General features: G+C 73.4%; 47 protein-coding genes, 1 tRNA gene, 3 pseudogenes and 1 riboswitch (1 of these 52 running past the window's edge). Of the genes and pseudogenes, 17 read left to right on the top strand and 34 right to left on the bottom strand.

Annotated elements, in window-relative coordinates; all coding sequences use genetic code 11:
- From ACFP3U_RS20395 to ACFP3U_RS20385, 3 genes are all read left to right on the top strand, one after another.
- Positions 1 to 466, top strand: the 3' portion of a protein-coding gene (locus tag ACFP3U_RS20395) for a hypothetical protein (protein WP_380227020.1). The gene continues 11 nt to the left of window position 1, outside the view; only the last 466 of its 477 coding nucleotides appear in the window; its start codon lies off the left edge, out of view; the stop codon is at positions 464 to 466.
- A 70-nt stretch (positions 467 to 536) separates the two neighbouring features.
- Positions 537 to 2,624 carry an NHL repeat-containing protein gene (locus ACFP3U_RS20390; RefSeq protein ID WP_380227019.1) on the top strand — a complete coding sequence of 696 codons (2,088 nt, stop codon included), beginning with the start codon at positions 537 to 539 and terminating at the stop codon, positions 2,622 to 2,624.
- Between the two features lie 94 nt (positions 2,625 to 2,718).
- On the top strand, positions 2,719 to 2,937 hold the full coding sequence (locus ACFP3U_RS20385; protein WP_380227018.1) for a hypothetical protein: 219 nt from the start codon (positions 2,719 to 2,721) through the stop codon (positions 2,935 to 2,937).
- Between the two features lie 143 nt (positions 2,938 to 3,080).
- Here the strand turns inward: ACFP3U_RS20385 and ACFP3U_RS20380 are convergent, their stop codons facing one another.
- From ACFP3U_RS20380 to mca, 4 genes and pseudogenes are all read right to left on the bottom strand, one after another.
- Entirely contained in the window at positions 3,081 to 3,230 is a 150-nt protein-coding gene (locus tag ACFP3U_RS20380) for a hypothetical protein (protein ID WP_380227017.1), read from the bottom strand.
- 57 nt (positions 3,231 to 3,287) lie between these two features.
- Positions 3,288 to 3,446 (bottom strand): annotated as a pseudogene (locus ACFP3U_RS20375) (DUF255 domain-containing protein); the annotation flags it as partial.
- A 43-nt stretch (positions 3,447 to 3,489) separates the two neighbouring features.
- Entirely contained in the window at positions 3,490 to 3,681 is a 192-nt protein-coding gene (locus ACFP3U_RS20370; protein WP_380227016.1) for a hypothetical protein, read from the bottom strand.
- A 49-nt stretch (positions 3,682 to 3,730) separates the two neighbouring features.
- Positions 3,731 to 4,636, bottom strand: coding sequence for a mycothiol conjugate amidase Mca (mca, locus tag ACFP3U_RS20365; protein ID WP_380227015.1), 906 nt, complete (start codon positions 4,634 to 4,636; stop codon positions 3,731 to 3,733).
- A gap of 251 nt (positions 4,637 to 4,887) precedes the next feature.
- On the opposite strand from mca, the gene ACFP3U_RS20360 reads away from it, so the two are divergent.
- Both ACFP3U_RS20360 and greA read left to right on the top strand, forming a co-directional pair.
- Complete coding sequence (locus ACFP3U_RS20360) at positions 4,888 to 5,298, top strand: DUF4307 domain-containing protein (protein ID WP_380227014.1); 411 nt, start codon at positions 4,888 to 4,890, stop codon at positions 5,296 to 5,298.
- Between the two features lie 330 nt (positions 5,299 to 5,628).
- A complete protein-coding gene (gene greA / locus ACFP3U_RS20355; protein WP_380227013.1) occupies positions 5,629 to 6,129 on the top strand; it encodes a transcription elongation factor GreA in 501 nt (166 codons plus the stop codon).
- 133 nt (positions 6,130 to 6,262) lie between these two features.
- Here the strand turns inward: greA and ACFP3U_RS20350 are convergent, their stop codons facing one another.
- The 3 genes from ACFP3U_RS20350 to ilvA all read right to left on the bottom strand — a co-directional run bounded on the left by ACFP3U_RS20350 (position 6,263) and on the right by ilvA (position 9,547).
- On the bottom strand, positions 6,263 to 7,120 hold the full coding sequence (locus tag ACFP3U_RS20350) for an ABC transporter permease (RefSeq protein ID WP_380227012.1): 858 nt from the start codon (positions 7,118 to 7,120) through the stop codon (positions 6,263 to 6,265).
- Between the two features lies 1 nt (position 7,121).
- Entirely contained in the window at positions 7,122 to 8,177 is a 1,056-nt protein-coding gene (locus ACFP3U_RS20345) for an ATP-binding cassette domain-containing protein (RefSeq protein WP_380227011.1), read from the bottom strand.
- A 158-nt stretch (positions 8,178 to 8,335) separates the two neighbouring features.
- Positions 8,336 to 9,547: a threonine ammonia-lyase gene (gene ilvA, locus ACFP3U_RS20340; protein ID WP_380227010.1), complete on the bottom strand. Its 1,212-nt coding sequence runs from the start codon at positions 9,545 to 9,547 to the stop codon at positions 8,336 to 8,338.
- 122 nt (positions 9,548 to 9,669) lie between these two features.
- Here ilvA and ACFP3U_RS20335 point away from each other — a divergent pair, with 122 nt between their 5' ends.
- The gene (locus ACFP3U_RS20335; RefSeq protein ID WP_380227009.1) at positions 9,670 to 10,149 is read left to right on the top strand and encodes a MarR family winged helix-turn-helix transcriptional regulator; all 480 of its coding nucleotides are present in this window, start codon (positions 9,670 to 9,672) and stop codon (positions 10,147 to 10,149) included.
- A gap of 23 nt (positions 10,150 to 10,172) precedes the next feature.
- Here the strand turns inward: ACFP3U_RS20335 and ACFP3U_RS20330 are convergent, their stop codons facing one another.
- A complete protein-coding gene (locus ACFP3U_RS20330) occupies positions 10,173 to 11,330 on the bottom strand; it encodes a cystathionine gamma-synthase (protein ID WP_380227008.1) in 1,158 nt (385 codons plus the stop codon).
- Positions 11,331 to 11,462: 132 nt separating this feature from the next.
- Between ACFP3U_RS20330 and msrA the strand changes: the two genes are divergently transcribed.
- Together msrA and ACFP3U_RS20320 are read left to right on the top strand one after the other, a co-directional pair.
- Entirely contained in the window at positions 11,463 to 12,134 is a 672-nt protein-coding gene (msrA, locus tag ACFP3U_RS20325) for a peptide-methionine (S)-S-oxide reductase MsrA (RefSeq protein WP_380227007.1), read from the top strand.
- Between the two features lie 117 nt (positions 12,135 to 12,251).
- Complete coding sequence (locus ACFP3U_RS20320; protein WP_380227005.1) at positions 12,252 to 12,620, top strand: cupin domain-containing protein; 369 nt, start codon at positions 12,252 to 12,254, stop codon at positions 12,618 to 12,620.
- Positions 12,621 to 12,635: 15 nt separating this feature from the next.
- Here ACFP3U_RS20320 and ACFP3U_RS20315 read toward each other — a convergent pair whose 3' ends face one another.
- The 6 genes from ACFP3U_RS20315 to ACFP3U_RS20290 all read right to left on the bottom strand — a co-directional run bounded on the left by ACFP3U_RS20315 (position 12,636) and on the right by ACFP3U_RS20290 (position 18,476).
- Positions 12,636 to 13,187, bottom strand: a complete 552-nt coding sequence (locus ACFP3U_RS20315; protein WP_380227004.1) for a DUF1203 domain-containing protein — start codon at positions 13,185 to 13,187, stop codon at positions 12,636 to 12,638.
- A gap of 100 nt (positions 13,188 to 13,287) precedes the next feature.
- On the bottom strand, positions 13,288 to 14,154 hold the full coding sequence (locus ACFP3U_RS20310) for a hypothetical protein (RefSeq protein WP_380227003.1): 867 nt from the start codon (positions 14,152 to 14,154) through the stop codon (positions 13,288 to 13,290).
- Positions 14,151 to 14,711, bottom strand: coding sequence for a SigE family RNA polymerase sigma factor (locus ACFP3U_RS20305; protein WP_380227002.1), 561 nt, complete (start codon positions 14,709 to 14,711; stop codon positions 14,151 to 14,153). The genes ACFP3U_RS20310 and ACFP3U_RS20305 overlap by 4 nt, the downstream gene beginning before the upstream one ends.
- Before the next feature lie 72 nt (positions 14,712 to 14,783).
- A complete protein-coding gene (locus ACFP3U_RS20300; protein ID WP_380227054.1) occupies positions 14,784 to 16,037 on the bottom strand; it encodes a L,D-transpeptidase in 1,254 nt (417 codons plus the stop codon).
- 216 nt (positions 16,038 to 16,253) lie between these two features.
- A complete protein-coding gene (locus ACFP3U_RS20295) occupies positions 16,254 to 16,592 on the bottom strand; it encodes a hypothetical protein (RefSeq protein WP_380227001.1) in 339 nt (112 codons plus the stop codon).
- Between the two features lie 480 nt (positions 16,593 to 17,072).
- Positions 17,073 to 18,476 (bottom strand): cystathionine beta-synthase, encoded by a 1,404-nt coding sequence (locus ACFP3U_RS20290; RefSeq protein WP_380227000.1) that lies wholly within the window; start codon positions 18,474 to 18,476, stop codon positions 17,073 to 17,075.
- A gap of 193 nt (positions 18,477 to 18,669) precedes the next feature.
- On the opposite strand from ACFP3U_RS20290, the gene ACFP3U_RS20285 reads away from it, so the two are divergent.
- The 3 genes from ACFP3U_RS20285 (at position 18,670) to ACFP3U_RS20275 (ending at position 22,388) form a co-directional block, all read left to right on the top strand.
- Entirely contained in the window at positions 18,670 to 19,851 is a 1,182-nt protein-coding gene (locus ACFP3U_RS20285; protein ID WP_380226999.1) for an SGNH/GDSL hydrolase family protein, read from the top strand.
- Between the two features lie 62 nt (positions 19,852 to 19,913).
- Positions 19,914 to 21,134, top strand: a complete 1,221-nt coding sequence (locus ACFP3U_RS20280) for an acetyl-CoA C-acetyltransferase (protein ID WP_380226998.1) — start codon at positions 19,914 to 19,916, stop codon at positions 21,132 to 21,134.
- A gap of 291 nt (positions 21,135 to 21,425) precedes the next feature.
- Positions 21,426 to 22,388: a serine/threonine-protein kinase gene (locus tag ACFP3U_RS20275; RefSeq protein WP_380226997.1), complete on the top strand. Its 963-nt coding sequence runs from the start codon at positions 21,426 to 21,428 to the stop codon at positions 22,386 to 22,388.
- Between the two features lie 110 nt (positions 22,389 to 22,498).
- Here the strand turns inward: ACFP3U_RS20275 and ACFP3U_RS20270 are convergent, their stop codons facing one another.
- The 3 genes from ACFP3U_RS20270 to ACFP3U_RS20260 all read right to left on the bottom strand — a co-directional run bounded on the left by ACFP3U_RS20270 (position 22,499) and on the right by ACFP3U_RS20260 (position 24,177).
- Positions 22,499 to 22,915 (bottom strand): hypothetical protein, encoded by a 417-nt coding sequence (locus ACFP3U_RS20270; RefSeq protein ID WP_380226996.1) that lies wholly within the window; start codon positions 22,913 to 22,915, stop codon positions 22,499 to 22,501.
- 128 nt (positions 22,916 to 23,043) lie between these two features.
- Complete coding sequence (locus ACFP3U_RS20265; protein ID WP_380226995.1) at positions 23,044 to 23,955, bottom strand: Bax inhibitor-1/YccA family protein; 912 nt, start codon at positions 23,953 to 23,955, stop codon at positions 23,044 to 23,046.
- A 140-nt stretch (positions 23,956 to 24,095) separates the two neighbouring features.
- A tRNA-Leu gene (locus tag ACFP3U_RS20260) sits at positions 24,096 to 24,177 on the bottom strand.
- A gap of 404 nt (positions 24,178 to 24,581) precedes the next feature.
- Here ACFP3U_RS20260 and ACFP3U_RS20255 point away from each other — a divergent pair.
- Positions 24,582 to 25,355 (top strand): ABC transporter ATP-binding protein, encoded by a 774-nt coding sequence (locus tag ACFP3U_RS20255; protein ID WP_380226994.1) that lies wholly within the window; start codon positions 24,582 to 24,584, stop codon positions 25,353 to 25,355.
- Between the two features lie 82 nt (positions 25,356 to 25,437).
- Complete coding sequence (locus tag ACFP3U_RS20250) at positions 25,438 to 27,996, top strand: ABC transporter permease (protein ID WP_380226993.1); 2,559 nt, start codon at positions 25,438 to 25,440, stop codon at positions 27,994 to 27,996.
- Between the two features lie 197 nt (positions 27,997 to 28,193).
- Here the strand turns inward: ACFP3U_RS20250 and ACFP3U_RS20245 are convergent, their stop codons facing one another.
- The 7 genes and pseudogenes from ACFP3U_RS20245 to ACFP3U_RS20215 form a co-directional block, all read right to left on the bottom strand.
- Positions 28,194 to 29,588: an NAD(P)/FAD-dependent oxidoreductase gene (locus tag ACFP3U_RS20245; protein WP_380226992.1), complete on the bottom strand. Its 1,395-nt coding sequence runs from the start codon at positions 29,586 to 29,588 to the stop codon at positions 28,194 to 28,196.
- Positions 29,589 to 30,016: 428 nt separating this feature from the next.
- On the bottom strand, positions 30,017 to 30,958 hold the full coding sequence (locus ACFP3U_RS20240) for a Ppx/GppA phosphatase family protein (RefSeq protein ID WP_380226991.1): 942 nt from the start codon (positions 30,956 to 30,958) through the stop codon (positions 30,017 to 30,019).
- Positions 30,959 to 31,086: 128 nt separating this feature from the next.
- Positions 31,087 to 31,626 (bottom strand): annotated as a pseudogene (locus tag ACFP3U_RS20235) (DUF501 domain-containing protein); the annotation flags it as partial.
- Entirely contained in the window at positions 31,598 to 32,098 is a 501-nt protein-coding gene (locus ACFP3U_RS20230; RefSeq protein ID WP_380226990.1) for an FtsB family cell division protein, read from the bottom strand. The gene ACFP3U_RS20230 and the pseudogene ACFP3U_RS20235, both read right to left, overlap by 29 nt.
- A gap of 197 nt (positions 32,099 to 32,295) precedes the next feature.
- Positions 32,296 to 33,582, bottom strand: coding sequence for a phosphopyruvate hydratase (gene eno / locus ACFP3U_RS20225; protein ID WP_380226989.1), 1,287 nt, complete (start codon positions 33,580 to 33,582; stop codon positions 32,296 to 32,298).
- Between the two features lie 325 nt (positions 33,583 to 33,907).
- Positions 33,908 to 34,618 carry a LysM peptidoglycan-binding domain-containing protein gene (locus ACFP3U_RS20220; protein WP_380226988.1) on the bottom strand — a complete coding sequence of 237 codons (711 nt, stop codon included), beginning with the start codon at positions 34,616 to 34,618 and terminating at the stop codon, positions 33,908 to 33,910.
- A gap of 2 nt (positions 34,619 to 34,620) precedes the next feature.
- Positions 34,621 to 34,772, bottom strand: a riboswitch (cyclic di-AMP (ydaO/yuaA leader).
- 242 nt (positions 34,773 to 35,014) lie between these two features.
- Complete coding sequence (locus ACFP3U_RS20215; RefSeq protein ID WP_380226987.1) at positions 35,015 to 36,301, bottom strand: cytochrome P450 family protein; 1,287 nt, start codon at positions 36,299 to 36,301, stop codon at positions 35,015 to 35,017.
- Between the two features lie 291 nt (positions 36,302 to 36,592).
- On the opposite strand from ACFP3U_RS20215, the gene ACFP3U_RS20210 reads away from it, so the two are divergent.
- A complete protein-coding gene (locus ACFP3U_RS20210; protein WP_380226986.1) occupies positions 36,593 to 37,012 on the top strand; it encodes an SDR family NAD(P)-dependent oxidoreductase in 420 nt (139 codons plus the stop codon).
- Positions 37,013 to 37,115: 103 nt separating this feature from the next.
- Here ACFP3U_RS20210 and ACFP3U_RS20205 read toward each other — a convergent pair whose 3' ends face one another.
- The gene (locus tag ACFP3U_RS20205) at positions 37,116 to 38,219 is read right to left on the bottom strand and encodes a nucleoside triphosphate pyrophosphohydrolase (protein ID WP_380226985.1); all 1,104 of its coding nucleotides are present in this window, start codon (positions 38,217 to 38,219) and stop codon (positions 37,116 to 37,118) included.
- Positions 38,220 to 38,384: 165 nt separating this feature from the next.
- The gene (locus ACFP3U_RS20200; RefSeq protein ID WP_380226984.1) at positions 38,385 to 39,005 is read right to left on the bottom strand and encodes a hypothetical protein; all 621 of its coding nucleotides are present in this window, start codon (positions 39,003 to 39,005) and stop codon (positions 38,385 to 38,387) included.
- 229 nt (positions 39,006 to 39,234) lie between these two features.
- Here ACFP3U_RS20200 and ACFP3U_RS20195 point away from each other — a divergent pair.
- Positions 39,235 to 39,861, top strand: a pseudogene (locus ACFP3U_RS20195) (phosphatase PAP2 family protein); the annotation flags it as partial.
- Between the two features lie 201 nt (positions 39,862 to 40,062).
- Here the strand turns inward: ACFP3U_RS20195 and ACFP3U_RS20190 are convergent.
- The 5 genes from ACFP3U_RS20190 to ACFP3U_RS20170 form a co-directional block, all read right to left on the bottom strand.
- Positions 40,063 to 40,803, bottom strand: coding sequence for a response regulator (locus ACFP3U_RS20190; protein ID WP_380226983.1), 741 nt, complete (start codon positions 40,801 to 40,803; stop codon positions 40,063 to 40,065).
- A gap of 7 nt (positions 40,804 to 40,810) precedes the next feature.
- Complete coding sequence (locus ACFP3U_RS20185; protein ID WP_380227052.1) at positions 40,811 to 42,226, bottom strand: sensor histidine kinase; 1,416 nt, start codon at positions 42,224 to 42,226, stop codon at positions 40,811 to 40,813.
- A 105-nt stretch (positions 42,227 to 42,331) separates the two neighbouring features.
- Positions 42,332 to 43,993 carry a protein kinase domain-containing protein gene (locus tag ACFP3U_RS20180; protein WP_380226982.1) on the bottom strand — a complete coding sequence of 554 codons (1,662 nt, stop codon included), beginning with the start codon at positions 43,991 to 43,993 and terminating at the stop codon, positions 42,332 to 42,334.
- Positions 43,990 to 44,802 (bottom strand): hypothetical protein, encoded by an 813-nt coding sequence (locus ACFP3U_RS20175; protein ID WP_380226981.1) that lies wholly within the window; start codon positions 44,800 to 44,802, stop codon positions 43,990 to 43,992. Before ACFP3U_RS20175 ends, ACFP3U_RS20180 begins: the two co-directional genes overlap by 4 nt.
- 253 nt (positions 44,803 to 45,055) lie before the next feature.
- Positions 45,056 to 47,242, bottom strand: a complete 2,187-nt coding sequence (locus ACFP3U_RS20170; RefSeq protein ID WP_380226980.1) for an N-6 DNA methylase — start codon at positions 47,240 to 47,242, stop codon at positions 45,056 to 45,058.
- 188 nt (positions 47,243 to 47,430) lie between these two features.
- On the opposite strand from ACFP3U_RS20170, the gene ACFP3U_RS20165 reads away from it, so the two are divergent.
- Positions 47,431 to 48,060, top strand: a complete 630-nt coding sequence (locus ACFP3U_RS20165) for a DUF4352 domain-containing protein (protein ID WP_380226979.1) — start codon at positions 47,431 to 47,433, stop codon at positions 48,058 to 48,060.
- Positions 48,061 to 48,164: 104 nt separating this feature from the next.
- Here ACFP3U_RS20165 and mfd read toward each other — a convergent pair whose 3' ends face one another.
- Complete coding sequence (gene mfd, locus ACFP3U_RS20160) at positions 48,165 to 51,788, bottom strand: transcription-repair coupling factor (protein ID WP_380226978.1); 3,624 nt, start codon at positions 51,786 to 51,788, stop codon at positions 48,165 to 48,167.
- A gap of 628 nt (positions 51,789 to 52,416) precedes the next feature.
- Here mfd and ACFP3U_RS20155 point away from each other — a divergent pair.
- Positions 52,417 to 53,733, top strand: a complete 1,317-nt coding sequence (locus tag ACFP3U_RS20155; protein ID WP_380226977.1) for a nucleotide sugar dehydrogenase — start codon at positions 52,417 to 52,419, stop codon at positions 53,731 to 53,733.
- 75 nt (positions 53,734 to 53,808) lie between these two features.
- Here ACFP3U_RS20155 and ACFP3U_RS20150 read toward each other — a convergent pair whose 3' ends face one another.
- Entirely contained in the window at positions 53,809 to 55,323 is a 1,515-nt protein-coding gene (locus ACFP3U_RS20150; protein ID WP_380226976.1) for a coiled-coil domain-containing protein, read from the bottom strand.
- Positions 55,324 to 55,589: 266 nt separating this feature from the next.
- On the bottom strand, positions 55,590 to 56,651 hold a 1,062-nt coding region (locus ACFP3U_RS20145), incomplete at its 5' end, for an SUKH-4 family immunity protein (RefSeq protein WP_380226975.1).

Genomic DNA, 56,651 nt, shown 5'->3' with positions numbered 1-56,651 from the left:
TGATGCGACGGACCAGATCACCCAGATCATGATCCTTGCCGAGGGAAGCGGCCTGCAGAAAGGGTGGAAGAAGCTCACGCAAAATCTGAACCACGGCACGGAGGGACGGCCGCTGCGGATTGCCTATGAGATGAAGACCGGAAGCGGAATCACGAATATCCTCGTCGTCGTCAAGGACGGCTGGATCGGCAAAAACATGCGCGACTACGAGATTCTCGAAGACGCCAACCTGAACCTGGGGAACAAAGGCGCCCCGCTGACGTTCGCGGTCACCGTGCACGACCGAGAGGGGACGGGAAAGGGGATCACCGAACTCCACGTGCAGGTCACGGCACTGGACCCCAACGGACCGGTAGGTGATCGATGGCACAAGCTCAACGCAGACCTGAATCTGGGCGCGCCCGACGCGACCGACCCGACGAAGCCCGCCAAGCCGATCTACCTCTGGTACCGGCTCGCCCCCTGACCCGAAGCGAGCGACCGGCCGCGCAACTCCACGCGGCCGCCCATCCTGCCCGGAGAGGAACGGCACCCGCATGACGCCAGGAAGAGTGACCGTCATGGCCGGCGGCGGCACCAAGGACGAGGACGGATCGCCCGCCACAGAGGCGCTGCTGTGGGACGCCACGGGCATCGCCGTGGACGGCGCCGGTACCACGCTCTACATCGCGCAGTACCGCACCGGGCGGGTGCGGGTGGTCTCGAACGGCGTCATCCGGACGCTGGCTGGCGGTGGCGAGCAGGACGGGGACGGCGCGGCCGGCGCCCGGTCGCGGCTGTACGGGCCGCTCTGGGTCGCCTGTGACCAGTCAGGCCGGGTCTTCGTCTCCGAACTGGGCCGGGGTCGGGTGCGCATGGTGGAGGCTGGTGGGGCCATCACGGACGTGGCCGGACGAGCGCCCCAGGGCGTCGCGGCGGACAGTCCGGGCAACCTGTACATCGCCGACTGGAGCCCCGGAAGCCTACTCAAGGTGGCCCCGCCCCCGGGCGGGAAGGTCTCCGACGCCGCCACCGGCCTGCTGTGCCCCCGCGGTGTGGCCGCCAACTCCACCGGGGACGTCTACTTCACCGACGAGACCGACCACCTGGTGCGGAAGCTGTCCGCCACCGGCAGCCTCGCCGTCGTCGCCGGCGGCGGCACTGCGTACCGGGACGGCGACCTCGCCACCAGGTCCGCCCTGGAGAACCCCACCGGCCTCGGGCTCGACGCCTGGGGCAACCTCTACATCTCCGAGGGCACGGCCGGCCGGGTCCGCCGGGTCGGCGCCGACGGGATCATCACCACCGTGGTCCGCAGCACTGCGGCCGACGGCACGTCCCCGACCGCCGAGCCGGGCCTGCTGGCGCACTTCCGCCCCTTCGGCCTGGCGGTCGACGGGGACGGCAACCTCTACGTCTCCGACACCGGGGCGGGCCGGGTCCTCTGTGTGGAAGCCGCACACCGGATTCCCGTTCCCGACCCCGGGGCGACCGACCTGTATCCGGAACTGGTCAGCCCTGTCACGGTGCCTCGTGGCAAGGTCTTCGACCTGGGCGCCCGGCTGCGCAACCGCGGACCCGCGACCGTGGACGGGGCCCGTGTCAAGGCGGCCCTGGTCCTCCCGGAGGGCCTGGTCTCCGACGGGAAGACCACCACCCGCCGCTGCGAGCGAACCTTCCCGGGGCAGTCGCTCAAGCCTCACCAGGGCTTTCTGGACGCCGTATTCAAAATCCACGCCGAGCCGTCGGCACGCGCCGACACCTACATCGCCCGGCTGACCGTCGACCACGGGGGCGAAAAGGAGAGCCACTGGCTCCCGGTCACCGTCAGCACGCCCGTGTGCGACGCGACCGAACTCGCTCTGACGGTGTACCAGGTGAACATCCCGGACACCAGACCGGGCGGCGACACCGCGTTCCGCATCGAACTCGTCGGGCGGGCCTTCCAGGCCGTCGTCCCCGGCCCCATCGACCAGACCTTCACCGCCCCCTCCGGGTTCGTCTTCACCGACTCCCCGGCGACCTTCGGGTACTACGGGGCGCCCGGCCACGTCGCGCCCGGGCTGCTGAAGACGCGGCTCCTGGACGGTGGACGCGTCCTGACCGTGACCGGAAACCCGCACGTGAACAGCGCCCCCAACGGCTCCGACCGCAGCCCGCTGATCTACACCCTGCCCGCCCGGGCCCTGGGCGACGCGGCACCCGGCACCAGCACGGACGGGCGCGCCCGAATCGGCCGCCTCGGGCCGGTGCCGCTGGCGGGCAGCATCGGACCGTCCGGGCAGACGGCGGTCGCCCATCTCCACACCTACCCCGACGAGGCCGGACAGTCGGCCCGCAGCGGGCAGATCTTCCCCAGAACACTGCACGTCAGGGCCCTGGACGGGAAGAATCCCGGCTACGCCGTGCCCGGGGCACTGATCCGGCTGACCGTGCTCGCACCGAACCTGACGGGCAGTACGTTCCTTCCGGCGACCGGCCCGAAGGACTACGTCGAGGTGCGCACCGGACCGGACGGCGTCGCCACGGCGCCGGACCTGCTGGCCGGCCGGATGCCCGGTGACGTGGTCGTCTACGTCACCGCCCCGGAAACCCCCGAGGCGGAGGCCAGGACCGTCAAGCTCACCGTGACGGTCGGCGCCTGAGACGCGCGGACAGCGGCCGTGTCGCGTCCGCACATGGCCGTCATTGGCCCGGACCGCAAACGTCGTAGCCGGACCGAACTTCGGCCTCGGCCCGGTGGATGACTTCGTGGTGGCGCATCCCGATGACCCCGGCGGCTACCTGATCGCCATCGACGGCGAAGTGGCGGCCCGGCCTCGGGAGGACGCGGCGACGGTGCCGGAAGAGCACGGCTTCGTGGTTGCGGCCGACGCTCGCGACGACGCCAGGACCGATCACGGCTGGATGCAGGTTGCTGCCGCACTGTGGACTGCTCCGTGTCAGCCCACCGCTTGACCCTAGCGGCTAGACGCCCTCCGGGCTGACTGAGCCCGGCTCTGCCGATCTTCTTGTCAACCGGTGTGGTGCCGTGCACGTCGGCCGGTCGGTCCACGCGCACGGCACCACTCCTGTGGGCCGCGATCTGCGGTCTCGTGCCCCTACTCGTCGGCAGCGACGGCCGAGGTGCTGCCCTCCAAGCGCTGGCGGATGCTGGCGTACTTCTCGGGCCCCCACTCGGGCGAGGCGGCTAGTTCGGCCTCCACCCAGGCGTCTATGTTCTTCCCCAGTTCCTCATCGTACGTGTCCATGCGCTTACCCCTTGGCAACGCCCCAGGTCAGGACTACCTGGTTGTGTTAAGTCATTGGCACCAGTGACACGCCGCGTACCCCACACTCAGCAACACCGGCACCCCCCGCCGCGCCGCCTCCGCGAACGCCGCGGGGCCCCACGGCCACCAGTCGACCGGGTTCTCGGCGTGCTGCTGCAGGTACGGCGACGTCGCGTTGGCGAGGCGGTTCGGCATGCCCCCATCCTTGCGCATCGGCGCGGCGGACGGGGGTTTGGCCTCACTCCTTCGGGGCCTCCGGCTCCTCGGTGAAGTCGACCTTCTTGAACTGCCGGTTCATCGACTTGACCAGGAACCAGGTGGCCACGCCGAGGGCGGCGAAGACGATGAAGCCCAGCAGGCCGGGGGTGACCTTGGCGTCGTCGACGGCGAGGTCGGCGGCGAGGTGGGTGAGGTTCACGGGGGCGCTCATATCTCTATGGTGGCCCGGCTCACGTGGAGCCGGGCCGTCGGGGGGTGCTTCAGTCCCGCGTGTCGGCCGACTCGGCCGTCAGGCTGGGGGTGCGCAGGCCGGCGAACAGGTCGTCCTCCGGCAGGTCCGTGTCGACCAGGGTACGGGCGAGTTCGTAGTCCTCGGTGGGCCACACCTCGCGCTGGACCTCCAGCGGAACGCGGAACCACGGGCCGTCCGGGTCGATCTGGGTGGCGTGCGCGATCAGCGCGCGGTCCCGGGTCTCGAACCAGTCGTCGCAGCGGACCCGGGTGGTGATCTCGCGCTCCGCGCGGCCGCTCTTCTCCCAGCCGGCGATCCACTCGCCGTAGGGGGAGTCGTGGCCGTTCTCGGTGAGGTACTTGTGCAGGGCGCGGATCCGGCCCATCGGGAAGCCGTGGTTGTAGTACAGCTTCAGCGGCTGCCAGGGGTCGCCGGCGTCGGGGTACGCGTCGGGGTCGCCGGCGGCGTCGAAGGCCAGCATGGTGATCTTGTGGGTCATGATGTGGTCGGGGTGCGGGTAGCCGCCGTTCTCGTCGTAGGTCGTGATGACCTGCGGCTTGAACTCCCGGATCAGGCGGACCAGCGGTTCGGCCGCCGCCTCGACCTCCTCGAGGGCGAAGCAGCCCTCGGGCAGCGGGGGCAGCGGGTCGCCCTCCGGCAGGCCCGAGTCCACGTAGCCCAGCCAGGCCTGCTTGATCCCGAGGATCGCGCGGGCCTCGTCCATCTCCTTGCGCCGGACCTCGTGGATGTTCTCCTCGATCTCCGGCTTGCCCTGCAGCTTCGGGTTGAGGACCGACCCGCGTTCCCCCCCGGTGCAGGTGGCCACCAGCACGTCCACCCCCTGGTCGACGTACATGGCCATGGTCGCCGCGCCCTTGCTGGACTCGTCGTCCGGGTGTGCGTGCACCGCCATCAGTCGCAACTGCTCAGTCAACGCGTGCGTTCCTTCCACAAATGTCCGGGCGTCCCGGGCAATCCGGTCTGCCCACCGTCCGAGCCGCTCTGGGGCCGCGTCACCGCGGGACCGGCCGCCGTGCCCAGCGCCGACACGGCCGAGCCCCGCCCCCGCCGGACCGGCCGCGGGCGTGCCCCTCCTATAGTGACGGACTGGAGGAGCCCCGCATTCCCCCGTCCCACCCCCGTACCACCCGCGCGGCCCCCCTCCGCACGAGAGGACTGAGCCCCATGAGTGCTGGCACCCGGACCCCGCGGCTCCCCGAGGGGCGCTACGGGCGGCGCGCCGACCGCGAGACCGACCGCCGGCTCAAGGTGATCGGCGCCGTCTGCGGAGTGCTGGCACTGGGCCTGATCGCCTGGCTGGGCAGCTCCTACCTGATCCGCGAGACCCGGATGAACGCCACCGTGCCGATCTTCCAGGCGCTCTCCGACACCGAGCTCCAGCTGCACCTGGCGGTGCGCAAGAGCGACGGCACGGCCGGCAGCTGCACCGTCCGCTCGCAGGGCGAGGACGGCGCGGTGGTCGGGGTGGCCGACTTCCCCGTCCCGGCGGAGGGCACCGCCTACGACGCGGTGGTCAGTCTGCGGACCACCGCCCGCGGCACCACCGCCGAGCTGCTGGGCTGTACACCCGCGTAGCACTCCGGACGGCGGCAGCAAGGGGGGCGCACCGGGGTATTCGGTGGCGGCCACCCCGGTGGTGGGCGCATATTCGCTCGGGGGAGCGGGCATCCGTAGAGGAGCCCCGCCCACCCGTCCTGTCCACCTTGGCGCAACGCTGTCGTCAATGGCACGCCAACGGCTCTCCCGCTTGTCGGTGGGAGTTGTTAGGCTCGTGGTTTCGCCCCTTCCGCACCAGCTGGTACGGGAGCGGGCGTTGCTTTGTAGTTAAGACCGTTATCAGCACACCGACCTACGCGCTGACGACTCACACCCTCAGCACAGCCCCAGCACCTACGAGGAGCACCCGTGACCCAGACCAGCGAGAACGTGACCTGGCTCACTCAGTCCGGCTACGACCAGCTCAAGGCCGAGCTGGATCACCTGACCGGCCCCTGGCGGATCGAGATCGCGCAGAAGATCGAGGCCGCGCGCGAGGAGGGTGACCTCAAGGAGAACGCCGGTTACCACGCCGCGAAGGAGGAGCAGGGCAAGTACGAGCTGCGGATCCGCCAGCTCACCCAGCTCCTGGAGCGCGCCAAGGTCGGCGAGGCGCCGGCGGACTCGGGCGTGGTCGCCCCGGGCATGGTCGTCACGGTCGCCTTCGACGGCGACGAGGACGACACCATGAAGTTCCTGCTGGGCTCGCGCGAGGTGGCCGGCGACGACGACCTGGAGATCTACTCGCCGCAGTCGCCGCTGGGCCGCGCGATCGACGGCAAGACGATCGGCGACGACGCGACCTACGAGCTGCCGAACGGCAAGCGGGCCATGGTCAGGATCATCGAGGTCAAGCCCTACGCCGGCTGATCCTCCCCGCCGCGACAGCCGCAGCAGAAGCAGCAGAGCAGTAGCAGAGCAGCAGCAGCCGCCGCGCGGCGAACGAGTGACCGGGCGGGCGTGGCAGGTGCCACGCCCCCCCTCGGCGTCGGTGCGCCCCGGCTCAGCCGGCGGCCGAGCGGTACTTGCGCACCGAGAGCCAGGAGAACACCGCGATGATCACCAGCGACCAGAGCACCGACATCAGCTCCGCGTGCTGCATCGGCCAGACGTCGTCCACCGGCCCCACCTGGTTGCCGAAGAGGTTGCGGCAGGCCTGCACGGTGGCGCTGAACGGGTTCCAGTAGGCGATCGCCTGCAGCCAGCCCGGCATCGAGCTGACCGGCACGAAGGCGTTGGAGATGAAGGTCAGCGGGAACAGCCAGATCAGACCCGCCGAGGTGGCCGCCTCCGGACTGCGCACCGAGAGGCCGATCAGCGCGCCGATCCAGGAGAAGGCGTAGCCGAGCAGGAGCAGCAGTCCGAACGCGGCCAGCGCCGACCAGAACCCGTGGTGGATCCGCCAGCCGACCAGCAGGGCGACCACGGCCAGCACCACCAGGGTGAAGGCGGTCTGGCAGAGGTCCGCCAGGGTGCGGCCGACCAGCACCGACGAGCGGGCCATCGGCAGCGAGCGGAACCGGTCCACCAGCCCCTTGGACATGTCCTCGGCGATACCGGCCGAGGCGCCGGCCACCGCGAAGGTGACGGTCTGGGCGAAGATGCCGGCCATCAGGAACTGGATGTACGTCGAGGAGCTGGACTGCGTCCCGGGGATCTGGATCGCGCCGCCCATGACGTACGAGAACAGCAGCACGAACATCACCGGCTGCATGAGGCCGAACACCACGATCTCGGGTATCCGGGTCATCCGGCGCAGGTTGCGCTTGGCGACCACCCAGGAGTCGTGCAGGACGGCGGCCACACCCCGGCGCTGCCGGGGTACCGCCCCGCCGATGGCGTGCTCGGTGGCGGTGGTCATCTCACAGCTCCTTCCCGGCCGGGACGGCCCGCTCGTCCGTACCGGAACGGGGGTCGCGGTCCCCGTCCCCGTCCCCGTCCCCGTCCCCGTTCCCGGCACCGCCCTCCTCCTCCGCGGCCTCGGTGTGGTGGCCGGTGAGCGAGAGGAAGACGTCGTCCAGGGTCGGCCGGCGCAGGCCGATGTCGTCGATCTCGATCCCGCGGGCGTCCAGCTCGCGGATCACGTCGGCGAGCACCCGGGCGCCGCCGCTGACCGGGACGGTGATCCGGCGGGTGTTCTTCTCCACCGCCGGCTCGCCCAGCGCGTAGCCGGAGAGCGCGGACAGCGCCTCGCCGACCAGGTCGGCCCGGTGCACCACGACCTCGATCCGCTCGCCGCCGATCTGCGCCTTGAGCTGGTCGGCGGTGCCGCGCGCGATCACCCGGCCGTGGTCGACCACGGCGATGTCGTGGGCGAGGCGGTCGGCCTCCTCCAGGTACTGGGTGGTGAGCAGCAGCGTGGTGCCCTGCTCGACGAGGGTCTCGATGACCTCCCACAGGGCGAGCCGGTTGCGCGGGTCGAGGCCGGTGGTGGGCTCGTCCAGGAACATCACCGGCGGGCGGACGACCAGGGCGGCGGCCAGGTCGAGGCGGCGGCGCATGCCGCCGGAGTAGGTCTTGGCGGTCCGGTCCTTGGCCTCGGTGAGGTTGAACCACTCCAGCAGTTCGAGCGCGCGGGTCTTCGCCTCGCGGGCGGGCATCTGGTAGAGCTCGCCGACCATCTGGAGGTTCTCGAAACCGGTCAGGTACTCGTCGACCGCGGCGTACTGGCCGGAGAGGCCGATCAGGCTGCGGACCCGGTTGGGGTGCTTGAGGACGTCGAAGCCGGCCACCGTCGCGCGGCCGGAGTCGGGGCGGAGCAGGGTGGTGAGGACGCGCACGGTGGTGGTCTTGCCGGCGCCGTTCGGGCCGAGCAGCCCGAGCACCGTGCCCTCGGGGACGTCGAGGCTGACGCCGTCCAGGGCTCGTACGTCACCGAAGGTCTTCACCAGGTTCTCGGCTTGGATGGCTGGCGCCATGGGCCTGTCTCATCTCCTCGGGGAGGGACGGAAGGGCTGGTGCGGGTGAGCGGGACAACACACGGTCTGTCCCACTGTGCCCCCATTCAGGGCGGCCCAGCGACTCCGGAGCCTCCCGGATCCCCGATGCCCGAGACCGGAGCCCGACGACCGGACCCCTACGAGGAGACCACGTAGCCCGCGTCCCGCAGCTCGCCGAGCACCGCCGCGCAGTGCTCCGGCCCCTTGGTCTCCAGGTGCAGGTCCACCTCGACCTCGGTCAGCCCCAGCCGCGGATCGACCCGCACGTGCGCCACGTCCAGGACGTTGGCGTCCACCCGGGTCAGCACCCCGAGCAGGCCCGCCAGCGCCCCCGGCCGGTCGGCCAACCGCACCCGCAGCGAGAGGTACCGGCCGGCCGCCGCCAGCCCGTGCCGCAGCACCCGCTGCATCAGCTGCGGGTCGATGTTGCCGCCGGAGAGCACCGCCACCACCGGCCCCTCGAAGGAGTCCGGCTGCTCCAGCAGCGCGGCGACCGGCGCCGCCCCGGCCGGCTCCACCACCAGCTTCAGCCGCTCCAGCCCGAGCAGCAGGGCCCGGGAGAGCGAGTCCTCGGAGACCGTCCGGACCCCGTCGGCGAGGGTGTTGACGATCTCGAAGGGCACGTCACCCGGACGGCCCACCATGATCCCGTCGGCCATCGTGGCGAAGCGCTCCAGCGAGACCGGGTGCCCCGCCGCCAGCGAGGGCGGGTACGCGGCGGCGGCCGCCGCCTGCACCCCGATCACCCGGACGTCCGGCCGCAGCGGCTTGACCGCCGCCGCGATCCCGGCCAGCAGACCGCCGCCGCCCACCCCGACCAGCACGGTCCGCACCTCGGGGCACTGCTCCAGGATCTCCAGCCCGACGGTGGCCTGCCCGATCACGATGTCCCGGTGGTCGAACGGGTGGATGAACACCGCCCCGCTCGCCTCCGCGTACCGCTGCGCCGCCCGCAGCGCCTCGTCCACGGTCGTCCCGTGCAGCCGCACCTCGGCGCCGTACTCCCGGGTCGCCGCGATCTTCGGCAGCGGCGCGGCCAGCGGCATGAAGACGGTCGAGCGCACCCCGAGCAGCGCGGCGGCCAGCGCCACGCCCTGGGCGTGGTTCCCGGCGCTCGCCGCGACGACCCCGCTCGCCCGCTGCACCGGGGAGAGGCCCGCGATCCGGACGTACGCCCCGCGCAGTTTGAACGAGCCGGTGCGCTGGAGGTTCTCGCACTTCAGGTGGACCGGCGCGCCAACCAGCGCCGAGAGATGGCGGCTGCCCTCCATCGGTGTCGTGCGGGCCACCCCGACGAGCATCTTCTGGGCGCCGCGGACATCGTCGAGGGTGATAGGCCAGCTGTGCATGACAGCAGCCTAGGACCCCGCGGCACGCCCTCCGGGGACGTCGGCCCTGTTCCCGGGCCCGCCCGGCCCGCGTACGCTGCTGCTTCTGAGCCTCTCTCACCGCACGACGATCGTGAGCCGCGATGATGACGACCTCGCCCCAGGCCTCCGACCTCACCGACCCCGTGCACACCCAACTCCAGTACCAGCTGGCGGTGTTCGCCCGTCGTATGGAGCAGGTCCGCGGCTCCGACGGGGTGGCCGCGCTGGTCCGGGCGGCCTATCTGCTGCTGGAGCGGCTGGAACGCCTCGGCCCCGCCAACGTCAAGGCGCTGGCCTACGCGCTGGGTGTCGACTCCTCCACCGTCACCCGGCAGGTGGCGCCGCTGGTCGCGGCCGGCCTGGTCGGCCGGGTGCAGGACCAGGCCGACCGGCGCGCCGTCCGGCTCGCCCTGACGCCGCTCGGCGCCGGCCGGCTGGCCGAAGTCCGGGCCGGCCGCACCGAGTTGACCCGTCAGCTGGTCGCCGACTGGCCGCCCGAGGAGCAGCGGGCGTTCTGCGCCCTGCTGGCCCGCTTCAACCACTCGATGGAGTCGTACTCGGCGGGCCGGCAGGGCCCCTAGAACCCGTCCAGAAGCTGCCGGGACTACTTGCCCAGCGCCTGCCGGAGGTCGGCCAGCAGGTCGTCGATCGACTCGATGCCGACGGAGACGCGCACCAGGTCGGCCGGCACCTCCAGGGCCGAGCCCGCCACCGAGGCGTGGGTCATCCGGCCCGGGTGCTCGATCAGCGACTCCACGCCGCCCAGCGACTCGCCGAGGGTGAACAGCTCGGCCCGGTTGCAGACCTCGACCGCCGCCTCCTCGCCGCCGTGCACCCGGAACGACACCATGCCGCCGAAGGCCTTCATCTGCTTGGCGGCGATGTCGTGGCCGGGGTGCTCGGGCAGGCCCGGGTACAGCACCTCGCTGACCTTGGGGTGGCCCGCCAGCAGCTCGGCGACCTTCTCGGCGTTGGAGCTGTGCCGGTCCATCCGGACGCCCAGGGTCTTGATGCCGCGCAGCACCAGCCAGGCGTCGAACGGGCCGGAGACCGCGCCCATCGCGTTCTGGTGGTAGGCGACCTCCTCGGCGAGGCCGGCCTCGGCGATCACCAGGGCGCCGCCGACCACGTCGGAGTGGCCGCCCATGTACTTGGTGGTGGAGTGCACGACCACGTCGGCGCCCAGCGCGATCGGCTGCTGCAGGTACGGGCTGGCGAAGGTGTTGTCGACGACCAGCAGCGCGCCCGCGCCGTGCGCGATCTCGGCCAGCGCGGCCAGGTCGGTGATGCCCAGCAGCGGGTTGGACGGGGTCTCCACCCAGACCGCGCGGGTGTTGGGGCGCAGCGCCTCGCGGACCGTCGACAGGTCCTGGGTGTTGGCCACCGAGAACTCGACGCCCCAGCGGGTCAGCACCTTGGCGAACAGCCGGAAGGTGCCGCCGTAGGCGTCGTTGGGGATCACGATGTGGTCGCCCGGCTTGAGGATGGTGCGCAGCAGGGTGTCCTCGGCGGCCAGGCCGGAGGCGAAGGCGAGGCCGCGGGCGCCGCCCTCCAGCGCGGCGAGGCACTCCTCCAGCGCGGTGCGGGTCGGGTTGGCGCTGCGGCTGTACTCGTAGCCGCCCCGCAGGCCGCCCACCCCGTCCTGCTTGTAGGTGGAGACCTGGTAGATCGGCGTGACGACGGCCCCGGTCTGGGGGTCTGCTTCCTGACCCGCGTGGATGGCGAGGGTCTCGAAGCCCTGGGGAAGCTGGTGCTCGGTCATGCTCCGAGCGTAGTCGGCGAACGGCCGCCCGCCGCCCGGAAGGTGCCGGGCCGCCGCGGCCCGCCGCGGAATCCCCGGGCGGGCGGACGCGTTGGAACGTGCGCAACCCTCGCCGAACCGTTGGAGCAGGCCGTGCTGTTCAACCGCCACAAGACCTCGCTCGTCCCCGCCGACCAGGCGCTGCCCGGCCGGGCGGCGCCCGGCTTCACGCTGAGCGAGCCGCACACCGTGCTGGGCCACCCGCTGACCGGCCCGTACCCCGCCGGGCTGGAGGTGGCGGACTTCGGACTGGGCTGCTTCTGGGGCGCCGAGCGGACGTTCTGGCGGCTGCCCGGGGTCTGGACGACGCTGGTCGGCTACCAGGGCGGGCACACCCCGAACCCGACGTACGAGGAGGTGTGCAGCGGTCTGACCGGGCACACCGAGGCGGTCCGGGTGGTCTTCGACCCGGCCGTGCTCTCCTACGAGCGGCTGCTGAAGACCTTCTGGGAGGCGCACGACCCGACCCAGGGCAACCGGCAGGGCAACGACGTGGGCACCCAGTACCGCTCCGCCGTCTACACCCACTCCCCCGAGCAGGCGGCCACCGTGACCGCGACCCGGGACGCCTTCCAGCCGGCGCTCACCGCGCTCGGCCTCGGCCCGATCACCACCGAGATCGCCCCGGCCGGGCCGTTCTACCCGGCCGAGCCCTACCACCAGCAGTACCTGTCGGACGCCAAGAACCCGAACGGCTACTGCGGTCTGGGCGGCACCGGCGCCAGCTGCCCGATCGGGGTGGCCCGGACCGGCGGCCAGGGCTGACCACCCCTGGCCCGGCTTTCCGCCCCGGGCCCGGAGGCGCAGACTGGAGGGACCGGTAGGGCGGCCGCGTCACCGTCCCTGGTGACGCGGCCGCCCTCGTTCCCCGAGGAGCACCTCATGGCCGGCCTCATCCGCAAGAACTTCGACACCGAACCCGAGGAAGTCCGCCCGTTCGAGGAGGACAAGGGCGAAGTGCGCCTGGTCAACCTGGACGGCGGCCCCGTCGGACGGGCAGTGTTCCAGCCCGGCTGGCAGTGGTCCAAGCACATCAAGCCGATCGCCGGGACGGACAGCTGCCAGGCGGCCCATGTCGGCTACGTCGTCTCCGGACGGATGAGGATCGTCATGGACGACGGCGAGGAGGCCGAGTTCGGCCCCGGCGACTTCATGATCTGCCCGCCCGGCCACGACGCCTGGGTGCTCGGCGACGAGCCGGTGGTCGCCCTGGACTGGCAGGGCTTCGGCGACTACGCCAAGCGCTCGTGACCGGCCCGGCGGTGGTCAGCCCCGCCGGACCTCGTGCATGAAGCACCCGAAGTCCACCGCCCGGACGTGCACCACGGCCACCTCCGGATCGGCCAGCAGCGCCGCCGCGCCCGCCTCGGCGGCGTCCGGCCCGACCAGGACCCCGCCGAGGATGTGCCCGCGCCGGTCGTAGGCGCGCAGCACCCGCTCGCCGCGGTGGAAGCCGGCCGGCCAGCCCGGTCCGGCCGGCCCCTCGCACGGGCCGTCGTGCACGAACACCGGGCCGAGTTCGTCGTACGGGCCCGGCTCGGCCCCGGTCTCGGCGGCCCAGCGCCGCAGCGGCGCATAGCTCAGCAGGGCGATCCGCTCCCCCGCCCGCGCCCGGGTCAGGCAGCAGCGCAGCGGGGCACCGCCGGTCTCGTCGACCGAGCGGACCGGCGGGCGGCCGGCGTCGTCGCGCACCAGCAGGGCGCGGTGCACGGCCGGGTCGACCGCCCGGACGGCGAGAACCGACGGGGCGGACGGGACGGACGGGGCGAACGGGAGGGCCGGGCCGGACCCGGCGGACGGGGTGGTGGTGGTCGTCATGCCCCCACCCTCCCGCCGCCGCCCCCGGAAGTCCGGCGGAAATCGGCCGTCGCGTTCACCCCGTCCGCGTTCACCCCGGCCGCGTTCGCCCCGTCCGCGTTCAGTGCGCGGCGGGCGCCCCCGCCCCGCCGCCCGCGGTGGCCCACGGGTCGGGCCGGCGCGGGTCGAGCAGGTCCGCGAGCCGCGTCCCGTCCGCCGCCCACGCCGCCGCGACGGGCCTGCTGCCCGGCCCCTCCGACGCCGGGGGCCGGACGTTGGCGGGGAGCACCGCGTAGTAGGCCGTCCAGCCCTGCATCCCCGCGGTGGTGACCAGGGTGGCGCCGACCTCGGTGCCGCCGAGCTCGACGGTGATCCCGGCCGGCGTCGGCCCCAGGTAGAGGCCGGTCACCACGGTGCGCTGGGCGTCGCCCATGCTCTGCGCGCCGATGGTCGGCCGGGTGTGGTCGAGGTTGTCGCTGGTGGCGTCCCGGCAGCCGAACGGCTGCTCCCACGCTCCGGTGGCCTGCTCCCACTTCTCGACGCAGGACACGGTCGCGGTGACGCTCATCCGATAGCCCTCCGCGATCGGGACCTGCTCGCCGGGTGCCACCCGCAGGACCGGCGAGTCCGGCCGTGCCTGCGGCGCGGACGACCCGGTCACGGCGGACACCACCGCCGACGCCACCGGGGCCGCGCCGGGCAGCACGGCGACCCTCGACGTGGCCGTCCCCGCCGCCACCACGCCGTCGGCCGGCCGGGCGCCCCCGAAGGTCAGCGCCGTCCCCCCGCAGACCAGCGCGACCGTGAGCGCGACCGCCCCCGCGCCGACCCGCCGCCGGGCCCGGCGGCGCCGCGCCCCGGCGATGACCACCGCCGGGTCCGGTCCCCCCGCTCCCCACGCCGTGTCCTGCCCCGTCAGCAGCTCACCGAGCCGCTCCTCGAATCCCGTATCGCCGTTCTTGCCGCTCATACCGCTCGTACCGCTCATACCGACACCTCGATGTCGCTCGGGTCGTGGCTCGCCGGACCGCCGTGGCGGTCGGCGAGCTCGGGCCGTGCGCGCAGCTTCGACAGTGCCCGGTGCAGCGTGGACTTGACCGTCCCGGGCGCGATGCCCAGTTCGGCGGCGGTCTCGGCCTCACTCAGGTCCCCGTAGTACCGCAGCACCACGACCGTCCGCTCCCGCCGGGTCAGGCCGGCCAGCGCCTCCCGCAGCAGGGCCCGCTGGGCCTGCTGCTCGGCGAAGTCGGCCGGCGCCGGCCGGTCCGGGGCGCGGTCGGTGGGCAGCTCGCGGTTGCGCAGCCGCCGCCACCAGTCGCGGTGCTGGTTGACGACGATCCGCCGCACATAGGCGGCCGGGTCGTCCGCGTTCGCCGTGATCCTGGGCCAGTGCAGGTAGGCGCGTTCGAGCGCCGACTGCACGATGTCCCGGGCCCGGTGCGGATCACCGGTCAACAGCTCGGCCAGCCTGATCAGACCGGGTCCGACGCCGACGACGAACGCGCTGAACTCGGCGTCCAGGCGCTCCCTCTGCTCGCGTTTCACACCCCCCTGACTCCTCGGGGGGCGGGCGGGGTTCTGTCGTTCCCGGGGGGATTTCCGGGCCGTCCGGAACCGTCAGACGGCGCTGCCGGCCTTCCAGTCGGCCCAGTCCATGTTCCAGCCGTTGAGGCCGTTGGACGGCACGACGGTCTTGTCGCCGGAGTTCACGACCTCGACCACGTCGCCGATGATCGAGCTCTTGAAGAACTTGTAGCCGTCCGCGCCGGCGTCCTGGCCGCCCTTGACGTCGCGCAGGCCGACACAGCCGTGGCTGGTGTTCTGGTTGCCGAAGGTCGACGCCGGGGCCCAGTAGTTGCCGTGGATGAAGGTGCCGGAGGTGCTGAGCCGCTGGGCGTGCGGCACATCCGGGATGTCGTACTCGCTGCCGAGGCCGACGGTCTGCGAGTTCATCCGGGTCTGCTGGTACTGCTCGGTGATCACCATCCGGCCGCCCCAGGTGCGGAACTCGGGCGAGCCGCCGGAGATCGCGTAGACGGCGCTGACCTGGCCGTCGGTGGTGACGGTGAGCCGCTTGGCGGCGAGGTCGGCGACGCTGGTCTGGGCGCGGCCGATGGTGAAGTGGACGTCCTTGGACTGGGTGCCGTAGACGCCCTTGGCGCCCTGGACGTCCTTGAGTCGGAGCTGGAGGGTCACCCTGGTGCCCGTGGCCCAGTACTCCTGCGGGCGGAAGTCGAGGCGGGTGCTGGAGAACCAGTGCCCGACGATCTCGACGCCCGGCTCGGCGATGACGGTGATCGCCTGCTGGACGGTCTTGCGGTCGGTGACGGGCTTGCTGAAGTTGATCGAGACCGGCATGCCGACCCCGACGACCGAGCCGTCCTCGGGGGTGAAGTAGCCCACGAAGGTGTTGGCCGGGGTCGCCGTGGTGAAGACGGCGTTGGCGTCGGCCTCCAGCTTGTCCTTGTCGACGGCGACCGCGGCCACCGTGTACTTGGTGCCGCTGGCCGGGGAGGTGGCGGAGGTCCAGACGGTGCCGTCGTCGGACAGCTTCCCGGCCAGCGCCTTGCCGGCGGAGTCGGTGACCTTGACCGTGGTGAGGGTGCCGCCGGCCACGGCGACCCGGACCGGATCGCTGAAGCCGGCCGCGGTGGTGCCGTCGGCGGGGGTGACGGTGATCACGGCGGCGGAGATCTTGGGGGTGCTGGTGGCGCTGGGGGTCGGCTGTCCGGTGCTGTCACCGGTGCCGCCTGTCCCGCCCGCGCCTGTCCCACCGGTGCCCGGGGCGACGCTCTTGGTGTCGTTGCAGGCCGCCACCAGCAGCACCGGGGCGCCTATCAGGCCGGCCAGTACGCCGCGCCGGCTCCACATGCTCCCGGCCGACCGGCCCTGACCTTCCCGTGCCGTCACGTCGCCCACTCCCTGCTGCTCGTTCGGGCCATACGGATACAGAAACGCAATCCGCGCGTTCACGGTTCCCTCACAACGACTTGCGATCGTATGAGAAGACGAAACCGAGCGCCAAATATGGACAAAAAGCCCGGCCTGCGGAGAGCAGACCGGGCGTTCACCGATAGGGGCGGTCGCCTACTCGGCGGCCTCCTCCACCGCGTACTCGTCCCACTCGTCGCTCTCGGGGTCGAAGTCGGTCTTCGCCGACTCCCAGGTCGCCGAGGCGAGCTCGACCCCCGGGACATCGCCGAGCAGTTCCACCGGGTCGATGAAGTGGGCGAGCGAGCCCGACGGATCCACCTCGATGGCCTCGACGGACTGCGCGCGCTCCTCGTCGTCGAGGTACTCGTCCGCGGACACCTGCTCCAGGGCCGCCGCCTTGAGGGCGCCCTCGTCGGTGATCTCGGCGATGAGCTCGATGACGAGCCGGACGTAGTGCGGGCTGTCCTGGCCGGTCGTGTCAGTGCTGGTCATGCGCCGAGCCTACGGGATCCCACCCGCCGCCGACGCCGGAGAAAGCAGCGGGGCCGGTCCCCCCTAGGGAGGGACCGGCCCCACCGCCCCCGCCCGGCTCCCCCACCCGGGAGCCGCGCGGATGCGCCAAGCGGCGCGTTCGCCCGGGAAGCCGCCTCACCCTGGCGACCGGCCGGAGCCGGGCAGGGGCGGGACAACGGCGTCTCCACGGGCTGGGACACCACCGGCCGGGTCAGGACCGACCGTCGTGCCCGAGACGAACCGTGGCGCCGGGGAGCCGCTCCCGGTCAGTCACCGCCGTCTCGTTCGGCGTCTTGCCGTGTGCACAACGATGCCCCAGCCGTGTTAAGCCCGTGCTGCACGGAGATGACGCCGGTGTACCGGTTCGCCTGGAAACGGAACCGGTGCCGCACGGTTCCTCAGCCGCCGGGTCGGGAAAGGCGACTGACTCCGGCTCAGTGGCCCGGGCGGCCCGGCGGCTCAGTGCCCGGCGCGGCTGCCGGTCAGGAAGCCGAGCAGGTCCTGACGGGTGACGATGCCCTGCGGCTTGCCCTCCACCAGCACCACCGCGGCGTCGTCCTTCTCCAGCACCGACATCAGATTGGTAACGGTCTCGCCCGAGCCGACCACCGGCAGCGGCTTGGACATCACCTTGTCCAGTGTGTCGGTCAGCTGGATGTCGCCCGCGAAGACGCCCTCCAGCAGCAGCTTCTCGACCACCGAGCCGATCACCTCGCCGGCCATGATGTCCGGGTGGCCGGCGCCCGGCGAGACCACCGGCATCTGCGAGACGCCGTACTCGCGCAGCACCCGGACGGCCTCGGCGACCGTCTCGTTGGGGTGCATGTGGACGAACTGCGGGATGCCCTCGTGCTCGATGGCGTCCTTGCGGCCCAGCACCTCGCCGATGTGCGCCTCGTCGGTGGCGGACGGCAGGAAGCCGTAGTCGGCCATCCAGTCGTCGTTGAAGATCTTCGAGAGGTAGCCGCGGCCGCCGTCCGGCAGCAGCACCACGACGACGTCGTCCGGGCCGAGCTCCTTGGCGACCTCCAGCGCGGCGACCACCGCCATCCCGCAGGAGCCGCCGACCAGCAGGCCCTCCTCCTTGGCCAGGCGGCGGGTCATCTGGAAGGAGTCCTTGTCGGAGACGGCGACGATGCCGTCCGCGACGCCGCGGTCGTAGGCGGTCGGCCAGAAGTCCTCACCGACGCCCTCGACCAGGTACGGCCGGCCGGTGCCGCCGGAGTAGACCGAGCCCTCCGGGTCGGCGCCGATCACCTTGACCTTGCCCCCGGAGACCTCCTTCAGGTAGTTGCCGGTGCCGGAGATGGTGCCGCCGGTGCCGACGCCCGCCACGAAGTGGGTGATCCGCCCCTCGGTCTGCTCCCACAGCTCCGGGCCGGTCGAGTGGTAGTGCGAGGCCGGGTTGTCGGCGTTGGAGTACTGGTCCGGCTTCCAGGCGTTCGGGGTCTCGCGGACCAGGCGGTCCGAGACGTTGTAGTAGGAGTCCGGGTGCTCGGGGGCGACGGCGGTCGGGCAGACGACCACCTCGGCGCCGTAGGCGCGCAGGGTGTTGATCTTGTCGGTGGACACCTTGTCGGGGCAGACGAAGATGCACTTGTAGCCCTTCTGCTGGGCCACGATCGCCAGACCGACACCGGTGTTGCCGGAGGTCGGCTCGACGATGGTGCCGCCGGGCTTCAGGGCGCCGGAGGCCTCGGCGGCCTCGATCATGCGCATCGCGATGCGGTCCTTCACCGAGCCGCCCGGGTTGAAGTACTCGACCTTGGCGAGCACGGTGGCGGTGATCCCCTCGGTGACCTTGTTCAGCTTGACCAGCGGCGTGTTGCCTACCAGGTCGATGATCGAGTTGTGGTACCGCACGGGGGTCCTCCCGGTTTGTGGGCGTGCCTTCGGTACTGCAAAGCCTAGGCCGTACCAGAGGCCCCGGCTGGCCCGTGCGCCCCACGAACGGCCCACCCCCGTCGTAGGCCGCCGCCATCGCGGGTACTAGGGGTGTACACGCATCGGGAACGGCCCCCGCCGGGGTGGCACGAGGACGCGAAGGGGGCACCGGATGCCAGGGGCACAGGAGTCGAGGGCCCGGGTGGCCCGCCGGATCGCCACCGCGGCGGCGTACGGCGGCGGCGGGCTCGGGGTACTGGGCGTGGGGCTGGTGGGCCTGCTGCTGACCGAGAGCAGGCTGGCCGTGCAGGCCATCGGCGTCCTGGAGGGCGACCCGCCCAAGGCCGACGGCGTCTACGGCGAGGCCTTCGCCGACACCGCGGCCGCGCCGCAGCCGCCGCTGGTGCTGGCCTTCCTCGGCGACTCCACCGCCGCCGGTCTTGGGGTGCTGCGGGCCAGGGAGACCCCGGGCGCGCTGCTCGCCGCCGGCCTCGCCTCGGTCGCCGAGCGCCCCGTCCGGCTGATCAACGTGGCGTTCTCCGGCGGCCGCTCCACCGATCTGGCCGGCCAGCTGGAACAGGCCCTGCCGCACCTCCCCGACATCGCCGTGATCATGGTCGGCGCCAACGACGTGACCCGGCACAGCCCGGCCCAGCTCGCGGTTCGCCAACTCGGCGAGACCGTCGCCGCGCTGCGCGCCACCGGCTGCGAGGTGGTGGTCGGCACCTGCCCCGATCTCGGGACCATCAAGCCGGTCCGCCCGCCACTGCGCTGGGTGGCCCGCCGGCTCAGCCGCCAGCTGGCCGCCGCGCAGACCATCGCGGTGGTGGAGGCGGGCGGCCGGACGGTCTCGCTCGGCTCGCTGCTCGGGCCGGAGTTCGCGGCCCGGCCCGAGATGTTCGCCGCCGACCGCTACCACCCCTCGGCCCAGGGCTACGCGACGGCCGCGATGGCCGTGCTGCCCTCGGTCTGCGCCGCACTGGGCCTCTGGCCGCAGGAGGAGCCGGCGGACGGGCCGGTCCCCGGCGAGGCGGTGCTGCCGGTGGCGGTGGCCGCCGCGGCCGCGGCCGGCCGGTCCGGCAGCGAGGTGGCGGCGGTCGACGGCGAGGACGGCGCGGCCGGGCGCTGGGCGCTGCTGCGCCACCGGCTGCGGATCGGCCCGCCGGGCTCCGGGCCCGCCGACGCGCCGGTCGGCGCGGGGCTCGGCCGGTCGGCCGCCGGAGGGCTCGACGGGCTGCCCGGGGCAGCGCTCGCGGGGCCGCCGGAAGGGCCGCCGGCGGGGCCGTCCGAGCGCTCCGGGCCGGGCCCCGGCAACACGTCGGCCAGCTCACACAGCGGGGCGGGTGACGACTGAGCTACCAAGCGGTAACTTTCCTCCCGGACGCCTGTCCGCCGCCACTCAGCGAGGAGCCCGCCATGCCCGAAGCCGTCATCGTCAGCGCCACCCGTTCGCCGATCGGCCGGGCCTTCAAGGGCTCCCTGAAGGACGTCCGCCCGGACGACCTGACCGCGCACGTCATCCAGGCCGCGCTGGCCAAGGTGCCGGAGCTGGACCCGCGCGAGATCGACGACCTGATGCTCGGCTGCGGCCTGCCCGGCGGCGAGCAGGGCCACAACCTGGCCCGCATCGTGGCGGTGCAGATGGGCATGGACTACCTGCCCGGCACCACCATCACCCGCTACTGCTCCTCCTCGCTGCAGACCACCCGGATGGCACTGCACGCGATCAAGGCCGGCGAGGGCGACGTCTTCCTCTCGGCCGGCGTGGAGACCGTCTCGCGCTCGGTCAACGGCACCTCGGACGGCATGCCGGGCACCATGAACCCGCTGTTCGACGAGGCCCAGGCGCGCACCGCCCATCGGGCGGAGACGGGTGGCGGCGAGTGGCACGACCCGCGTGAGGACGGGCTGCTGCCGGACGCCTACATCGCGATGGGGCAGACCGCCGAGAACCTCGCCGCGCTCAAGGGCATCACCCGCGCCGAGCAGGACGAGTTCGGCGTCCGCTCGCAGAACCTCGCCGAGGCCGCCATCAAGGCCGGCTTCTGGGAGCGCGAGATCACCCCGGTCACCACCCCCGACGGCACCGTGGTCTCGGCGGACGACGGCCCGCGCGCCGGCGTCACCCTGGAGGGCGTCTCCGGCCTGAAGCCGGTCTTCCGCCCGGACGGCACGGTGACCGCCGGTAACTGCTGCCCGCTGAACGACGGCGCCGCCGCGCTGGTCATCATGTCCGACACCAAGGCCCGCGAGCTGGGCATCACCCCGCTCGCCCGGGTGGTCTCCACCGGTGTCAGCGCGCTCTCCCCCGAGATCATGGGCTACGGCCCGGTCGAGGCCTCGAAGCAGGCGCTCCGGCGGGCCGGCCTCTCCATCGGCGACATCGACCTGGTCGAGATCAACGAGGCCTTCGCCGCCCAGGTGATCCCGTCCTACCGGGACCTCGGCGTCGACCTGGACCGGCTGAACGTCAACGGCGGCGCGATCGCGGTCGGCCACCCCTTCGGCATGACCGGTGCGCGGATCACCACCACCCTGATCAACTCCCTCCAGTGGCACGACAAGCAGTTCGGCCTGGAGACCATGTGCGTCGGCGGCGGCCAGGGCATGGCGATGGTGCTGGAGCGCCTCAGCTGACCCCTCGCTGTCAACCCCGAAGGGTCCAGACCACCCATTTGGAGTGACGCAGCGTAATTGAGGGCCGGATCACACCGAGAGGTCGATCCGGCCCTCATTTCTTTCGTTTCCGGACCGGAAATCGACGGTGCGGAGCGGATCAACTCCGCAGCGTAGAGCGGTACTACCTAACAATTTGGGGACAAGCGCGAAAGTCACCGACAAATTGGACATTCGCCACTGCGGTAACAGCACCGGATGGGGCAGTGTGGAGAGGTAACCCCGTTCCGCTCCTCGCTAGGAGTACGTTCCGTGAGCGCCGTCTACACCATCCTGCTGCTGATCCTGATCGCCGTGTCGACCGCCGTGCTGCTCCACCTCCGGGCCATCTCCCGCCGGTTGGACGCGCGCGACGCCGCCGCCGCCCCGGCCGTCGACGAGGCCGCGATACGCCGGGCCGTCGCCGAGGCGCTGGCCGCCGACCGCGAACGGGAGATCACCGAGGCCCGGGCGTTCTGGGCCGAGCAGGAGGCCCGCGCGGCCGAGGACGCGCCGCTGTTCGACTCCCCCTTCGCCGGTGTCTTCAGCACCACCGACGAGTGGCCGCTCTTCTTCCCCCGCCCCACCGGGCCGAACGAGGCCGCCGACAACGCCGGCACCATGGACCCGGAGTTCGGCGAGGCGCTGCGCTCGGCGCTGGAGGACCTCATCGACGGCGGCGGCAGCGCCCGCCCGGCCGAGCCCGAGACCGAGGGCGGCAGCCCGCTGCGCCCCGGCCACCCGGCCGGTCACCCGGCCGGCCACCCTGCCGACGGGCCCACCGGGGACGCCCGGGCCCGCCGCGAGGCCGACCTGCTGGCCACCGGTCTGGAGGCCGGGCTGCTGGACACCGGCGCGACCGTCGAGGAGGCCCCGGCCGCCGCGCCCGACCCGCGCCGCCACCCCTCGCACCCCGACTTCGTGCCCAGCCAGGCGCCGTCCCGGGAGTGGACCGACACCCGGCTGACCGCGCTCGCCGAGGAGGGCACCGCGCTGATCGACGTCCGCCCCGGCCCGCTCGGCACCCTGGACGTCTACGCCTTCGCCGACGGCACCACGCTCTGCGTGGCCCCGGGCGACCGCGAGGCCGCGTACCGGCTGATCGACGCCGTCCGGGCCGGTGAGAACGTCCGGCTGCTCGGCGGCTCGCGGTTCTCCGGCTCCTACTCGCTGACCTTCTCCACGGACGAGGACGCGGTGTACGTGCTCGCCGACCGGGTGGTGGCCAGCATCTGACCCGAGCGCGCGGGGCCGAGGGCCGACCGGATCGCGGGGGTTGCCGATCCGGTCGGCCCTCGGCGCGTCCGTCCAGGCCCCTCCAGGCAACACCGGGCGGCCCCGGGCCGTCACAGGGCGGCGGAGGCCTCCGCCAGCCGCCGCACGGCCAGCTCCCGGACCGTCTCCGCCGCCACCGCGCCGTCGTCCGGCAGGGTCACCGCGGCGTCCCCGGGCAGCGCGGCCAGCGCCGCCGCCAGGTCGTGCCCGACCACCGCGAGCTGGTCGCCGACCGCGAACGCCCCGGCCTCCGGCAGCTCGCGCGGCGCTCCGCCGACCGCCCCGCCGTCCGGTCCGCCGTCCGCCCGGGCCGCCTCGGCGGCCTGCGCCGCGGCCGCCAGCCAGCGGGCCAGCTCCAGCCCGGCCGCGGCCCGCGAGGAGTGGCCGGGGACGGCGCCGAGCAGCCGGCTCTGCGGCATCGAGCGGAACCGGTCGGCCAGGGCGTCGACCGCCTCGGCCAGGGTCTTCGGATCGGACGTCTCGGGCATGCCGCGAGCATACGGGCCACCGGGGACCGGGCCGGACGGCACCCAAAAGCCGCCGGGCCCCGGAGCGGATGCTCCGGGGCCCGGCGGCAGTGGTGCGCGCCGAGGGCGCGCGGGGGGGGACGGCGGGATCAGTCGTCGCCGCGCAGGATCGCGATCAGCCGCAGCATCTCGACGTAGATCCAGACCAGCGACAGGGTGAGCCCGAAGGCGGCCCGCCAGGACTCCTGCTGCGGCGCGCCGTGCGCGATGGCCTCCTCGATGGCCGCGAAGTCCAGCGAGAGGAAGAACGCGCCGAGACCGATGCCGATCAGGCCGACCACGATGCCCAGCGGGCCGGAGCGCAGCCCCATGTCGGCGCCGAAGACCAGCGAGGCGACCAGGTTGACCAGCATCAGCAGCACGAAGCCCATGCCGATCGCGATGCCGATCCGGGTGTAGCGCGGGGTGACCCTGATCCGGCCGGTCTTGTAGGCGATCAGCATCGCCGCGAAGACCGCCGCGGTACCCAGCACCGCCTGGACGGCGATCCCCGGCCAGATGGTGTTGAACATCTTGGTGATCGCACCGAGCGCGAAGCCCTCAAGGCCCGCGTAGAGCAGGATCAGCGCCGGGCTGACGCTCCGCCTGTAGGAGATCACCACGCCGAGCACCATGGCGACCAGCGAGGCGCCGAGGGCAAGGCCGAGGTTCCGGTCCGGCAGCGCGAACCAGGCGAGGCCGCCGGCGGCGACCAGGGTGAGCAGCGTCATCGCGGTGCGCGCGACCACGTCGTCGAGCGTCATCCGACCCGTCGCCAGCGGACCGGCGGACGGGGCGTCGTACATCGCGCCGAGCTGCTCGTCGGTCAGCGACGGCTGCCCCTGGGGCTGCTGGCCGTAGGGGTTGTCGGCGTACGGGTTGTTGCCGTACGGGTTGTTGCCGTAGGGGTTGCCCGCGTACGGGCTCCCGGCCTGCGGGGTCCGGGTGGTGCCGAAACCCGCGTAGCCGGACTCGCGGGTGAAGGACCCCTCCCGCGAGAAGACCGGGTTGCTGCTTCTCATTGCTCATTCCCTCCGTGGCGGCACTGCACCGCCCGAACCACAAGGGTAATGGCTTGGCAAAAAAATGGGCATCCGCCGCGAGAAGGATTCGGCCACTGACGTCCGGCGGGGACGCCGGTCGGCGTCCCCGCGGGGGTTTGTGCCCAGAGCCGGACTCGAACCGGCACGGCCTTGCGGCCAAGCAGTTTTAAGCTGCCCGTGTCTGCGTTCCACCATCTGGGCGTCCTGCGAACCGGCCCCGCCGACGGAACGGAGAGCACTGCTCCGCCCCCGCTTGGGCCTCCCCTGAGCCTAGTCGCCCGGCCTCCTCTTTCGCATGTTCCGAGGCGGGGAAGTTGTCATGTTTCCTTGCCATCTGACGAACAGTCCGTGATTTGGCCACCCGACCCGCTCGATCCGGCCACCGGCGCTCCCCTCAGGGGTCGTGTCATACCGCAGGAGGAGGGGCGTCACCTGGGCGTACGCCCAGCGGTGGTCAGGCCAACCGTCCGGCGGAGCGACGAGAAACCATGATCACCCGACGGAGCATGGAGGTACGGCCGGACAGCCCTGCGAGGGCCCGGCCGCCCACCCGATCCGGCGCCGTACGGCCCGGCCCGCCATGCCCGCGACCCGAGGAGCACCCCGTGACCACGTCGACCGCAACCGCCGTCCGCACCGGCCGGGCGGCCGCCCGCGCCACCGGCCTGAACAAGGTCTACGGGGAGGGCGAGACCCGCGTCGTCGCCCTGGACAACGTCAGCGTCACCTTCCCCCAGGGTGAGTTCACCGCCATCATGGGCCCGTCCGGCTCCGGCAAGTCCACCCTCATGCACTGCATGGCCGGCCTCGACACCGTCAGCTCCGGCTCCTCCACCATCGGCGACACCGAGCTCGTCGGCCTCAAGGACAAGCAGCTCACCCAGCTGCGCCGCGACCACATCGGCTTCATCTTCCAGGCCTTCAACCTGCTGCCGACGCTCACCGCCCTGGAGAACATCACCCTCCCCATGGACATCGCCGGCCGCAAGGCCGACAAGGCCTGGCTCGACCGCGTCGTCGAGACCGTCGGCCTCTCCGGCCGGCTCACCCACCGCCCCAGCCAGCTCTCCGGCGGCCAGCAGCAGCGCGTCGCCTGCGCCCGCGCCCTCGCCGGCAAGCCCGACATCATCTTCGCCGACGAGCCCACCGGCAACCTCGACTCCCGCTCCGGCGCCGAGATCCTCTCCTTCCTGCGCAACTCCGTCCGCGAACTCGGCCAGACCGTCGTCATGGTCACCCACGACCCCGTCGCCGCCGCCTACGCCGACCGCGTCGTCTTCCTCGCCGACGGCCGCATCGTCGACGAGCTCACCCACCCCACCGCCGACACCGTCCTGGACCGCATGCGCCGCTTCGACGCCAAGGGCCGCACCAGCTGACCCACCGCGCCGGCTGACCCACCGCGCCCGCCCCGAGCAGGCCCGCCCGTCCCCTCGCAGATCCAGGACCCCAGGACACCCCATGTATCGCACCGCACTGCGCAATGTGCTGGCCCACAAGGGCCGACTGCTGATGACGGCTCTGGCCGTCATGCTGGGCACCGCTTTCGTGGCCGGCACCATGGTCTTCTCCGACACCTTCGCCAAGGCCATGCGGGAGAACAACTCCAAGAGCTACTCCGACGTGTCGGTGCAGGTCGTCGACCACGCCGCCGGCGCCTCCGCGTCGCTCCGGGAGCAGAGCGAGAAGAGCCCGGTCACCCTGACCGACGCCACCGTCCAGCAGCTCGCCGCGCTGCCCGGCACCGCGAGCGCCCGCGGCGTGGTCAGCGGCTTCACCGGCGTCGCCGACCGGAGCGGCAATCTGATCGGCCAGTCCTGGACGGCCCGGGGCGTCAACTTCGCGCCCGGCCCGGACGGCAAGGACCCCCGCTACCCGATGGTCGAGGGTCAGGGCCCGAAGACCGGCAAGGAGATCGCCCTCGACCGGAAGACCGCCGAGAAGGGCGGCTACAAGGTCGGCGACACCGTCCGGGTCGCCGCCAACGGCCCCGTCGTCGAGGCGAAGCTCACCGGTGTCTTCACCAGCGACGACCCGGTGGTGAACAGCGGCGGCTCGCTCACCCTGTTCGACCGCGCGACCGCCCAGCAGCTGCTGCTGGAGCCCGGCCGCTACAGCAGCATCGTGCTCACCGCCAAGCCCGGCACCGGCCAGGACGCCCTGCTCGCCGAGGTGAACCAGAAGCTCCGGCCGGAGCAGCGGATCGAGACCCGCACCGGCGCCGACCTGAAGGCGGAGGAGGAGCGGATGATCACCCGCGAGACCGAGAGCATGCGCACCATGCTGCTCGCGTTCGCCGGGATCTCGCTCTTCGTCGGCATCTTCATCATCGCCAACACCTTCACCATGCTGATCGCCCAGCGCACCAAGGAGCTGGCCCTGCTCCGGGCGATCGGCGCCAGCCGCAAGCAGGTGACCCGCTCGGTGCTGATCGAGGCCTTCGTCATCGGCACCCTCGCGGCCTCGGCCGGCCTGGTCGCCGGCCTCGGCATCGGCGCCGGGCTGCAGTCCCTGATCGCCTCGCTGAACGACGGCCTGCCGACCGGCGCGCTGGTGATCAAGCCGACGACCGTGGTGGTCACCCTGGTGGTCGGCGTCCTGGTGACGGTGCTCTCCGCCCTGCTTCCCGCCGTCCGCGCCGCCCGGATCGCCCCGGTCGCCGCGATGAGCAGCGGTGACCAGCCGGCCAGTCAGAAGTCCCTGGTGGTCCGGAACGTGATCGGCTCGGTGCTGGCCGCCGGCGGCATCGCCCTGATCGCCTTCGGCGCCGCCAAGGGCAACGCGGACGGCCGGATGCCGGTGGCGCTCGGCGCGCTGCTCGCCATCCTGGGCGTCTTCGTCCTGCTGCCCCTGCTCTCCCGGCCGGTGATCGCCCTGGTCGGGCCGGTCCTCGGCAGGCTGTTCGGCACGCCCGGCAAGCTGGCCCGGCAGAACGCGGTGCGCAACCCGCGCCGCACCGCCGCCACCGCCGCCGCGCTCACCATCGGCCTGACCCTGGTCAGCGGTCTGACCGTGATCGGCGCCTCGGTCACCGACACCGTCGACCGGGCCATCACCAGCACGATGCGGGCCGACTACGTGGTCGCCACGGCGAACAACATGAGCCTGTCGGACACCGTCCCGGCCGAGGTCGCCAAGGCCGCCGGGGTGGCCGCCTCCTCGCCGATGACCCAGGTCTCCTGGGAGCTCAACGGCAGGACCCGGAGCATCTCCGGCTTGAACGCGGACAGCCTCGACAAACTGGTCTCGGTGACCATGAAGAGCGGCTCGCTCGCCTCGGCCGCCCAGGGCCAACTGCTGATCGACGAGGAGCTCGCGAAGAAGCTCGGTGTCACCACCGGCTCGACCGTCGAGGTCGCCTACCCCGGCGCCGCCAAGGGCACGCTGACCGTCGGCGGCGTCTACGAGAGCGGCGGCATGCTGGGCTCGGCCCTGCTGGCCAACGGCGAGATCCTCAAGCACAACCCCCAGCCGTACGTGGAGCGCGTCCTGGTCAAGGGCACCGACGGGGAGACCGACGCGCTGAAGAAGGCGCTCAAGGACGCCACCGGCGCCAACCCGGTGATCGAGGTGCAGTCGCGCCAGGACGTCCGGGACAACTTCAGCCAGAACATCACCTTCGCGCTGAACATCATGTACGGCCTGCTGGCGATGTCGGTGGTCGTCGCGATCCTCGGCGTGATCAACACCCTGGCGATGTCGGTCTTCGAGCGCAAGCGCGAGATCGGCATGCTGCGGGCGATCGGCCTGGACCGCTCCGGCATCAAGCGGATGGTCCGCCTGGAGTCCGTGGTGATCTCGGTGTTCGGCGCCGGCATCGGTCTCCTGCTCGGCTGCTTCATGGCCTGGGCGATCAACGGCACCCTCAAGTCCAGCCTGAACGGCCTGACCACGGTGCTGCCGTTCGGCCAGCTGCTGCTCTTCCTGGCCCTGGCCGGCCTGGTCGGTATGGTGGCCGCCTTCTGGCCGGCCCGCCGGGCCGCCAAGCTGGACATCCTGGACAGCATCAAGACCGACTGATCACCCGCACACACCAGAACGCCCCTGCCGGAGGGTTTCGGCAGGGGCGTTCTCGTACTTCTCGCACTTCTCGTACTTCTGTACTCCGCCCGACTCGCACAGCCGGCTGAGCACCACGGAGGTCGTGGTCCGGCAACGCTGCCGGGCGGAGGGCCTCCGACGCATGCCCGGTGCTCCCACACCGGGACCCTGGTCGCTTACTTGCTGGCGGCGAGCTCCTTGTCGGCCGGCTTCGCGTTGTCGGCGGCCGGCTTCGCGGCCTCGACGGCGGGCCGCTGCGTGGGCGCCGTGACTTCCTGGATCGGCTGGTACGGGTTCTCCATCTGGGAGAGGCCGACCATCTCGCGCTTCAGGAAGACCGCGAGGGTCCAGTCGGTGAAGACGCGCACCTTGCGGTTGAAGGTGGGGACCATGGCGCCGTGGTACAGGCGGTGGAACCACCAGGCGGGGCGGCCCTTCAGCTTGTACTTGCCGAAGAGGATCGCCACACCCTTGTGCAGGCCGAGGCCGGCGACCGCACCCAGGTTCTTGTGCTTGTACTCCTGCTGCGGGAAGCCGCGCATGCCGGAGATCACGTTGTCGCCGAGGACGGCGGCCTGGCGGACGGCGTGCTGGGCGTTCGGCGGGCACCAGGCGCCCTCGCCGGCGGCGAGGTCCGGCACCTGGGCGTTGTCGCCGGCGGACCAGACGTAGTCGAAGCCCTGGACCTGGAGGGTCGGCGCGGTGTCGACGTGGCCGCGCGGGCCCAGCGGCAGGCCGAACTGGGCCAGCACCGGGTTCGGCTTCACGCCGGCCGTCCACACGATGGTGGAGGCGTCCATCTCCATGCCGTTCTTCAGCACGACGTGGCCGTCGAGGCAGGAGTCCATCGAGGTCTCGATGTAGACCTCGATGTTGCGCTCTTCCAGCTTCTCCTTGGTCCACAGACCGAGGTCCGGGCCCATCTCCGGGAGGATCCGGTTGGCGGCCTCGACCACGACGAAGCGCATGTCGTCACGGCTGACGGTCTTGTAGATCTTGGCGGCGTCGCGCGCCATGTCCTCGATCTCGGCGATCGTCTCGACGCCGGCGAAGCCGCCGCCGATGATGACGAAGGTCAGCGCCTTGCTGCGGACCGCCTCGTCCGTGGTGGACTCGGCCTTGTCCAGCTGCGCCATGACGTGGTTGCGGAGGGCGATGGCCTCCTCCACGGTCTTCATGCCGATGCCGTGCTCGGCCAGACCGGGGATCGGGAAGGTCCGGGAGACCGAACCGGTCGCGACGACCAGGTAGTCGAAGGGCAGCTCGTACGAGTCGCCCGCCGAGGGCTGGATCGTGGCGATCTTGCGCTCGTGGTCCACACCGGTGACCGCACCGGTGAGCACCTCCGCGTTCTTCAGCGCGGTGCGCAGGGGCGCGACGAGGTTGCGGGGCGCGACGTTGCCGCCGGCCGCCTCGGGGAGGAAGGGCAGGTACGTCATGTACGACCGCGGGTCCACGACCGTGACGGTCGCTTCGCCGTAGCGCATCTTCTTGAGGATGCGCATCGCGGCATACAGGCCGACGTAACCACCGCCGACAATGAGGATGCGAGGACGCTCCGTGGTGCTCATATCCGAAAGTATCCAGCACCGTCCGGAGCAGCCTTCGTGAGCCCGCTCACAAGCGTCTGGACCCCCTCTGCTACACTTCGCGCCCCCGTTTCGGCCCCTCACCGGACACCTCACGGCCATGGCGACCCCCCGGTGAGCACGCCCGTACGAACGGCCCCGCTGAGCAGCAACGATCCGTGGCGGGGCCCGGTTCCCGCACAGGATTCCGATTTTCAAACCTCTGACGAACCGAAACCTGCGATCCAGCGGTTATCACGCCCAGCGAGCCTTCGGTCTCACAAATCGGACGGACCGGACCGCCCGGCCCACCGAAAGAGCGGATCCTCATGTGAAGAAATTCACGAACTTTTCCGCAGCGCCCCGGGCGCGCCCCGGCCCCGGGACCCAGGACGGGCCTCCGGGGCCGGGGAAGTAAGCCCCGTGCCTGGTCAGCGGGCGATACTCCAGGCGATGCCGTCCAGGATGTCGTGCTCGCTGACGACCACCTCGGCGGCGCCCGTCCGCTCCATGATCTCCAGCAGCTCCAGCGCGCCCGCCGCGATCACGTCCACCCGGCCCGGGTGCATCGACGGGATCGCCGCCCGCTCCGCGTGGGTGGCGTGCAGCAGCCGGTCGGTGATCTCGGCGACCCGCTCGCGGGAGATCCGGGAGTGGTGGATCGCCTCGGAGTCGTACCGCGGCAGGTCCTGGGCGATCGCCGAGATGGTGGTGACCGTCCCGGCCAGGCCGACCAGGGTCGCCGCGCCGGTCAGCGGGACGACCTCCTCGGCCCGGTCCAGCTCCGCCCGCACATGCGCCCGCGCCTCGGTGATCTGCGCCTCCGAGGGCAGCTCGGCACCGTCGAAGTGCCGCTCGGTCAGCCGGACGCAGCCGATGTCCACCGAGCGGGCGGCCCGGACGTCCTCGGCCCCGAGCACGAACTCGGTCGAGCCGCCGCCCAGGTCGAAGACCAGGTACGGGGCGGCGAACCGGCCCCCGGTCAGCTCCTTGGTGGCACCCACGAAGGAGAGGTGCGCCTCCTCCTCGCCGCTGACCACCACCGGCTCGACACCCAGGGCCGCCCGTACGCCGTCGACGTACTCGGCGCTGTTCTCGGCGTCCCGGGAGGCGCTGGTGGCGACGAAGCGGATCCGCTCCGGCCCCACCCCGAAACCGGAGATCACCTCGGCGTACTCCTTGCAGGCCGCGAAGGTGCGCTCCAGCGCGTCCGGGTGCAGCCGGCCGGTCCGGTCCACGCCCTGGCCCAGCCGGTTGATGATCATCCGCCGGTCGAGGTCGGTGATCGCCCCGGTCTCCGGGTCGAGGTCCGCGACCAGCAGCCGGATCGAGTTGGTCCCGCAGTCGATCGCGGCCACCCGGGTGGTGCTCATGCCTCGGCCTCCCCAGCCTCGTCCGGCTCCCGGGCCGCCCGCTTGGCGGCCCGCTCGGCGGTCTTCTGCTCCTTGGCCGCGATCACGGCCTCGTGGTCCTGCTCCTTGGCCCGGTTGCGGAGCACCCGCTCACCGGCGGCCTCGACCTCGGCGGCGGACACGCACGGGCCCTTGGCCCACCAGTCCTCCAGCATGCCGATCGCCTCGTCGCCGAGCGGGTTGACGCCCTCGCCGGCCGCCAGCGAGTGGCCGACCAGCACGTGCAGGCACTTGACCCGGTCCGGCATGCCGCCGGCGCTCGGGAAGCCCTCCAGCACCTCGATGGCGTCGCGGCGCGCGATGTAGTCCTCGTGCGCCTTCTGGTAGGCCGCGGCCAGCTCCGGATCCTCGGCGAGCCGGGCGGTCTGCTCCTTCATCACGCCGTCCGCCTCCAGGGTGCCGATCAGCGAGGCGGCCTTGGGGCAGGTCAGGTAGTAGAGCGTCGGGAACGGCGTGCCGTCCGGCAGCCGGGGGGCCGTCTCCACGACGTCCGGGTTGCCGCACGGGCAGCGGTGGGCCACGCCGCGCAGGCCGCGGGGGACCCGGCCGAGCTGCGCGGCGATGGCCGCGACGTCCTCGTCGGAGACGGTGGGGTGGTTCTCAGTGGTCATGGGAGGAGCTGTCTCCAGCGGGGGCGGGGGCGGGTGGTGAGGAAGGGGCGGACTGCGCCGGGGCGGCGGGGGCCGCGGGAGCGGTGGGGGGCACCGGAGCGGCGGCGGGCACGGGAGCGGCGGCGGGCACGGGAGCGGCGGCGGCGTCCACGGAGTCCCAGATGCTGGCGTACCAGGGCCGGGCGGCCTTGACCGGCCCGGCACCCGGGCCCTGCGCGGGCGGCGGCGCGCCCAGCGTGGACTTCGCCGGATCCTGGGCCGTCGGGTCCACCGCGATGTACGGGGTCTCCCCCGGCATCGCGTAGTGCAGCCTGGTCCTGGCCTGCGCCTTGACGTACTCCGGGTCCTGCCAGCGGGCCTTCTCCCGGCGCAGCTGTTCGACCTGCTGCCGGGCGTGCTCGGCCCGGGCGCGCTGCGCCGAGATCTCGGAGCGCTGCGAGATGAACTGCCGGGTCGGATAGGCCAGGATCGCCACCAGTGAGCAGAGCACGAGGACCAGGACGGTAGCCCGGCTCGTGAACCGAGGCCGGGCCGCCAAGCCCGGGATCCTCCAGCCTGCCATCTCCGGTGTCCCCTCCTGGTCGCGACGGTGCCCCGCCGTCCACCCTACGGGGTGAACGGCGGGGCACCGGTCAGGCGTGCGCTACCGGGCGCCCGGCACGGCCGGCCGGGCGCCGTCGGTCGGGCTCAGCCCTCGTGCTTGAACCGCGGGAAGGCGCCGCGGCCGGCGTACTCGGCGGCGTCGTCGAGGATCTCCTCGATGCGCAGCAGCTGGTTGTACTTGGCGACGCGCTCGGAGCGGGCCGGGGCACCGGTCTTGATCTGGCCGCAGTTGGTGGCGACGGCCAGGTCGGCGATGGTGACGTCCTCGGTCTCGCCGGAGCGGTGGGACATCATGCAGCGGTAGCCGTTGCGCTGGGCCAGCTCGACGGCGTCCAGGGTCTCGGTCAGCGAACCGATCTGGTTGACCTTCACCAGCAGCGCGTTGGCGGTGCCGGTCTCGATGCCGCGGGCCAGGCGGGCCGGGTTGGTGACGAACAGGTCGTCGCCGACCAGCTGGACCTTGTCGCCCAGCTTGTCGGTCATCGCCTTCCAGCCGTCCCAGTCCGACTCGTCCAGCGGGTCCTCGATGGAGACCAGCGGGTAGGCGGCGACCAGGCCGGCGTAGTACTCGATGAGCTCGGCCGAGGTGAGGCCCTTGCCCTCGAACTGGTAGGCGCCGTCCTCGAAGAACTCGGAGGCGGCGACGTCCAGGGCCAGCGCGATGTCCTTGCCCGGCACGTAGCCGGCCTTCTGGATGGCCTCGACGATGAGGTCGAGGGCCTCGCGGTTGGAGTCCAGGTTCGGGGCGAAGCCGCCCTCGTCGCCCAGACCGGTGGACAGGCCGCGCTCCTTCAGCACGCCCTTGAGCGTGTGGTAGACCTCGACGCCCCAGCGGACGGCCTCGGAGAAGGACTCCGCGCCGATCGGCGCGATCATGAACTCCTGGATGTCGACGTTGGAGTCCGCGTGCGAACCGCCGTTGAGGATGTTCATCATCGGGACGGGCAGGACGTGCGCGTTCGGGCCGCCCAGGTAGCGGAACAGCGGCAGGTCGCTGGCCTCGGAGGCGGCGTGCGCGACGGCCAGCGAGACGCCCAGGATGGCGTTGGCGCCGAGCGAGGACTTGTCCGGGGTGGCGTCCAGGTCGAGCATGGCCTGGTCGATCAGGCGCTGCTCGGTGGCGTCGTAGCCGACCAGCTCGGGGCCGATCTGCTCGATGACGGCCAGGACGGCCTTCTCGACACCCTTGCCGAAGTAGCGGTTCTTGTCGCCGTCGCGAAGCTCCAGGGCCTCGAAGGCACCGGTGGAGGCACCCGACGGGACAGCGGCACGGCCGGTGCTGCCGTCGTCGAGGCCGACCTCTACCTCGACCGTGGGGTTGCCTCGCGAATCGAGAATCTCACGGGCTACGACGACATCGATGGACGGCACGAGGCATCTCCTAGCGGAAGCAGGTTCGGCCGAAGGTGGGTGCGGTCGGCCGGACGATTGCGGAGTCGTTACGACCAGAGCCTAACCGCACGCGCTGTCCGGGCCACGTCCACCTCGACTCCGTCTCAGCGTGTGGCCGTGCTACGCACCGGTAGTTCACCTGGTTGCCCGCCCGGGGACGCCCGGATGTGGACGAAGCGGGCGGAATCGATCGGATCCGGACGGGCGCCGTCCGGTGCGGTTCGGTGTGGTCTGCTGCCGTGCGGTCCGCCGGGTGCTCGCGCGCGGCCGGGGCCGGCGCGCGGGCACCGCGGCGGGCCGGACGTCAGCCGAGGGCGAGGACCTGGCCCGGGACGATCAGGTCCGGGTCGCCGCCGACGGTGCCGCGGTTGCCGTCGTACAGGGCCTGCCAACCGCCCTGGACGCCCTGGGTGGTGGCGATCCCGGCGAGGGTGTCACCGGCGCGGACGGTGTAGCCGTGGCCGGCCTGCTGCTGCTGCGGCTGGGCCTGTGTGGCCTGCGGGGCCTGCTGGGCCTGCGACTTGGGGGCGGCGTGCTTCGGCCCGGCGGGCTTCGGGGCCTGCTGCTGCGGCTGTGCCTGCTGCTGCTGGGCGGCCGGCGCGGCGTCCGTCGAGGTGTCGACCGCCGCCGGGGCGCCGCCCTTGCTCAGGCCCGCCTTCTTGGAGCAGACCGGCCAGGCGCCCGGCCCCTGCGAGGCCAGCACCTTCTCGGCGACGGAGATCTGCGCCGCCTTCGAGGCCTGGTTGGCCTGCGGCGCGTAGGCGGTGCCGCCGAACGCCTTCCAGGTGCCGGAGGTGAACTGCAGCCCGCCGTAGAAGCCGTTGCCGGTGTTGATGCTCCAGTTGCCGCCGCTCTCACACTGGGCGACCGCGTCCCAGGTGGAGGCCGGGGCGGCCGAGGCGCCGGTGGCGGTGAGGATCGGCATCGCCAGTCCGACGCCGGCGACCCCGGCGACGGCGATGGCCTTCTCGGTCTGGGTGCGGCGACGGTGACGACCGGTTCCAACGAACAGCATGAAAGGTCCCTCTCCGCACGCCTGCGAGGTGAGCTGTCGGGTTCGGACCGGGAGGTGGCCCGGCCGCGCTGAGGCGGCTTCACCCCTAGCCGTGGGAGACGGCGCAAAGACCTGGTTCCCCCGCCCCTGCCCAGGGTTCTGGTCGGTTTCCGGTGACACGGCGGGCAGGACTCGGCGTTCCGCGCACGGGACTCGCTTCCGCGAGCTCCCCGGAGAGTAGACAGATCTTCAGAGCAATCACAAGCTCATATCGCCGATATCACATGGAAATCACGTCCCATGATGGATTGTCCACCAACCGAAGCGGTATGCCCGGGTTGATGGTGATTCAGACCCCTACGGACCGGCCTTCGGAGACTGCGCGTCAGCGTGTCGGGAGCAGCCGTCGAGTCCCCGTCAGTTGACCGGCGAGGGGTTCGAAAAGGTTGCGTCCGCTGTCCTTTCGGGCGTGAATTCCACCGGAAGTTCACGAAGCCCGCGCATGATCAGACCACCGCGCCAACGCAGTTCCTCCGGGTCCGCGGCGAGCCGGAGGTCCGGCAGCCGGGACAGCAGCGTGGTCAGCGCGGCCCGCCCCTCCAACCGCGCCAGCGGAGCGCCGATGCAGTAGTGGATGCCGTGCCCGAAGCCCAGGTGCGGGTTGTCCGTCCGGGCGAGGTCCAGGGTGTTCTCGTCCGCGAACCGCGCCGGGTCCCGGTCCGCCGCCGCCAGCACCACCAGCACCGGGTCGCCGACCGGGATCTCCACCCCACCGATGGTCAGCGGACTGGTCGCGAACCGCCAGGTGGCCAGCTCCACCGGGCCGTCGTAGCGCAGGAGTTCCTCGATCCCGGTCTCCAGCAGCGCGCTCTCGCCGCGCCCGATCGACTCCTGGAGCAGGGCTCGCTGCCCCGGGTTGCGCAGCAGCGCGTACACGCCGTTGCCGATCAGGTTGACCGTCGTCTCGAAGCCGGCGAAGAGCAGGATGAAGGCCATCGCCGCGGCCTCGTTCTCGGTGAGGTGCTCGCCGTGGTCACTGGCCCGGATCAGCCCCGAGATCAGGTCGTCGCCGAGGTCGGCGCGCTTGCGGTGGATCAGCTCCGCCAGGTAGGCGCGCATCCGCTTCACCGCCCGCCCCACGCCGCCGCGCTGGCCGCCGCCGTGTCGGATCATCATCCCGGCCCAGTCCCGGAAGTCGTCCTGGTCCTCGGCCGGTACGCCGAGCAGGTCGCAGATCGCGTAGATGGGGAGCGGGAAGGCGAACTCGTGGATGAGGTCGGCGGACCCGCGGGCCGCGAAGCCGTCGATCAGCCGGTCGGTCAGTTGCTGCACCCGCGGCTCGAAGGCCGCCACCCGGCGCGGGGTGAACGCCTTCGACACCAGGCGGCGCAGCCGGGTGTGGTCCGGCGGGTCGATGTTCAGCAGGTGCGTCATGAGGTCGGCCTGGCGCTCGCCCGGGATCCCGACCCGGCCGGTGCGGTGGGCCTGCTCGCTGTGGTGCACCGGGTTCTTGGAGAGGCGGCTGTCCGCGAGCGCCTGCCGGGCGTCCGCGTACCGGGTGACCAGCCAGGCCTCCACCCCGCTCGGCAGGGTGGTCCGGTGCACCGGCTCGTGCTCGCGCAGCCACGCGTACGCCGGGTAGGGGTCGGCGGCGAACTCCCAGGTGAACAGGGGCGGACGGGCGGAGGCGGGCTGAGCTGGCATGGGTCGACGGTATCCCGGGCGGGTCCGGGCCACCGCACCGTGGGCGCGGGGGCAGTGCGCGGGCGGTCGCATTTTGGGTGGTGTCGGTCGCGTTCCGGGTGGTGTCGGTCGCGTTTTGGGTGGTGTCGGTCGCGCCTCGTTCACACCGTCCGGTGATCGTGGGGAACGGGAGGCGTGAGCCTGGTCACCTGAGGGGTAATTCCTGTTGCGGAGGGTCAGGTCGTGCCTACGATCCTCCGCAAGATGTCCGTGGGCGCCGGTGCGGAGCCGCCCACAGGGAGGAGCAGGGCCATGCGGGTCACCGGTGCGGTCATCGTCGCGGTACTCGACGGCGGGTCGGGGGCGGACCTCGCTCGCCGGTTCACCGCGGCGGGAGCCGCCGGGATGCTGATCGCCGACCAGCGGAGCGGGGTCGCCGAGGACCTCGCCACCGAACTCGACCGCCCGGGCTGCCGGGTCGTCGGCGTGGGCGGTGACGTCCGCCGCCCCAGCGACGTCGCCGCCCTGGTCGACACCGCCGAGAAGCACCTCGGACCGATCGACCTGTTCTGCGTGGCCGGGCCGGGCGGCGAGCGGATCGTCTCCCTCTCCGAACTCCCCGACCACCTCGACCTGGAGCGGCTCGCCGAACTCGTCGCCCTGGTCGGCGAGGCGATCGGCGAGGTCGTCCCGCCGCAGCGCCGTCCGGTGGAGGAGGTCGCCGCGGCCTGAGGACGGTTCGGCGGGCCCGGGGCCGGGCCCGCCTGCTGGAACTCCTCGGCTGCTGGAGCTCCTCGGCCTGCTCGGGCTCCGCTGTCTACTCGCGCTCCGCGGTCTACTCGGGCTCCTCCGTCGGCTCGGGCTCCTCCGCCGGCTCGGCGGGCTTCAGGCCCTCGGCGGCGCGCACCGCGTCGCGGTACCCCCGCGCCGCCGCCCGCAGCGCGGCGTCCACGTCGATCCCGGCGTCGTGCGCGCGCTGCGCCACCGCGAGCAGCAACCGGCCCGCCGACTCCGCCGTGAGCGCGGCGGGCAGCTCGTACGGCTCGTCCGGCACCCCGGTGAACCCGGCCCGGCGCACCCGCGAGACCAGCTTCGCCGCGTACGCGAGCGAGGGCAGCCCGGCCGGCACGCCGTCCAGCACCGACTCGCGCTCCGACTTCTCGGCCGCCTTGAGCGCCTCCCAGTTGGCCTCCACCTCGGCCGTGCCGCTCGCCTCGGTGTCCCCGAACACGTGCGGGTGCCGGTACATCAGCTTCTCGACGATGTCGCCCGCCACGTCGTCGATCGAGAAGGCCCCGGTGGGGTGCTCCTCGGCGATCCGGGAGTGGAAGAAGACCTGGAGCAGGACGTCGCCCAGCTCCTCCCGGAGCGTGGCGCGGTCCCCCTCCTCGATCGCCTCGACCAGCTCGTAGGCCTCCTCGACCAGGTACTTCACCAGGCTGGCGTGGGTCTGCTCGGCGTCCCACGGGCAGCCGCCCGGCGAGCGGAGGCGGTCCATCACGGAGACCAGGTCCAGCAGGCGCGCGCCGGGCAGGTCGTAGGAGCCCGGCAGCACCTCGATCTCCGGCACCTCGCCGGCGTGCTCGACCGCGAGGCGGGCCAGCGCGTCGGTCAGCCCCGGGTCGCCGTCCGGGCCGCCCAGCCAGACCGTCGGACCGGCGTCAGTGGTGTCGGCGGCGTCGGCGGTGTCGGCGGCGCCGGCGTCGGCGGGGGATCCGGTCAGCAGGCGGGCGAGCGCGGGGGCGGAGCCGGGCGCCACGATCTCCACCTCGACGCCCGCCTGCCGCACGGCGGGCAGCTGCGGGTGGTCGGCGCCGCCGGCGAGCACCCGCCCGGCCGACCGCAGTGCCTCCCAGGCGGGCCAGGACAGCAGGCCGGGGGCCACCCGGTGGGTCGTGATGAGGAGGATCAGCTTCGCGCCCGGAGGATTCGTCGTCACCCCTCGAACCTACCCGCCCGTCCCGCGCCCCCGCCCGGGGGCTTGCCTCCCCGCGTGGGTGGGCGCCGGGACTGTTCCCGAGTACGGGTCCGGGGTTCCGGGTGTGGGCGCTCCACCCGTGGGCGCCTTCGGTACGGCGGGCGGCCTTCGGTGTGGCGGACGGCGTCAGCCGGTGAGCCAGGGGCGGGCGGCCGGGGCGAGGGTGGCGTGCTCCGGGTCCCAGCTGCCGTAGCGGGGGTTGACGCGCAGGTGGAGCGCGTCGGCCGTGGCGGCCAGGATCCGGCGCACGGCGGCGTCGCCCGCGGGGGTGTCGGCGTCCGCTCCGGCCGCGGCGGCGAGCCGGCGGATCCCCAGCTCGCGCCCGAGGCGGTCGTCGATCGCCTCGGCCGGGACGCCCCGCGCCGCCAGGGCCCGGGCCAGCCGCCCGGCACCGCCGTGGCGCCGCTCCTCCTCCACCCGGGCGGTCGCCACCTCGGCAGGGGCGACCGCCGGCCCCCGGTCCGCGACCGCGCGGGCCACCACCGCGTCGAGCACCAGATCCGTGACCGCCCGCCGGACCGGGCCGTCCGCCTCCCACCGGGCGTCCGCCGACACGCCGCCCGGCGTGTGCCGCAGCGCGGCCACCCTGGCCTGCACGGCGTCCACCGGGATCCGCCGGCCGTCCAGCACGGCCGCCGTCCCCGCCGTCAGCGGGTCGCCGGCGCATCCGGCGAGCCCCGGGGCGGCGAGCAGCAGGCCGGTGACGGCGGCGACGACGGTGGTGGTGGCGGTCCGGCGACGGTGCATGGCGGCTCTCCGGAGTGACGGGGTGGCTGGGGCGGTCCGGGGGGTGGCGGAGATTCCCCGAGCGTAGGGCGGGCTGCCCCGGGTGGTGCGGACCGTCGCCCGAACGGGCCATCCCGGCCGAGCCCGCGCGGCACGGCACGGGACCCGCGTCAACCCTGACGATCGTCCAGGTCGACCCCTGGCTTTCGGGTCGGGTCCGGACCCGGCCCCGGCACCTACCGTCCGTGTCATGACGAACACGGTCAGGAACAGAACGGCCCTCGCGGTGGTGCTCCTCGGCGCGGGCGGCGGCGCGGTCGGGTGGCTGGCCCCGGCGCACGGCGGTGCGGCCGGGCCGGGCCGGCCGGTCACCGGCTGGTCGGCCACCGGGTACCGGCGGGTCGCCGAGGCGGTCGCCGACGCCCCGCACCGGCTCGCCGCCCTGCTGGAACCCGCCACCGAGGCCGGCCTGCTGGTGCTCGGGCTGCTGCTGGTGCTCGGCTGGTGGACGGCGCGCGGGCGGCGGGCCGCCGGCGCGGTCGCCGGTGTCGCGCTCACCGGCCTCGGCACGGTGCTCGCGTACGGGGCGAGCGAGGTGTTGAAGGTGGTGCTCGACGAGGAACGGCCGTGCCGGGCCCTGGCCGGGCTGCCGTCCACCGCACTCGCCGACTGCCCGCCACCGGGCGACTGGTCGTTCCCCAGCAACCACGCGACCCTGGCCGTCGCCCTGGCCATCGGTCTGGTGCTGCTGCGGCCCCGGTGGGCGTGGCTGGTCGTCCCGGTCGGCCTCGGGACGGCCGCCCTGCGGGTGGCCGCCGGGGTGCACTACCCGCACGACGTGGCCGCCGGGGCGGTGCTGGGCGGGGCGGTCACGGCGGCGGTGGTCGTCGCGCTGCTGCCGTCCGCGACGGCCGTGGTCGGCGCGCTGGGCCGGGTACGGCTGCTCGGACCGCTGTTGCTGGCGCCCGCTCGCGCCCCCATACCCGGGCCGGGCACGGCCTCGGCCCGACCCCGGGCCGCGGATTCGGCTCCCGGCACGGCGTCAGGGCCTGTCTCGGGCTCAGAGGCTGAGTGGGGTTCAGTCCCGGTCTCGGCCGAGTGGGCCTGCGGCCAGGCCGGCCTCGTGGGCGAGCACGGCGGCGGCCGCCCGGTTGGCCACTCCCAGCCGGGCCAGGACGGAGCTGACATGGGCCTTCACCGTGCCCTCCACCACGCCGATCCGGCGGGCGATCTGACCGTTGGACAGCCCGGCGGCGACCAGCGTCAGCACATCGCGCTCGCGGGCGGTCAGTCCGGCCACCTGCCGCTGGGCGGCGGCCCGGCGGTCGGCCGGACCGCCGGACCGGGTGGCGGCGAGGTGCGCCACCACCCGGGCGGCCACCTTGGGTGACAGATAGGCGGCCCCGTCGGCCACCGCCCGGACCCCGGCGATCAGCTCCTCAGGCTCGCCGGACTTGATCAGGAACCCGTTGGCGCCCCCACCGAGGGCGCGCAGGATGTAGTCGTCCTCACCGAAGGTGGTCAGCATGAGGATTCCCGGAGCCGCTCCGGTCGGGGTGGTGACGGCCGCCCGGCGGATCTCCGCGGCGGCGGTGATGCCGTCCGTGCCCGGCATCCGGATGTCCAGCACGGCGACGTCCGGCCGGTGGCGCCGAACCAGGTCGACCGCCTCGCGGCCGTCCCCGGTCTCCGCGACGATCTCGATGCCCGGGTCGGTGGTGAGCACGGCGCGCACCCCGGCGCGCACCATCGGCTCGTCGTCCGCGACCACCACCCGGATCGGCATCCGGGTCCCGTCGCCCCGCTCCCCGGCGCTCATCGCGCGCTCACTGGATCAGGGCGTCCAGGGAGATCAGCACCTCGCCCCGGAAGCACAGCCGGTACGCGTCCCCGGAACGGTCGTCGTTGAACACCTCGGCCGTCATCGCGTAGTACTCGCACGTCACTCCCTCTCCCCCGGGTGGCGGGTTGCCCACGGACGGATGGTACGGAAACTGACGTTCCGGCAGAAATCGCTGCACGGTGACCCGGTCCTGGCCGACCCGGAGCGCGTCGTAGTCGGCGGGGTCGAGGACGGACCGGCCGGCGGTGTGGATCGCCCAGCCCCGCAGCACGGCGGTCAGCACCAGCGCGACGGAGAGCGGCACCAGCACGACCGCCGCCATCATCCGGCCCACCCGGCGGCGGGCGCGGCGCAGTTCGCGGGCCGGCGACACCGCGACCGGCTCCGCCGCCAGGGCGGCCGGGGCGCCGGAGCGCGGCAGGTCGGCGCAGACCTCGAAGCCTGCGCCCTCGGCCCGGGGCCCGTACCGGAAGGTGCCGCCGGCCAGCCGGACCCGCTCGGCCAGACCGAGCAGGCCCCGGCCGCCCGGTCCCGCCGCGACGGCTCCCGCATCGGCGCGGGCCGGGGACGGGCCCACCGGCGGAGCGTCGTTGCGCACCCGGACGCGGGCGCCACCGCCCGGCGGGTAGGCCACCAGCACCGTGACCGGCGCGCCCGGGGCGTGCTTGGCGGCATTGGTCAGCGCCTCCTGGACCACCCGGTAGGCGGCGTGCTCGGCCGCCCGCGGCAGCCCGTCCGGCTCCCCCTCGACGGTCAGCCGGACGTCCAGGCCCGCCGCGGCCGCCTCCCCCACCAGTTGGGGAACACCCGCGTCGGCCGGGCCCGGGGCGGCGTGGGGCTCCGTCTCCTCCCGCAGGATGCCGATCACCTCGCCGAGGCGTTCGACGGCCGCCGCCGCGCCCGCCCGGATCTCCTGCACCGCCTCCCGGTGCGGCGGGGCCAGGTCGGGCGCCAGCTTCAGCGCACCGGCCCGCAGGGCGATCAGGCTCAGGTCGTGGCCGAGCGCGTCGTGCATGTCCTGGGCGATCCGGGCGCGTTCGCGCAGCCGGGCCTGCTCGGCCACCAACCGCTGCTCGCGCTCGGCCCGCTCGGCCCGCTCCCAGCCGGCGCGCACCAACTCCTGCGACTGCCGCCAGAACCGGCCCACCATCCAGGGGCCCATCCCGGCGCAGACCAGCACCGAGACGACGGAGGTCGCCTGCTCCGACCGGGCCGGGACGACCACGGCCACCAGCACCCCCACCACGACCAGGGCCGTCAGCAGGACCACCGCCGACCGCGCCCGGTCCATCCGCACGCCGGCCAGGAACGCCGTCGCGATCCCCGGCAGCACCCACCAGAGCGACACCGCCCCGGCCCCCACCACCAGCAGCGCCAGGTCCACCCACCACGCTCTCATCCGCACCCGCCCGACCCTACGGACCTCGTCGGGCGCCGCGGATCTGTCGAAAGTCATACGGGCTCAGACGGGCACGGTCGGGCGTGCGGGCTCAGGCGGGCACGGTCAGGCGCGCGGGGGCCAGGGGGTGGCGGTGGTGCGGTGGGGCTGGAGGGTGTCGAGGGTCTGCCGGAGGCGGCGGACCGCCGGGTGGTGCGGGCCCTCGCGGCGTTCACGGTCGAAGAGGAGCTGGAGCAGCCACGACCACGCCGCCTCCGTCTCGCCCAGCGAGGCCAGCAGCACGCCGATCCGCTCCCGGAGGTCGAGCAGCCGCTCCGGTTCGGCCTCCGGCCACACCGCGAGCAGGGCCTGGTACTCGGCGAGCGCCTCCGCGCCCCCGCCGAGCTGTTCGAGGCACTCGGCGGCCCGGAAGCGCGGCTCCAGCGCCCGTCGGCCGTGCGGTCCGCCCTCGGCGGTGGCGGCGAGCAGCCGGTACTCCGCGAGCGCCTCGTGGTGGCGCCGCTCCTGGAGGAGCGTGCGCGCGTAGATGGTCCGGACGGTGCGGACCAGCGCCGCGCCGTCGCCGAGTTCGGACCGGCCGCGCGCCAGCAGCCGGGCGGCGAGGTCGAGCACCTCGGCGCGCCGGCCGGCGTCGACCAGGTCGGAGAGCCGGGCGCAGGCCGCCGCGAAGTCCTCCGCGGCCCCGGCCAGCGCAGGTGGCACCGACGGCACGGACGGCACCGGCGGGTTCGGGTCCGGGTGCGGCACGGCGGCCATCAGGAACGGCGGCGGTTCGGCCCGGGGCGGCGCCGCCGGGGCGGTGCCGGCCGCACGGGGCTGAGGCTGGAGCGGATGCCGGTACGGCCGGGCCGGGTCGGGCAGCGGCCCGTACCGGGGCTGCGGCGTGGAGACGGCGGCGGGCAGCAGCGGCAGCAGCCGCCCGTACACCTCCTGGGCGTCGGCCGGCCGGTCCTCGGGGCGTTTGGCGAGCAGGTCCAGGACGAGCCGCTCCAGTGCGGCCGGCACCTCGGGGCGCAGCTCGCGCAGCGGCACCGGCGGGTCGTCGACGTGCCGCCGCAGCAGTCCCAGCGCGGTCGGTGCGCGGAACGGCCCTTCGCCGGCCAGCATCTCGTGCAGCAGGCAGCCGAGCGCGTACAGGTCGCTGCGCGGGTCGACGGCGGCGGACAGCGCCTGCTCCGGCGCCATGTAGGAGGGGCTGCCGATCGGCACGCCGGTGAGGGTGAGGCGGGTGGCCTCGGGGTCGAGCGCGGTGGCGATGCCGAGGTCGAGCAGGACGGTCCGGCCGTCCTCCCGGACCATCACATTGCTGGGTTTGAGGTCCCGGTGGACGACCTGCACCGCGTGGACGGCGGCCAGCGCGGCGCAGAGCTGGGCGGCCACGGCGACGGCACGCTCGACCGGGAACGGCGCGTCCTCGGCGATCAGGTCGGCCAGGCTCACGCCGGGGACGCGCTGCATGACGAGGTACAGCTCGCCGCCCTCCTCGCCGGCGTCGAAGACGGTGACCAGGCCGGGGTGGTCGAGGGCGGCGGTGGTGCGGCACTCGCGGAGGAAGCGGCGGCGCAGGTCGTCCCCGTGCCGGAGCCGCTCGGTGGTGGTGGGGTCGGTGCCGCCGGTGGCGGCGAGGAGGAGGTCGGTGCGCAGCAGTTTGACGGCGACCGGCCGGGCGAGCCGTTCGTCGTGGCCGGCCCAGACCTGGCCCATGCCGCCGTGGCCGATCTTCTCGGTGAGGTGGTAGCGACCGCCGATCACCCGGGCGACGGTCACGGGCGGTCCTCGCGGGCCTGGCGGCGCAGCAGTTCGCCGAGCTCGCGCAGCTCGTCGGAGGTGGCGGGCCCGGCGCCGCCGGCCCCGGCTCCCCCGGCCTGCACCGGCGGGTGGGCCACCGACGGCTGGGGCTGCACCGGCGGCTGGGGCTGGGCGGCCTGCGGGTACGGGGCCGGGGTCCCGTACGGCTGCGCGGCACTGTATGGCTGCGCGGCGCCGTACGACGGGGCGGGGGCGTACGGCTGCGCCGCCGGGTAGGACTGCGTGGCGCCGTACGGCTGGGCCGCCGGGTAGGGCTGGGCGGGCGTGGCGGGCGACGGGTAGCCGTACCCGGCCGGCGGCGGGTAGGCGGCCGTGGGAGCGGCCGGCCGGCCGGCGCCCCAGACCACCTGGCGGTCCATCAGCAGGAAGTGCACCGGCGGGGTGAACCACATCAGCACCATCGTCGTGGTGCCGACCGCGTCGGCGACCGGGGCATCGCCCTTGGGGTAGCTGCCGGCGATCCCGATGCAGATGAAGAAGGTGAGGAAGAGCCCGGCGAAGACCACCGCGCCCAGGATGTCGTACGCCCGGCGGCGGCGGATCGCCAGCAGCAGGGACGGCACCATGCCGAGCAGGCCGACGGTGAGCAGCGGCGCGAGGACCACCAGGACCCGGCCGAGCACGCCGTACGGGCCGACCTGTCGTCCGGGGCCTCGGGGCGGGACGGCCATGGTCGGGGCGTAGGGCTGCGGCGCGGTGCCGGGTATGCCGCCGGTGGGCGCGCCACCGGGCGGTGGGCCGAACTGCCCGGGGTACTGCCCTGACATGCGCGCTCCTGAGCGGGTGAGGACGACGGCCGTCCGGATCACGGAACCGGTCCCGCACACCGTACCGCCCGCGCCGGTCGGCCCGGAGTCCTTTCCGTCGCGCCCGATCCCGCGCCCGATCCCGCGCCCGATCCCGCGCCCGATCCTGCGCCCGATCCCGCGCCGATCCCACCGCACCGGCGCGGGATGGACCCGCCCGGATTCCCGGGCCGGCCGCACAGGAAGTCGGCCCGCCCGACCTCCTGTGCGGGCGTCAGGGGGCGGACGGGGGCTCGGCGGTGCCGGCGGCGAGGGCGTCGGTGACCGCCTGGGTGAGGGTGCGGCCCAGGGCGGCGGCCTGCTGCAGGGTCGCGTCGAAGGCGGCGAGCCGGGCGAAGGCGGCGCCGAGGCGGCGCTGTTCGGCGATCGGCAGGCGCGGGAGTTCAACCCGGCGGATGTCCAGGCGGGTGGTCGTGGAGGCGTGGCTGGCGGCCCGCCGGGCGGCGGCCGTGGAGCGCAGGTGGCCGGCCAGGAAGTCCGGGTCGAGGGCGGCCGGATCGGGGCGGAGCAGGTGGAGTTGGCGGCCGAGGGCCGCGCCGACGGGCGGACCGGCCGGACCGACCACGCGGGCGACGCCGCCACCGAGGGCGGGGACGAGCACGTCGCCGGACCGGGTCAGCGGGGTGCCCTCGGCCGCGGCGGCCCGGTCGAGGACGGCGCCGGGCGCGCTGCCGGTGACGAGGTCGTGGTCGGTCAGCACCGGGATGCCGGTCGGGTCGGCGCCGGCCGGCCGGGTGGGTGCGCCGGCCCCGGAGGAGTGCACCTCCAGGAGTCCCGAGCGGACCAGCTCCCCCAGGGTGACGACCGAGCCGGGTCCCGAGCCCGCGCCCGCGCCCGCCTCCGGCGCCGCTCCGCCCGTCGGCCCGGGCAGCAGCGTGGCGGGGTCGGCGAGTCCGGCCAGCAGCTCGGTCAGCCGGCCGCCGAGGTGGGAGAGTCCGGCGGCGCCGCCGAGCGGGGCGGCCGGCGGGACGTGCCGGGCGGGCGAGAGGTCGGTCTCGTCGTCGAGCAGGTCGATCGCGGCCACGGTCCGGTGCCGGCCGGGGCGGTCCGCCGGAAGCGGGAGTCCCTCGCGGGCGGCGAGGTCGAAGGCGCGCCAGGCGTCCAGGACGGTGCGGTGCAGCTCGGGCCAGCGGACCTTGTCCCGGCCGCCCTCGGCGACCTCGGCGGAGCCGGGCGAGGTGGAGGCGGCGTCCAGCATGAGCACCTGGCGGAAGTCGTCGCCCGGTCGGGGGGCGCGCAGCACCCAGAGGTGGAGCGGCACCCCGTACGGCGGCGCGGCGCCGGCCGGGAGGGCGACGACGGCCCGCAGCGCGCCGGAGCGCAGCAGTTCGGCGCGGACCCGGCGGCCGGCCCGGCGGGCGGCGACGGTGGGCGGGAGCAGCAGGGCCGCGAGCCCGCCGGGCCGGGTGTGGGCGAGGCAGTGCAGCACCCAGGCGAGTTCGGACTCGCCGCGCGGCGGGACGAGGCCGCCGGGCCAGCGCCGGTCGAACTGCAGCTCGTCGTGGCCCCAGTCCCGCTCGTTGTAGGGGGGTTGGCAGAGCACCGCGTCGAAGCTGCGCCCGGGGTGGGCGTCGGCGCGCAGGGCGTCGCCGGGGCGGAGGTCGATCGGGAGCGGGGCGGGGTCGGTGGCGGGCGCGCGCAGCGCGAGCCGGAGCCGGGCGAGCGCGAGGGTGACCGGGTCGGTGTCCTGGCCGTGGCGGTCGGTGGTGGACGGCAGGGCGAGCAGCAGCGCGCCGAGGCCGGTGGCGGGGTCGAGCACGGTGGCGGCGTCACCCGCCACGGCGGCGAGCAGGTCGGCGGCCTCCGGCGGGGTGGGGGTGAGCTGGCGGGTGTTGGCCTCGGCGTACCGGGTGAGGAGTTGTTCGAAGGCGTCGGCCGGGCCGGTGTCGGCGGCCAGCCGGGCGAGCAGGCGGGCGAGGTCCAGCTCGGTGGAGCCGAGCAGCCCGGACCGGTGGACGCCGCCCGCGCCGTCGGGGCTGTCGGGGCCGTCGGCGCCGTCGGGACCGAGCGCGGTGCGGGCGGTGTCGGCGAGGGCGCGCGGCAGGGCGGTGGCGAGCCTGGTGTCCGGCTGCTCGGCGAGCGCGGCCCACTGTTCCGGTGCGCGGTGGTGCAGCAGCAGGACGGTGCCCGCCTGGACCAGCGGGCCGGCGGGGTGTCCGGCCGGGTCCCGCAGGGTCTCGACGAGCCGCCAGACCCGTTCCAGCAGCGGCAGTTCGGCGATCTTGCCCTGGGACCGGAGCCAGGCCTCCACCTCGGCGAGCGCGAAGGCCGGACTGCTGTCGGTGCCGCCGACCGGGCGGGGGAAGTCGGGGTGGCGTCGGCGCCAGTTGCTGACGGCGGCGCGGCCCACCCCGGCGAGGCGGGCGATCTCGACGGCGGTCACCTCGGGACGGTCCGGCATGGGGGCACTCCTGGGGGCAGTGGTGTGACCACACAGCATAGCCAGAGGTTCCATTCGAACGGTTCACACGTGAACAGAGACGTTTCATGAAAGACCGTTGACATCGTTCACAGTCAATGATGTGATCTCTCCTGTCGACGCCGCGTCAGGCAGCCGACCAGAAAGCCGAACGAACCGAGGAGAGCACCATGTCCGCCGCCACCCGCCGCACCCGCCGCGCCGCCGCCCTGCTGCTGGGCGCCACGCTCGTCACCCTCACCGCGACCGCCTGCAACTCGACCGGCGGCCCGTCCGTCTCCACCGAGGCCAAGCAGACCGCCGCCTCCGCCCCGGCGGCCGACACCGGCAGCGCGCCGGCCAAGCCCGCCGAAAGCAAGCCCGCCGAGGCGGCCAAGGCCCCGGCCAAGATCGGCGACACCATCGCCCTCAAGGGCACCCTGGAGAAGAGCAACACCGCCGACGTCACCGCCGTGAAGGTGGTCGACCCGGCGGAGAGCACCAACGAGTACCTCACCGCGGCGGACGGCAAGCACTACGTCGCCGTGCAGTTCCAGATCAAGCCGACCGGCGCCAAGGCCTACGGCGAGACCCCGTGGAGCAGCGCCAAGGTGGTCGACACCCAGGGCCAGTCGTACGGCCCGACGCTCGCCGACACCAAGGCCGGCCCGTCCTTCCAGACCCCGACCAACATCGCCTCCGGCGAGACGGGCAAGGGCTTCGTCGTCTTCGAGGTGCCGAACGGCACGAAGCTCGACAAGGTCCGGTTCTCCCTGGACAACGGCTTCGCCGACCAGGTCGGCCAGTGGAAGATCGGCTGACCGCCCTGTTCACACCCCGCACCCCCGCACCCCCGCGACTCCCGCAACGAGAACGGCGGCCTCGGGCGTCATCGCCCGAGACCGCCGCACACCGGAGAGGTCCGCTACTTCTTCGCCCCCGCCAGGTCGTCGAACATCGCCGACAGGAACTCCCGGGACCACGTCAGCAGCTCGCGCCCGACCAGCGGCTTGCCGCCGATCCGGCCGGTGGACGGCCGCGGGACCAGCAGTTGGTTGGTCGCCGCCTTCACCTGGCTGCGCGGGTAGAGCCGGTTCAGCCGCAGCTGCTGGGACTCGCGCAGCTCGACCGGGCCGAACCGCACGTTGGAGCCCTGCAGCGTGATGTCCGCGATGCCGCACCGCCGCGCGAACAGCCGCAGCGCCGCCACCAGCAGCAGGTTCTCCACCGCCTCGGGCAGCTTGCCGTACCGGTCGACCAGCTCGTCCCGGACCTGCTGGATGTCCTCCTCCGAGTTGACCGCCGCGATCGAGCGGTAGGCCTGGAGCCGCAGCCGCTCCCCCGGCGCGTAGTCGTGCGGCACGTGGGCGTCGACCGGCAGCTCGATCTTCACCTCCAGCGGCTCCTCCTCCGGCTCGCCGCCGCCCGCCAGCGACTCCCGGAACTCGGCCACCGCCTCGCCGACCATCCGCATGTAGAGGTCGAAGCCGACGCCCGCGATGTGCCCGGACTGCTCGCCGCCGAGCAGGTTGCCGGCGCCGCGGATCTCCAGGTCCTTCATCGCGACGTACATACCGGCACCCATCTCGGTGTGCTGGGCGATGGTGGCCAGCCGCTCGTGCGCCGTCTCGGTCAGCGGCTTCTCCGGCGGGTACAGCATGTAGGCGTAGCCGCGCTCCCGCCCGCGGCCGACCCGGCCGCGCAGCTGGTGCAGCTGGGACAGGCCGAAGGTGTCGCCGCGCTCGACGATGAGCGTGTTGGCGTTGGAGATGTCGATGCCGGACTCGACGATCGTGGTCGACACCAGGACGTCGAACTCCTTCTCCCAGAAGTCGACGACCACCTTCTCCAGCTGGTTCTCGCCCATCTGGCCGTGCGCGGTGGCGACCCGCGCCTCCGGCACCAGGTCCTTCAGCCGGGCGGCCGCCTTGTCGATCGACTCGACCCGGTTGTGGATGTAGAACACCTGGCCCTCGCGCAGGAGTTCACGCCGGATCGCCGCCGAGATCTGCTTCTCGTCGTACGGGCCGACGAAGGTCAGCACCGGGTGCCGCTCCTCCGGCGGGGTGGTGATGGTGGACATCTCGCGGATCCCGGTGACCGCCATCTCCAGGGTGCGCGGGATCGGGGTCGCGGACATGGTCAGCACGTCGACGTTGGCCCGCAGCTTCTTCAGCTGCTCCTTGTGCTCGACGCCGAACCGCTGCTCCTCGTCGACGATGACCAGGCCGAGGTCCTTGAAGCGGGTCTCCGAGGAGAACAGCCGGTGGGTGCCGATGACGACGTCCACCGAGCCTTCGAACAGCCCCTCCAGCACGGCCTTGGCCTCGCTGTCGCTCTGGAACCGGGACAGCGCCTTCACGGTCACCGGGAAGTTGGCGTACCGCTCGGCGAAGGTCGAGAAGTGCTGCTGCACCAGCAGCGTGGTCGGCACCAGCACCGCCACCTGCTTGCCGTCCTGCACCGCCTTGAAGGCCGCGCGCACCGCGATCTCGGTCTTGCCGTAGCCGACGTCGCCGCAGATCAGCCGGTCCATCGGGACGGACTTCTCCATGTCCGCCTTGACCTCGGCGATGGTGGTCAGCTGGTCGGGCGTCTCCGCGTACGGGAAGGCGTCCTCCAGCTCGCGCTGCCACGGGGTGTCCGGGCCGAAGGTGTGGCCGGGGGCCGCCATCCGGGCCGAGTACAGCTTGATGAGGTCGGCGGCGATCTCCTTGACCGCCTTCTTGGCCCGCTGCTTGGTCTTCGCCCAGTCCGCGCCGCCGAGCCGGTGCAGCGTCGGGGCCTCGCCGCCGACGTACTTGGTGACCTGGTCGAGCTGGTCGGTCGGCACGAACAGCCGGTCGCCGGGGTGGCCCCGCTTGGCCGGCGCGTACTCCAGCACCAGGTACTCGCGGGTGGCGCCCTGCACGGTGCGCTGCACCATCTCCACGTACCGGCCGACGCCGTGCGCCTCGTGCACCACGTAGTCGCCGGGCACCAGGGCCAGCGGGTCGATCGCGTTGCGGCGCCGGGACGGCATCCGCCGCATGTCCTTGGTGGAGGACCTCTGGCCGGACAGGTCGGTCTCGGTGATCACGGTCAGCTTGAGCGTCTCGTCGACGAAGCCGTGCTCGATCGAGCCGCAGGAGACGTACACGACGTCCCGGGTGGGCGCCTCGGACAGGTCGGCGACCAGCCGGGCCGGAATGCCCTCGTTGCCGAGCACCTCGGCGAGGCGGGAGGCCGGGCCGTGCCCCTCGGTCACCATGACGACCCGCCAGTCGGCGGCCAGCCGCTCCTTGGCGTCGGCGATCGCGCGGGCGGTGTCGCCCCGGTACGCCTCGACCGCGTGCATGCCGAGGGTCAGCGTGTTGGCGTCGAACTCCAGCACCTCGCTCACCGAGGCGTCGCTGGTCGCGAACGGGCTGACCGACCACCACGGCAGGCCGATCTCGGCGGCGTGCTCGCGGACCTCGGCGAGCGAGCGCAGCGAGGCGGCCGAGACGTCGATCGTCTCCAGGTCGATGGGCCGGTCGCCACCGGACGCGGCGGCCACCCAGGAGGCGTGCAGGAACTCCTGACTGGTCGCCACCAGGTCGGCGGCGCGGGTGCGGACCCGCTCGGGGTCGCAGACCACGGCGACCGAGCCGAGCGGCAGCACGTCCATCAGCAGTTCCATGTCGTCGACCAGGACGGGCGCCAGCGACTCCATGCCCTCGACCGCGATGCCCTCGGCGATCCTGTCCAGGATCTCGGCCAACCCCGGGTGCTCGGCGGACAGTTCGGCGGCCCGCGCGCGCACCTCGTCGGTCAGCAGCAGCTCCCGGCAGGGCGGCGCCCACAGACCGTGCTCGGCGATCTCCAGCGAGCGCTGGTCGGCCACCTTGAAGAACCGGATCTCCTCGACCTCGTCGCCCCAGAACTCCACCCGCAGCGGGTGCTCCTCGGTCGGCGGGAAGACGTCCAGGATGCCGCCGCGGACCGCGAACTCGCCGCGCTTCTCGACGAGTTCGACCCGGGCGTAGGCGGCCGCGGCGAGCCGCCGGGCGACCGCCTCCAGGTCGTGCGACTCGCCCCGCCGCACCGCCACCGGCTCCAGCTCGGCGAGCCCCTTCACCTGCGGCTGCAGCACCGAGCGGACCGGCGCCACGATCACCTGCACCGGCCCGGCCGCCGGGTCGTCGACGCGCGGATGAACGATCCGGCGCAGCACCGCCAGCCGGCGGCCGACCGTGTCCGAGCGCGGCGAGAGCCGCTCGTGCGGCAGCGTCTCCCAGGCCGGGAACTCGGCGACCGCGTCCGGCGGCAGGAGCGAGCGGAGCGAGGCCGCGAGGTCCTCGGCCTCCCGGCCGGTGGCGGTGACGGCCAGCACCGGCCGGCCCCGTTCCCCGGCCGCCTGCCCGGCGAGCGCGCGGGCCAGCGCGGCGATCGCGAACGGCCGGGCGGCGGGCGGGCCGACCAGGTCGAGATGGCGGCGGCCGCCGGCCGCGGTGGCGGTGGCGGCCTCGATCGCCTCGGCGAGGGCCGCGTCCCGCGCGACGACATCGAGCAGTCCGGTCAGGCTCATCTGGAGTCTCTTCTTCGTCCCGAAGCTGGTGCTGCCGAGGGGCCCTGGGCCCGTTCGGGCAACGCGAACGGCCCGGCACGCCGAGCGGCCGGGGGTCTCCAGCCTACGCCGCGAGGCTGACGCGCACGCGGCACACGGCCGGGGGCGGGGCGACGCGCGGCCCGCGCGCGATCAGGTCGCGATCAGGTCGCGATCAGGTGCGGACGAACCACCGCCCGCGGGCCGCCGCTCCGGCCGTTTGGCCGGGCCGTTCCCCCGCCGTCGCGATCCGCCACGAACTGGACATACTCCTGTCACTGCCCGTCCATGGAGATCGCGCACCATGGTCCGTGTGCCCGCCGCACCCAACCGTGGGGGATGGCTGCGGGGGGCACGGTCGCACACCCGATGGGGGTCGGGAGTGCGAGGCCGGGCGACCCTGGGTGGGGGCGCCCGCCCACTCGCCGGGAACCGTGGCGTCCTTTCCTGGAGGACGCCACGGGTCTCGGCCTCGTTCGTTTTCCGGCCCCTTTCGGCGCGATCCCGGGAAAGCCCGCGCGGCCGGGCACCGCTCCCTACCCTGTTGTGAAGACCGTGTGGGGACGCCCGGAGGGGTCAGGGGGCGTCGCGATGGAGGGGGTTCTTCGTCATGCGCGTTGTCATCGCAGGCCAGGGCTACGTGGGGCTGCCGCTCGCGGTCCGCGCGGCGGAGGTCGGCCACCGGGTGGTCGGCTACGACGTCGACGAGCGCCGAATCAAACGGCTGGCCGTCGGCGAGTCCTACGTCGAGGACATCCCGGCCGAGCGGCTGCGGCCGCTGCTGGAGAGCGGGAGCTATCTGCCCTCCGCCGAGCCCTCCGACGTCGCGGGCTTCGACGTCGCGGTGATCACCGTGCCGACCCCGCTGCGCGACGGCGTGCCCGACCTGTCGTACATCGAGGCCTCGGCCGCCCTGCTCGCCCAGCACCTGCGCCCGGGGGCGACCGTCGTCCTGGAGTCGACCACCTACCCCGGCACCACCGAGGAACTGCTCGCGCCGCTGCTGGAGCAGGGGTCGGGGCTGACCGCCGGGCGGGACTTCCACCTCGGCTACAGCCCCGAGCGGATCGACCCGGGCAACCCGACCTGGCGGCTGGAGAACACCCCCAAGGTGGTCTCCGGGATCGATCCGGCCTCGCTGGCCGCGGTCGAGGGCTTCTACGGCGGGCTGATCGAACGGACCGTCCCGGTCTCCTCCTGCAAGGAGGCCGAGCTGACCAAGCTGCTGGAGAACACCTTCCGGCATGTGAACATCGCGCTGGTCAACGAGCTGGCGATGTTCGCGCACGACCTCGGGATCGACGTCTGGGAGGCCATCGACGCGGCCTCCACCAAGCCGTTCGGCTATCTGCGGTTCACCCCCGGCCCGGGGGTGGGCGGGCACTGCCTGCCGATCGACCCGTCCTACCTGTCCTGGCGGGTGGAGCGGGCGCTCGGCCAGTCGTTCCGGTTCGTCGAGCTGGCCAACGACGTCAACAGCCACATGCCCGACTACGTGGTCCGGCGGCTCGCCGAGGCGCTGAACGAGCGGCAGCGCTCGGTCAAGGGCTCGCGGGTGCTGCTGCTCGGGCTGGCGTACAAGAAGAACACCGGCGACGCCCGGGAGACGCCGGCCGCCCGGGTCGCCGAGCTGCTGGTCCGGATGGGCGCCGAGGTCCGGGCCGCCGACCCGCACGTGGTGGTCGGGGTGCACGTGCCCGAGCCGGTGATCCCCGGCCAGCGCGCGGCCGAGCACGACCCGCACGGCGACCCGTTCGCCGCCGTGCACCGGGTGGAGGCGAGCCCGGCGGAGCTGGCGGCGGCGGACGCGGTCGTGCTGCTCGCCGACCACGACGACTTCGACTACGGGGCGATCACCGCCCACGCCCGGTACGTGCTGGACTGCCGGCGCCGGCTGACCGGCGGGGCCGCGGTCGAGGTGCTCTGAGCCGTCCCGCCGGGCCGGGAACGCCGCGGCCCCGAACGCCGGACGGGCGTTCGGGGCCGGTGGACGTCGGGGTCGTCAGCGACGGCGGCGGTAGGCGACCGTGTTCGGGGTCTCGTAGTCGCTGCCGTCGTCGACGATGACGATCTTCGGGATGATCCGGGTCTCCTCCTCGGCCGGCGCCTCGGCGTCCGCCCCCTCGCCGGCGGCCGGTACCACCGACGGCGGTGCCACCGACGGCGGCGCGGCCGGCCTCGGCGGCACCGGTCCGGTGGGGACGGCCGCGGCCGGGACGATCCGCCCCGGGGTGACCCGGAGCATCGCCGTGGCCGCCTCGCCCGCGGCGGGTGCCGGGGCGGCGGGTACCGGGGCTGCGGGTGCCGGGGCGGCGGGCCGGGCCGGGACGGGCTCCTTGCGGAGGTCGGCCCGAGGGTCGACAGCGGCGGGCACGGACACCGGCACAGGCACGGCCACGGGCAGCGGGATCTCCCCGGTGTCCGCCTCCGAATCCACCCCGGGAGCGTCCGAGGGCGCCGCGTCGACCGGCGCCGCGTCCACCGGCGCACCGTCGGACGGCACGTTGTCGGACGGCACGTTGTCGGACACGGCGCTGTCGGACGGAGCACCGTCGGTCGGCGCGCCGTCGAACGGAGCACCGTCCGCCGGAACCGGGGCCGTCACCGGCACCGGCACGGCCACGGGCCCCGACTCGATCGCGCCGACCGCGGCACCCGTGAGCGAGGCGAGCGTCGCCTTGATGTGGTCGAGGTGCTGCTGCACCGTCTCCAGCCTGGTCGCGAACTCGCGCTGCTCCTGCTCGCTCGTCGCGTTGATCCGCTCCGCCTCGCGCCGGGCCTGCTCGATCAGCTGGTCCGCCCGGGCCTGCGCCTCGGCGTCGCTCTGCTTGACCTGGCCGAGCACCGTCTCCCGGAACTGCTCGGCCTCCTTGACCCGCCGCTCGGCGGTGGCGGAGACCTCGGTGTCCTCGGCGTCGGCCTGGGTCAGCGCCTCGGCGAAGGTCTCGTCGGCCTTGCGGCGCAGGTCGGCCAGCTTGGTCTCGGCCCGCTCGGAGGCCTCGGCCGCCGCGACCCGGACCTTGGCGGCGTGCGCGGTGGCGGCGTCCCGGACGGACCTGGTCTCGCGGTCGGTCTCGGAGCGGATCGTCTCCGCCTCGGCCCGGGTGCGCTCCTCCGTGCGGCGCGCCGCCGCGTCGGCCTCGGTCCGGGTGACGGTCGCGTACTCCTTGGCGGCCCGGTCGGCCGCCTGGCCGGCCTCGTAGACCTCGTCGCGGAGGTCCTCGGCGTACCGCTCGGCCTTGTCGCGGACGGCGCGGGCCTCGTTCTCGGCCGTGCGGGCCAGGCCGGCGGCCTGCTCGCTGAGCACCTCGTAGTCCGGTTCCGGGGCTTCGTCGGCGGCCTGCCTGACCTCGGCCAGCCGGCGCTCCATCTCCCGGATTCCGGCCCCGAGCACGCTCAGCCGCTCCCACGCCTCGTCACGGTGGGCGGTGAAGGCGGCCAGGGCTCGGTCGACCTGCTCGGGCGCGTAACCGCGCCGGGCAACGGTGAAGCCGTACTGGGGGACGGCATCGCTCATGGGCTCTTCCCCTCGTGTCGCGGGCTGCGGAGCCCATGATCGGACGGATCGGTCCGCTCGGGAACCGGGTCGGCGAACCCGGTCCGGATTCGCCCGTCGAACGGATCGAAACATGTCGAGGATGGACGATTGCGACCATCCTCTTGACCTATTTTGCGCAGATCAGGGCGAAACCCCAATGAGGCACCGCCGCGCCGGTACGCCGAAGGGGCCGTTCCGGACACCGGAACGACCCCCAGTCACCTGCGTGGATCCAGGACGACCTGCTAGAGCAGTCCGTCCCAGAACTGCTCCAGCAGCACGGCCCACCAGGTGTCCGCGGACTGGAACGCAGCCGGGTCGATCGCGGCCAGCTGAGCCTGGAAGTCGGTCGTCCAGCGACCGGCCTGGTCCGGGGTCAGCCCGTACCGCAGCCGCCACATCCGGCCCAGCAGGGCCAGGGAGCGGACGAACTCCGGTACACCCGTGTTGACGAACCTGGGCGGCTCGCCGGTTCCTTCCAGATCCACCGCGACCACGTGCGCCGTGCCGTACTGCACGCAGAGCTGCCGCCCGTAGTCGTTGCCGAGCACCAGGTAGCCGCCGAAGTCCGGGCCGCCCGCCAGACCCCGCTCGGCCGCCAGCTCGGCGAGCGTCGGGATCGGCCGGCCCTCCTGGGCCTGCGCCCAGAAGAACGGTCCGAACTCGCGCGGCAGACCCGCCCACATCAGCGTCTGCGCCACCGGCTCGGGGACGCCCTGGCGGGCCACCGCGCGCTGCTCGAAGCGGAACACGTTCGGCCCGAAGGCCTGGCCGAGCTCCTGGCCGAGCTCCTGCGGCGCGATCGGCGCCGGCGGCGGGACGGTGCCCGGCGCGGGCAGCGGCACCCGGAACGGCCGGACCCGCTGCGGCCCCGAGGCCAGCTGGTGCAGCTCGTCCAGGTGGTCGAGCAGCTGGGCCATGCCGGCCTGCCGGGAGTGGTGGTCGCGCCCGTAGTCGGCGGTGTGGGTAAGGCGGACGTTCGGCCAGGAGGCGGTGATCATCCGGTGGCAGTACCCGCCGGGCAGGTCGCACGACTCCAGCTCGGTGTAGAGCTCCAGCACCTGCTCCGGCGGCACGTTGAGCCGCCGCAGGTCCTGGAGGATCTTCCACTCCGGGTGCGGCGTGCCGGGCTCGCTGCGGTGCAGCAGCTTCTGCTCGGAACCGTCCGGGCCCCGGTAGCTGAGCGCGGCGAAGTAGCCGGGGCCGACCGCGGGCACGCCGGGCGGCACCGGGGCGCCCTGCGGCGGTCCGGGGACGGGCGCGGGCGGGGCGGGCGCCGGCGGGGCGGCCGGGGCCGGCGCCGGGGC

It is taken from the genome of Kitasatospora misakiensis (assembly GCF_042656005.1).
In the GTDB taxonomy this organism is placed as follows: domain Bacteria; phylum Actinomycetota; class Actinomycetes; order Streptomycetales; family Streptomycetaceae; genus Kitasatospora; species Kitasatospora misakiensis.
Note: the sequence above shows the minus strand (reverse complement) of the source record. Positions and strands in the feature narration are given on the sequence as shown.

Bases quoted from the DNA above. Each gene is read 5' to 3' on its own strand.
- ACFP3U_RS20390 (WP_380227019.1), top strand. From the start codon at position 537: ATGACGCCAGGAAGAGTGACCGTCATGGCCGGCGGCGGCACCAAGGAC.
- ACFP3U_RS20380 (WP_380227017.1), bottom strand. From the start codon at position 3,230: ATGGACACGTACGATGAGGAACTGGGGAAGAACATAGACGCCTGGGTG.
- ACFP3U_RS20370 (WP_380227016.1), bottom strand. From the start codon at position 3,681: ATGAGCGCCCCCGTGAACCTCACCCACCTCGCCGCCGACCTCGCCGTC.
- ACFP3U_RS20360 (WP_380227014.1), top strand. From the start codon at position 4,888: ATGAGTGCTGGCACCCGGACCCCGCGGCTCCCCGAGGGGCGCTACGGG.
- ACFP3U_RS20350 (WP_380227012.1), bottom strand. From the start codon at position 7,120: ATGACCACCGCCACCGAGCACGCCATCGGCGGGGCGGTACCCCGGCAG.
- ACFP3U_RS20345 (WP_380227011.1), bottom strand. From the start codon at position 8,177: ATGGCGCCAGCCATCCAAGCCGAGAACCTGGTGAAGACCTTCGGTGAC.
- ilvA (WP_380227010.1), bottom strand. From the start codon at position 9,547: ATGCACAGCTGGCCTATCACCCTCGACGATGTCCGCGGCGCCCAGAAG.
- ACFP3U_RS20335 (WP_380227009.1), top strand. From the start codon at position 9,670: ATGATGACGACCTCGCCCCAGGCCTCCGACCTCACCGACCCCGTGCAC.
- ACFP3U_RS20330 (WP_380227008.1), bottom strand. From the start codon at position 11,330: ATGACCGAGCACCAGCTTCCCCAGGGCTTCGAGACCCTCGCCATCCAC.
- ACFP3U_RS20320 (WP_380227005.1), top strand. From the start codon at position 12,252: ATGGCCGGCCTCATCCGCAAGAACTTCGACACCGAACCCGAGGAAGTC.
- ACFP3U_RS20315 (WP_380227004.1), bottom strand. From the start codon at position 13,187: ATGACGACCACCACCACCCCGTCCGCCGGGTCCGGCCCGGCCCTCCCG.
- ACFP3U_RS20310 (WP_380227003.1), bottom strand. From the start codon at position 14,154: ATGAGCGGTACGAGCGGTATGAGCGGCAAGAACGGCGATACGGGATTC.
- ACFP3U_RS20300 (WP_380227054.1), bottom strand. From the start codon at position 16,037: ATGTGGAGCCGGCGCGGCGTACTGGCCGGCCTGATAGGCGCCCCGGTG.
- ACFP3U_RS20295 (WP_380227001.1), bottom strand. From the start codon at position 16,592: ATGACCAGCACTGACACGACCGGCCAGGACAGCCCGCACTACGTCCGG.
- ACFP3U_RS20285 (WP_380226999.1), top strand. From the start codon at position 18,670: ATGCCAGGGGCACAGGAGTCGAGGGCCCGGGTGGCCCGCCGGATCGCC.
- ACFP3U_RS20280 (WP_380226998.1), top strand. From the start codon at position 19,914: ATGCCCGAAGCCGTCATCGTCAGCGCCACCCGTTCGCCGATCGGCCGG.
- ACFP3U_RS20270 (WP_380226996.1), bottom strand. From the start codon at position 22,915: ATGCCCGAGACGTCCGATCCGAAGACCCTGGCCGAGGCGGTCGACGCC.
- ACFP3U_RS20265 (WP_380226995.1), bottom strand. From the start codon at position 23,955: ATGAGAAGCAGCAACCCGGTCTTCTCGCGGGAGGGGTCCTTCACCCGC.
- ACFP3U_RS20250 (WP_380226993.1), top strand. From the start codon at position 25,438: ATGTATCGCACCGCACTGCGCAATGTGCTGGCCCACAAGGGCCGACTG.
- ACFP3U_RS20245 (WP_380226992.1), bottom strand. From the start codon at position 29,588: ATGAGCACCACGGAGCGTCCTCGCATCCTCATTGTCGGCGGTGGTTAC.
- ACFP3U_RS20240 (WP_380226991.1), bottom strand. From the start codon at position 30,958: ATGAGCACCACCCGGGTGGCCGCGATCGACTGCGGGACCAACTCGATC.
- ACFP3U_RS20220 (WP_380226988.1), bottom strand. From the start codon at position 34,618: ATGCTGTTCGTTGGAACCGGTCGTCACCGTCGCCGCACCCAGACCGAG.
- ACFP3U_RS20215 (WP_380226987.1), bottom strand. From the start codon at position 36,301: ATGCCAGCTCAGCCCGCCTCCGCCCGTCCGCCCCTGTTCACCTGGGAG.
- ACFP3U_RS20210 (WP_380226986.1), top strand. From the start codon at position 36,593: ATGCGGGTCACCGGTGCGGTCATCGTCGCGGTACTCGACGGCGGGTCG.
- ACFP3U_RS20200 (WP_380226984.1), bottom strand. From the start codon at position 39,005: ATGCACCGTCGCCGGACCGCCACCACCACCGTCGTCGCCGCCGTCACC.
- ACFP3U_RS20190 (WP_380226983.1), bottom strand. From the start codon at position 40,803: ATGAGCGCCGGGGAGCGGGGCGACGGGACCCGGATGCCGATCCGGGTG.
- ACFP3U_RS20185 (WP_380227052.1), bottom strand. From the start codon at position 42,226: ATGAGAGCGTGGTGGGTGGACCTGGCGCTGCTGGTGGTGGGGGCCGGG.
- ACFP3U_RS20175 (WP_380226981.1), bottom strand. From the start codon at position 44,802: ATGTCAGGGCAGTACCCCGGGCAGTTCGGCCCACCGCCCGGTGGCGCG.
- ACFP3U_RS20170 (WP_380226980.1), bottom strand. From the start codon at position 47,242: ATGCCGGACCGTCCCGAGGTGACCGCCGTCGAGATCGCCCGCCTCGCC.
- ACFP3U_RS20165 (WP_380226979.1), top strand. From the start codon at position 47,431: ATGTCCGCCGCCACCCGCCGCACCCGCCGCGCCGCCGCCCTGCTGCTG.
- mfd (WP_380226978.1), bottom strand. From the start codon at position 51,788: ATGAGCCTGACCGGACTGCTCGATGTCGTCGCGCGGGACGCGGCCCTC.
- ACFP3U_RS20155 (WP_380226977.1), top strand. From the start codon at position 52,417: ATGCGCGTTGTCATCGCAGGCCAGGGCTACGTGGGGCTGCCGCTCGCG.
- ACFP3U_RS20150 (WP_380226976.1), bottom strand. From the start codon at position 55,323: ATGAGCGATGCCGTCCCCCAGTACGGCTTCACCGTTGCCCGGCGCGGT.